The sequence below is a fragment of the Paenibacillus sp. B2(2019) genome (genome assembly GCF_008370385.1).
Taxonomy (GTDB): Bacteria; Bacillota; Bacilli; order Paenibacillales; family Paenibacillaceae; genus Paenibacillus_AQ.
Window position 1 is genome coordinate 1 of the sequence record NZ_VTZR01000029.1, and the last position, 44,108, is coordinate 44,108.

At 44.3% G+C, this 44,108-nt stretch carries 42 protein-coding genes, 1 tRNA gene, 1 rRNA gene, 1 other RNA gene and 2 riboswitches; of the genes, 13 read left to right on the forward strand and 32 right to left on the reverse strand.

What is annotated here, in order from left to right; all coding sequences use genetic code 11:
* Window positions 1-346 precede the first annotated feature (346 nt).
* The 14 genes from PAENI_RS29395 to rpoE form a co-directional block, all read right to left on the reverse strand.
* The gene (locus PAENI_RS29395) at window positions 347-604 is read right to left on the reverse strand and encodes a pro-sigmaK processing inhibitor BofA family protein (RefSeq protein WP_410477498.1); all 258 of its coding nucleotides are present in this window, start codon (window positions 602-604) and stop codon (window positions 347-349) included.
* 43 nt (window positions 605-647) lie between these two features.
* Entirely contained in the window at window positions 648-899 is a 252-nt protein-coding gene (locus PAENI_RS29400; RefSeq protein ID WP_149647688.1) for a DUF2508 family protein, read from the reverse strand.
* A 136-nt stretch (window positions 900-1,035) separates the two neighbouring features.
* Window positions 1,036-1,635 (reverse strand): recombination mediator RecR, encoded by a 600-nt coding sequence (recR, locus tag PAENI_RS29405; protein WP_042123249.1) that lies wholly within the window; start codon window positions 1,633-1,635, stop codon window positions 1,036-1,038.
* A gap of 39 nt (window positions 1,636-1,674) precedes the next feature.
* The gene (locus PAENI_RS29410) at window positions 1,675-1,986 is read right to left on the reverse strand and encodes a YbaB/EbfC family nucleoid-associated protein (protein WP_042183982.1); all 312 of its coding nucleotides are present in this window, start codon (window positions 1,984-1,986) and stop codon (window positions 1,675-1,677) included.
* A 47-nt stretch (window positions 1,987-2,033) separates the two neighbouring features.
* Window positions 2,034-3,809: a DNA polymerase III subunit gamma/tau gene (gene dnaX, locus PAENI_RS29415; protein WP_149647689.1), complete on the reverse strand. Its 1,776-nt coding sequence runs from the start codon at window positions 3,807-3,809 to the stop codon at window positions 2,034-2,036.
* A gap of 137 nt (window positions 3,810-3,946) precedes the next feature.
* Window positions 3,947-4,215, reverse strand: an RNA gene (gene ffs, locus PAENI_RS29420) — signal recognition particle sRNA large type.
* A gap of 116 nt (window positions 4,216-4,331) precedes the next feature.
* On the reverse strand, window positions 4,332-4,529 hold the full coding sequence (gene rpmE, locus PAENI_RS29425) for a 50S ribosomal protein L31 (RefSeq protein WP_042123239.1): 198 nt from the start codon (window positions 4,527-4,529) through the stop codon (window positions 4,332-4,334).
* Between the two features lie 131 nt (window positions 4,530-4,660).
* The gene (locus PAENI_RS29430) at window positions 4,661-5,938 is read right to left on the reverse strand and encodes a radical SAM family protein (RefSeq protein WP_042183978.1); all 1,278 of its coding nucleotides are present in this window, start codon (window positions 5,936-5,938) and stop codon (window positions 4,661-4,663) included.
* Window positions 5,939-5,963: 25 nt separating this feature from the next.
* Entirely contained in the window at window positions 5,964-7,316 is a 1,353-nt protein-coding gene (gene rho / locus PAENI_RS29435) for a transcription termination factor Rho (RefSeq protein ID WP_042123234.1), read from the reverse strand.
* Window positions 7,317-7,479: 163 nt separating this feature from the next.
* Complete coding sequence (locus PAENI_RS29440; protein ID WP_060623903.1) at window positions 7,480-8,733, reverse strand: UDP-N-acetylglucosamine 1-carboxyvinyltransferase; 1,254 nt, start codon at window positions 8,731-8,733, stop codon at window positions 7,480-7,482.
* A gap of 187 nt (window positions 8,734-8,920) precedes the next feature.
* On the reverse strand, window positions 8,921-9,775 hold the full coding sequence (fba, locus tag PAENI_RS29445) for a class II fructose-1,6-bisphosphate aldolase (RefSeq protein ID WP_036679934.1): 855 nt from the start codon (window positions 9,773-9,775) through the stop codon (window positions 8,921-8,923).
* 208 nt (window positions 9,776-9,983) lie between these two features.
* Entirely contained in the window at window positions 9,984-10,370 is a 387-nt protein-coding gene (locus PAENI_RS29450; protein ID WP_042123230.1) for a response regulator, read from the reverse strand.
* 369 nt (window positions 10,371-10,739) lie between these two features.
* Window positions 10,740-12,347, reverse strand: a complete 1,608-nt coding sequence (gene pyrG / locus PAENI_RS29455; RefSeq protein WP_042183974.1) for a CTP synthase — start codon at window positions 12,345-12,347, stop codon at window positions 10,740-10,742.
* A gap of 326 nt (window positions 12,348-12,673) precedes the next feature.
* A complete protein-coding gene (gene rpoE / locus PAENI_RS29460; protein ID WP_042183972.1) occupies window positions 12,674-13,225 on the reverse strand; it encodes a DNA-directed RNA polymerase subunit delta in 552 nt (183 codons plus the stop codon).
* 458 nt (window positions 13,226-13,683) lie between these two features.
* Between rpoE and PAENI_RS29465 the strand changes: the two genes are divergently transcribed.
* Window positions 13,684-14,853, forward strand: a complete 1,170-nt coding sequence (locus PAENI_RS29465) for a S8 family peptidase (RefSeq protein WP_149647702.1) — start codon at window positions 13,684-13,686, stop codon at window positions 14,851-14,853.
* Between the two features lie 127 nt (window positions 14,854-14,980).
* Here PAENI_RS29465 and argS read toward each other — a convergent pair whose 3' ends face one another.
* The 3 genes from argS to PAENI_RS29480 all read right to left on the reverse strand — a co-directional run bounded on the left by argS (window position 14,981) and on the right by PAENI_RS29480 (window position 18,627).
* Entirely contained in the window at window positions 14,981-16,666 is a 1,686-nt protein-coding gene (gene argS / locus PAENI_RS29470; RefSeq protein ID WP_076121339.1) for an arginine--tRNA ligase, read from the reverse strand.
* Window positions 16,663-17,106: a YwiB family protein gene (locus PAENI_RS29475; RefSeq protein ID WP_149647703.1), complete on the reverse strand. Its 444-nt coding sequence runs from the start codon at window positions 17,104-17,106 to the stop codon at window positions 16,663-16,665. Before PAENI_RS29475 ends, argS begins: the two co-directional genes overlap by 4 nt.
* Before the next feature lie 336 nt (window positions 17,107-17,442).
* Window positions 17,443-18,627 (reverse strand): beta propeller repeat protein, encoded by a 1,185-nt coding sequence (locus PAENI_RS29480; RefSeq protein ID WP_149647690.1) that lies wholly within the window; start codon window positions 18,625-18,627, stop codon window positions 17,443-17,445.
* A gap of 224 nt (window positions 18,628-18,851) precedes the next feature.
* Here PAENI_RS29480 and PAENI_RS29485 point away from each other — a divergent pair, with 224 nt between their 5' ends.
* Both PAENI_RS29485 and PAENI_RS29490 read left to right on the forward strand, forming a co-directional pair.
* Window positions 18,852-20,912, forward strand: a complete 2,061-nt coding sequence (locus tag PAENI_RS29485) for a transglycosylase domain-containing protein (protein WP_149647691.1) — start codon at window positions 18,852-18,854, stop codon at window positions 20,910-20,912.
* A 202-nt stretch (window positions 20,913-21,114) separates the two neighbouring features.
* On the forward strand, window positions 21,115-21,588 hold the full coding sequence (locus PAENI_RS29490) for an AbrB/MazE/SpoVT family DNA-binding domain-containing protein (protein ID WP_149647692.1): 474 nt from the start codon (window positions 21,115-21,117) through the stop codon (window positions 21,586-21,588).
* A 101-nt stretch (window positions 21,589-21,689) separates the two neighbouring features.
* Here PAENI_RS29490 and PAENI_RS29495 read toward each other — a convergent pair whose 3' ends face one another.
* Window positions 21,690-22,196 (reverse strand): YwhD family protein, encoded by a 507-nt coding sequence (locus PAENI_RS29495; RefSeq protein WP_042183958.1) that lies wholly within the window; start codon window positions 22,194-22,196, stop codon window positions 21,690-21,692.
* 103 nt (window positions 22,197-22,299) lie between these two features.
* Between PAENI_RS29495 and PAENI_RS29500 the strand changes: the two genes are divergently transcribed.
* The 6 genes from PAENI_RS29500 to PAENI_RS29525 all read left to right on the forward strand — a co-directional run bounded on the left by PAENI_RS29500 (window position 22,300) and on the right by PAENI_RS29525 (window position 28,206).
* Entirely contained in the window at window positions 22,300-24,306 is a 2,007-nt protein-coding gene (locus PAENI_RS29500; RefSeq protein WP_149647693.1) for a M1 family metallopeptidase, read from the forward strand.
* A gap of 11 nt (window positions 24,307-24,317) precedes the next feature.
* Window positions 24,318-25,148: a hypothetical protein gene (locus tag PAENI_RS29505; protein WP_149647694.1), complete on the forward strand. Its 831-nt coding sequence runs from the start codon at window positions 24,318-24,320 to the stop codon at window positions 25,146-25,148.
* A 214-nt stretch (window positions 25,149-25,362) separates the two neighbouring features.
* Window positions 25,363-25,501, forward strand: a riboswitch (cyclic di-AMP (ydaO/yuaA leader).
* A gap of 53 nt (window positions 25,502-25,554) precedes the next feature.
* Window positions 25,555-25,983, forward strand: a complete 429-nt coding sequence (locus PAENI_RS29510; RefSeq protein WP_042193080.1) for a C40 family peptidase — start codon at window positions 25,555-25,557, stop codon at window positions 25,981-25,983.
* A gap of 359 nt (window positions 25,984-26,342) precedes the next feature.
* Window positions 26,343-26,484, forward strand: a riboswitch (cyclic di-AMP (ydaO/yuaA leader).
* Between the two features lie 5 nt (window positions 26,485-26,489).
* On the forward strand, window positions 26,490-26,981 hold the full coding sequence (locus PAENI_RS29515; protein WP_149647695.1) for a C40 family peptidase: 492 nt from the start codon (window positions 26,490-26,492) through the stop codon (window positions 26,979-26,981).
* Window positions 26,982-27,236: 255 nt separating this feature from the next.
* Entirely contained in the window at window positions 27,237-27,722 is a 486-nt protein-coding gene (locus PAENI_RS29520) for a GNAT family N-acetyltransferase (RefSeq protein ID WP_076286894.1), read from the forward strand.
* 127 nt (window positions 27,723-27,849) lie between these two features.
* Window positions 27,850-28,206 carry a c-type cytochrome gene (locus tag PAENI_RS29525; protein ID WP_042183950.1) on the forward strand — a complete coding sequence of 119 codons (357 nt, stop codon included), beginning with the start codon at window positions 27,850-27,852 and terminating at the stop codon, window positions 28,204-28,206.
* 91 nt (window positions 28,207-28,297) lie between these two features.
* On the opposite strand, the gene PAENI_RS29530 is transcribed toward PAENI_RS29525, so the two are convergent.
* Window positions 28,298-28,585 (reverse strand): 4a-hydroxytetrahydrobiopterin dehydratase, encoded by a 288-nt coding sequence (locus tag PAENI_RS29530; RefSeq protein ID WP_149647696.1) that lies wholly within the window; start codon window positions 28,583-28,585, stop codon window positions 28,298-28,300.
* Window positions 28,586-28,813: 228 nt separating this feature from the next.
* Window positions 28,814-29,107 (reverse strand): hypothetical protein, encoded by a 294-nt coding sequence (locus tag PAENI_RS29535; RefSeq protein ID WP_042131745.1) that lies wholly within the window; start codon window positions 29,105-29,107, stop codon window positions 28,814-28,816.
* Between the two features lie 206 nt (window positions 29,108-29,313).
* On the opposite strand from PAENI_RS29535, the gene motA reads away from it, so the two are divergent.
* Window positions 29,314-30,117 (forward strand): flagellar motor stator protein MotA, encoded by an 804-nt coding sequence (gene motA / locus PAENI_RS29540; protein ID WP_042183948.1) that lies wholly within the window; start codon window positions 29,314-29,316, stop codon window positions 30,115-30,117.
* The gene (gene motB / locus PAENI_RS29545; RefSeq protein ID WP_042183946.1) at window positions 30,101-30,919 is read left to right on the forward strand and encodes a flagellar motor protein MotB; all 819 of its coding nucleotides are present in this window, start codon (window positions 30,101-30,103) and stop codon (window positions 30,917-30,919) included. Before motA ends, motB begins: the two co-directional genes overlap by 17 nt.
* 99 nt (window positions 30,920-31,018) lie before the next feature.
* Here the strand turns inward: motB and rluF are convergent, their stop codons facing one another.
* Both rluF and PAENI_RS29555 read right to left on the reverse strand, forming a co-directional pair.
* Window positions 31,019-31,720: a 23S rRNA pseudouridine(2604) synthase RluF gene (gene rluF, locus PAENI_RS29550; protein ID WP_076286905.1), complete on the reverse strand. Its 702-nt coding sequence runs from the start codon at window positions 31,718-31,720 to the stop codon at window positions 31,019-31,021.
* On the reverse strand, window positions 31,710-34,037 hold the full coding sequence (locus PAENI_RS29555; RefSeq protein WP_149647697.1) for a sensor histidine kinase: 2,328 nt from the start codon (window positions 34,035-34,037) through the stop codon (window positions 31,710-31,712). Before PAENI_RS29555 ends, rluF begins: the two co-directional genes overlap by 11 nt.
* A gap of 402 nt (window positions 34,038-34,439) precedes the next feature.
* On the opposite strand from PAENI_RS29555, the gene tadA reads away from it, so the two are divergent.
* Together tadA and PAENI_RS29565 are read left to right on the forward strand one after the other, a co-directional pair.
* Window positions 34,440-34,961, forward strand: coding sequence for a tRNA adenosine(34) deaminase TadA (gene tadA / locus PAENI_RS29560; RefSeq protein WP_149647698.1), 522 nt, complete (start codon window positions 34,440-34,442; stop codon window positions 34,959-34,961).
* On the forward strand, window positions 34,962-35,531 hold the full coding sequence (locus tag PAENI_RS29565) for a GNAT family N-acetyltransferase (RefSeq protein ID WP_149647699.1): 570 nt from the start codon (window positions 34,962-34,964) through the stop codon (window positions 35,529-35,531).
* Between the two features lie 105 nt (window positions 35,532-35,636).
* Here the strand turns inward: PAENI_RS29565 and PAENI_RS29570 are convergent, their stop codons facing one another.
* The 10 genes from PAENI_RS29570 to rrf all read right to left on the reverse strand — a co-directional run.
* On the reverse strand, window positions 35,637-36,728 hold the full coding sequence (locus PAENI_RS29570; RefSeq protein ID WP_149647700.1) for a hypothetical protein: 1,092 nt from the start codon (window positions 36,726-36,728) through the stop codon (window positions 35,637-35,639).
* A gap of 102 nt (window positions 36,729-36,830) precedes the next feature.
* A complete protein-coding gene (locus tag PAENI_RS29575) occupies window positions 36,831-36,983 on the reverse strand; it encodes a small acid-soluble spore protein P (protein WP_060623882.1) in 153 nt (50 codons plus the stop codon).
* A gap of 12 nt (window positions 36,984-36,995) precedes the next feature.
* Window positions 36,996-37,337, reverse strand: a complete 342-nt coding sequence (locus tag PAENI_RS29580) for a hypothetical protein (protein ID WP_042183934.1) — start codon at window positions 37,335-37,337, stop codon at window positions 36,996-36,998.
* Between the two features lie 173 nt (window positions 37,338-37,510).
* Window positions 37,511-37,599 (reverse strand) — tRNA-Ser (locus PAENI_RS29585).
* Window positions 37,600-37,667: 68 nt separating this feature from the next.
* Window positions 37,668-38,954, reverse strand: coding sequence for a serine--tRNA ligase (gene serS, locus PAENI_RS29590; RefSeq protein WP_076301054.1), 1,287 nt, complete (start codon window positions 38,952-38,954; stop codon window positions 37,668-37,670).
* Between the two features lie 73 nt (window positions 38,955-39,027).
* On the reverse strand, window positions 39,028-39,624 hold the full coding sequence (gene pdxT / locus PAENI_RS29595) for a pyridoxal 5'-phosphate synthase glutaminase subunit PdxT (RefSeq protein WP_076286886.1): 597 nt from the start codon (window positions 39,622-39,624) through the stop codon (window positions 39,028-39,030).
* Window positions 39,625-39,643: 19 nt separating this feature from the next.
* Window positions 39,644-40,525 carry a pyridoxal 5'-phosphate synthase lyase subunit PdxS gene (gene pdxS, locus PAENI_RS29600; protein ID WP_042123186.1) on the reverse strand — a complete coding sequence of 294 codons (882 nt, stop codon included), beginning with the start codon at window positions 40,523-40,525 and terminating at the stop codon, window positions 39,644-39,646.
* Between the two features lie 111 nt (window positions 40,526-40,636).
* The gene (locus PAENI_RS29605; RefSeq protein WP_076301057.1) at window positions 40,637-41,983 is read right to left on the reverse strand and encodes a D-alanyl-D-alanine carboxypeptidase family protein; all 1,347 of its coding nucleotides are present in this window, start codon (window positions 41,981-41,983) and stop codon (window positions 40,637-40,639) included.
* Window positions 41,984-42,144: 161 nt separating this feature from the next.
* Window positions 42,145-43,602, reverse strand: a complete 1,458-nt coding sequence (gene guaB, locus PAENI_RS29610; protein WP_149647701.1) for an IMP dehydrogenase — start codon at window positions 43,600-43,602, stop codon at window positions 42,145-42,147.
* Window positions 43,603-44,033: 431 nt separating this feature from the next.
* Window positions 44,034-44,108, reverse strand: a 5S ribosomal RNA gene (gene rrf / locus PAENI_RS33210); the annotation flags it as partial.

Sequence of the window (44,108 nt, forward strand, 5' to 3'; positions counted from 1 at the left end):
CGCCGCCAGCGTTCGTCCTGAGCCAGGATCAAACTCTCCAATTAGTATTGAAAAGAGCGATATGCTCATTTTGAAACATCTGACGAGAAAATTAATTCTCTAATTTCGGATTTCACTTTCGTGATTTCCCACTCACTCGTTGTTCAGTTTTCAAAGATCAATGTCTCATCTTTCGTTGTCGTTGCTTGTCAGCAGCGACCTTTATAATATATCACAGCACCTTTGTTTTCGTCAAGCGTTTTTTTAATTTCTTTTTTTCGCTTACCGTTTCAGCAAGTTGTTAATCAACATCTTGTCCAAAGGGGCGAGACTTAATGTATCATATTTTTCAAACTCACGTCAAGCATTAAAACAAAATAATTCTTAATCCTATTAACATTACTACGCCTGGAAGGCCAAGAACCGTTACTGCGCCTATGGTTGCGGGATTCAGGGGGATATGAACTTGTGTGAATAAACCCGAGAAATTCACTACATATATTGCGAGCGCAGCCAGTACCAAATGAGCTCCGAACAGACTAAGCCATCCAAAGCCAAGTTTTTTCCGGAATACAATTACACTTAACAATACAACTGATATGACCAGTACTCCTATAGCTAACATTCTTAGCATGTTGATCCCTCCTATATTTCCTTTTGACTAGCGCCTACATCTGACTGGTATTCAATCCAATGCTCTTTGCATGTTTGAGATGTATCTGATACTTGCGCTCTGCTGCCTCTAAAATATAAATAGCATAATCAATTTGATCTTGACCCAACGCTTCATCAAACATTAGGTACGCTCTCTCCCACTCAGATTGCGCCTTACGAACCTCCAGCAACGTTTCCCAACCCTCCGTATCTTTTCTACCCTGTTCTTCATCTGCTCCCCGCCACAATGAGGTCCACCATCCCATTACTCATTCCTCCTCAGAATAATTTCGATGCAAAATTACATCTCGTTATTCTCATTCATATCGGGATAGGGACAAACTTAGAACAAAAAAAGGAGGCCCAGGGGGCCTCCTTTTGAAAAACACGACTTTAGAGCTACTAGAATAGCTCACGACGACCTTCCAACGCTTTGGACAAGGTAACCTCGTCGGCATATTCAAGATCGCCACCAACAGGCAAGCCATGGGCTATTCTGGTGATTTTAATCTCAAAAGGCCGAACTAAACGAGAAATATACATCGCCGTTGCCTCACCCTCAATGTTGGGGTTAGTCGCCATGATAAGCTCACTCACTCTTTCATCACTCAAACGAGTCAATAATTCCTTCAAGCGAATATCATCAGGGCCTATACCTTCCATAGGTGAAATCGCACCCTGAAGAACGTGATAATACCCATTAAACTCTTTGGTTCGTTCTATTGCCACCAAATCCTTGGAGTCTTGGATCACACAGATTACTGAAGGATCTCTAGTTTTGTCCTGACATATCTTACACGGGTCCGTATCCGTAATATTACAGCAGACGGAGCAATAATGAAGATTACGCTTGACACTTACTAGCGCTTTAGCAAAATCAATGACGTCATCCTCTTTCATGTTAAGCACATGAAAAGCTAACCGGGCGGCTGTCTTCGGCCCAATCCCGGGCAAGCGCGTAAAAGCATCGATCAGCTTGGCTAGCGGTTCGGGATAATACAAATTAATAATTCTCCTTTAGACGAAAGTGGAGTGAGTGAATTAGAACAAGCCTGGGATCTTCATTCCACCAGTAAATTTACCCATATCATTGTTCGCAAGGTCTTCAGCTTGAGTCAAAGCATCATTAACTGCAGTGATTACCAAATCCTGTAGCATTTCAACATCTTCCGGATCAACAGCTTCTGGCTTGATTTGGATAGAAAGCAGCTTTTTGTGGCCATTAACTTGAACTGTAACTACACCGCCACCTGATGAGCCTTCAATCACCTTGCCACCTAGTTCTTCTTGAGCTTTAAGCATTTGCTCCTGCATTTTCTTAACTTGCTTCATCATTTGGTTCATATTATTCATACATCATCTCTCCTTTGGAATGCGCAATTTGCGCTAGTATGCTTACATTACTCTTTTATGACAACAAGGTCTTCTCCAAAAAGCTGGATAGCCTCATCAATCCAAGGTTCAGATTTCGCATCTGCAGTATCATGTTCATGCTCTAGCCGCAACTCTTCTTTGCTAGGTTGTCCCACTGACTTCTGAGCGGCTTCGTTCCAATCGCGCTGCATTATAGTTACCAGTCTATAAGGTTTACCAAGACGCGCTGCAAACACATTCTCAATGACCTGTCTGTTTGCTGGCTTCTCCGTTGTATCACGATGAATCGTGTTCTTAAATGCAACAAGCACAGCATCGTCCATTACAGATACAGGTTCTCCGTCTACAAACCACGCATGAACCGTTACCTTCTCCTCTTTTACCCCTTGCAAGACAAGACTCCACTGTTTGTAGATAGCTGCAAAATCAGGACTATCCTTACCAGCAATAAACTTATCAACATTTGGAGGCATTTTGGAGGTTGCAGAGATTCTAGGCGCAGAACTTGGAGTCGGATTCGATTTCGCAGAAGAGGCACCATCTCGCCCACCTCCGGAAATACCACCGGCCTGCAATGCCTGCTCCAGCTTTTTCTCCAGCGCAGTAATCTGTCTCTTGAGCAGATCCAGTTCACCAGAGTGGACTGCAGGAGCATTCCCCCCTGATCCAGCCTGCAATGCACCTAACGGAGCAGCTGATGCGGTCTCACTTTCCTCTTGCTGCAAGCTACAAAGCTTCATCAGCGCGACTTCAAACAAAGTCTGCGGATGAGTAGCATATTTCATTTCACCCAGGTACTTATTAAGTGTATCTACGATCTGAAACAGACGATCCCGGGAAAATGCGGTGGCCATATCTTTAAACTCGGCGGGATTAAGCACTCGCTCCGTCAGTTGATCGGCCCCAGGTACCATCTTAATCATCAATAAATCACGGAAATAATACATAAGATTCTCTAGACATTTATCAGCACTCTTACCTTCATGCATAAGCTGTTCAACAAGCTCCAGCAGAAGACCCATATCACCTTCCAATATGGCAGTGGCAAGACGTGCAAATTGCTCAGAGGGTATCCCTCCGGTCATCCCCAGGACTTGTTCGTACGTAACTTTGCCATCTGTAAAAGATGAAATCTGATCCAGCAAACTCACTGCATCGCGCATACCTCCATCAGAAAGGCGGGCAATATACTGCAATGCGTTAACATCAGCTGTAATCCCTTCCTTCTCACAGATAGCACTTAGATGCGCTGTCTGCTCTTCCAAAGCTACTCTGCGGAAGTCAAAACGCTGACAACGAGAAATGATCGTCGCTGGCAATTTATGAGGTTCCGTAGTCGCAAGGATGAACATTGCATGTGACGGCGGTTCTTCCAATGTCTTTAATAGCGCATTAAATGCTTCTGTTGTCAGCATATGCACTTCATCAATAATATACACTTTACGGCGCACCTCGGTAGGTGCATATTTCACCTTGTCCCGGAGGTCGCGAATCTCTTCTACGCCCCGGTTGGATGCCGCGTCTATTTCCTGCACATCCATCACATTACCCGCAGTGATTCGCAAGCAGGAAGGACACTCGTTGCAAGGCTCCGGACCTGGCCCACGTTCACAATTGACCGCTTTCGCTAAGACTTTAGCAGCACTTGTCTTACCAGTTCCCCGCGGACCACTGAACAGATAGGCATGCGAAACCCGCTGTTCACGAATTGCGTTCTGCAGCGTTTGGATAATGTGCTGTTGTCCAACCATGTCTTGAAACGACTGCGGCCGCCAAGCACGGTACAGCGCGATATGTTCCACTATGCATTACCCTCTCTTAGGCTGCCTCTTTCCCGGCATTTGTCGCAAATTTATTATACTATATTCATCGGCTATTGACCAAAAACAAAAAGCATCTTTGCTTGTGGCAAAGATGCTGTTATAAACAGAATTATAAACCGTGCACCTGTTATTGATGACTACGATCCAAGCGGCAACCCTACATGACTGCTCGGGCTAGGCCACCCTCCGGCACAAGAGTAAACTTACTTATGGCTGCTTCCTTCCGGACCTGACCAGGTTCATAAGCACTCATTGCGGAGGACCCAACCGTCAACACAGCCCGTAGGAACCAAGGCCTCACATCGATAGCACCTCTAACAGGAATTCAACCTCGCTACAGCGGATTGCGAGTTACAGGGCACCGCTACCTCCCCGTCTAGCACGGCGAAGATAAGTATAGCTCACGCTCGGACAAAAATCAACTCCAAGACATAAAATGAGCCCCCAGCGAGAAAGCTGGGAGCTCGATCTAACCATTAAGCCGCTAAGCGGCTATTCCAATTAGATACCGTATTTCTTCTTGAATTTATCAACGCGACCGCCGGCATCCAGGAACTTCTGCTTGCCAGTGAAGAAAGGATGGCAGCTGGAGCAAATTTCAACACGAAGCTCTTGTTTAACAGAGCCAGCTTCGAAAGAGTTGCCACATGCGCAGGTTACCTTAGTTAAGTTATACTTTGGTTGAATTGCTGCTTGCATTTTGAATTTCACCTCTCATGCCCTAAGCCTCATGCGGACCCAGAGTTATATGATTACACTGTGGTATTTTAGCACGAAAAATTCAATTGATCAATATGTTTCATTGGTAATTCATTGGTACATTTAATCTATTAAATGTTGAGTTGCCGTTGCTTTACCCGAGCCATATTTGCTGGTGGTACATGTGTGTAAGAACCAATAACAACATCCGGCAATTCGTCCCGGAAAATTTCCAGCATCGTCTTCATGCCGAGAATTTCACCCTTAGCAGGAGGAATTAATTCCAGATAACTCTCTGGATCAATGTTCAGATTACGCATCTGAATAAGCTTCAGATCCGTACGTCTTACAAACTCCACCATCGCCTCAATCTCTTCTTCGCGATCAGTTACTCCAGGGAAAATCAGATAGTTGATCGATGTGTAAACACCTTGCGAGGCAGCATATTTCAAAGACTTCTCTACATTAGCCAATGTGTAGCCACGTGGTTTGTAATAAGCATTGTAATGATCATCTAGAGCACTAATCGTGCTGACACGCATCAAATCCAGCCCAGCATCGACGATTCCACGAATATGATCGCTTAAACCAGCATTGGTGTTGATATTAATGTAGCCCATGTCAGTAATCGAGCGCACTTCACGGATTGCTTCTATAATAAGTTTTGCCTGCGTAGAAGGCTCACCTTCACAGCCTTGTCCAAAACTGATAATCGATTCAGGCGTCTTCAAGTGCTCCAACATAACTTGTGAAATTTCATTGACCGTTGGTCGGAAATTCATCCGAGTCTGCGGAGACACAAAACCACTATCATCAGGTTGTTCAGAAATACAGCCAAAACATCCAGCATTACATGAATAAGAGACAGGCACACCGCCCTCCCAACGCCCTAAGAAGGTGTTGGAGGAAGTCAGGCATTCATAACCAAGCGCACAGTTAGAAAGATGCTCATAGAGACGGTTATCAGGATATTTGGCAGTCAACTCGCCAACGCTTACCTCAAGATCCTGTTTATCACAGTTCAGTGGGTTCCACTTCTCCGGATTATCGGTTGGATCCGCCGCAACATAGAACCCGCCATCCTTCCACACTACAGCCGAATACCCAAACAGAGGAAGCTTGTAAGACTTATCTGTCTTTACATACCCAGGAAGACACAAGCGAGTATAGCCCTGAGGCAGCAGCGCGCCTACAGCCTGTGAGCCATCCGGCAACGCCATCATTTCACCTGTCTCAGGATCCATACCCACAGCCCGCGTACTAGGCAAGCCCACAAGAGTGGCGCCTTCAGGCAGCGGAATCAACTCTTCCTCCAACATTTCAACGATCATATCTCCACTACGGGCTAACCCGTACAGTTCTGGATGATCATATACGTTTCCTTGCCCGTCGGCATATACCAAATACATGTTAGTCTCCTCTTATTATCAATTCTCAAGTTGTAGGTACTGAAGAAGTCTTTGCCCGTGTTGTGCGACGAGCAGCCGTACCACTGTTGGAAGTTCCTCCGCTACTTGCAGTTCCATTTGGCGATTGTTTAGCTCCCGCAACGTCAAATGATGCTAAGAATTCAGCATTAGTCTTTGTATCACGCAGCTTTTTGATGAATCCCTCCACAAAATCGTAGGATTCATTCATATTTTTGCGAATCGCCCAGATCGTATCAAGCTCTTCTTTGCTCAAGAGCACTTCTTCACGACGTGTACCTGAACGACGAATATCAATAGCAGGGAATATACGGCGTTCCGCCAATTTGCGGTCCAAATGAAGCTCCATATTACCAGTACCCTTAAACTCTTCATAAATAATATCATCCATACGTGATCCGGTATCAATTAAAGCAGTTGCTAAAATAGTCAGTGAACCGCCCTCTTCTACATTCCGTGCAGAGCCAAAAAACCGTTTCGGCCGATGAAAGGCTGCTGGGTCAATCCCCCCACTAAGCGTGCGTCCAGATGGTGGAACCACAAGATTATACGCACGTGCAAGACGGGTAATGCTGTCTAAAAGAATAACTACATCCTTCTTGTGCTCAACTAAACGAAGAGCTCTTTGCAACACAAGTTCGGCCACTTTAATATGATTCTCTGGAAGCTCATCAAACGTCGATGCAACCACTTCGCCTTTTACTGAACGCTGCATATCAGTTACTTCTTCGGGACGCTCATCTATTAGCAATACAAAGAGTTCAATCTCAGGATTATTAGTGGAAATACTATTGGCAATTTCTTTCAAGAGGAGCGTTTTTCCTGCTTTAGGAGGTGCTACAATCAAACCCCGCTGCCCCAAACCTACAGGAGCGAGCAAATCCATTATTCGGGTAGACAAATGAGTAGGGGATGTTTCAAGCGGTAGCTTGTCTTGCGGATAAAGTGGTGTTAATGCTGGAAAATGTAGTCGCTCCGCTGCGCTAGCAGGGTTCTCGCCATTAACGGCATTGACTTGAAGCAGGCCAAAATATCGTTCATTTTCTTTCGGCGTCCGGCATTTCCCAGATACAAGATCTCCGCTTCTGAGATCAAACTTCCGAATTTGTGAGGCTGAGATATAAATATCTTCAGCGCTAGGCAAATAGTTAATCGGCCTTAGAAATCCATAGCCCTCGGGTAGAATTTCCAGTACGCCTTCCATAAACATAAGACCGCTTTGCTCTGCCTGTGCCCGAAGGATCGCAAAGATCAGTTCCCGTTTCTTCAGCTGTCCGTAATAAGGGATCTGGTATTTCTTGGCCAGCTTATACAACTCGGTCAGCTTCATTTCTTCCAAATCGGAAATTTGAAGATCCATGTAATAACCACCTATTCAATTTTTAAATGAGTTCGCCCTAGTCTATCTACTAGGCAAAATGATGAGTCTATTAAAATGCCCATTAGGATATTAATACCCAATTTGGAAGGATATATGCGGTAAATAAGCAAATAAACCTCCTTCCAAACGGGATATCCTAATTTTATTCGTTCTCACGCCAAACATGAGCACCAAGTTGTCGAAGGTTGCTCACTAAATTATCATAACCACGGTCAATATATTCTACGCCGGTCACCTCGGTGATCCCATCCCCTACTGTCAATCCAGCAATGACAAGAGCAGCACCTGCCCGTAAATCGGTCGCTTTCACCTTTGCAGCGTTAAGCTTACCACCCTCAATAATTGCAGAACGGCCTTCAACGCGTATTTTCGCGCCCATCCGTACCAATTCTGGCACATGTTTAAAACGGTTGCTGTAGACGAAATCGCTAAGCACACTAACGCCTTCCGCCTGTGTCAACATACTTGTCATAGGAGATTGTAAATCTGTAGGAAAGCCAGGATAGGTCAACGCTTTGACATCTGCGTGCTCATATTTAGCTCTACCTATAACGCGAATACTTTCGTCAAGCTCTTCAATATCAACGCCCATCTCTAAAAGCTTGGCCGTTAAAGCTTCCAAGTGCTTAGGAATAACGTTATCTATCAACACATTACCACGCGTAGCCGCAGCGGCAATCATATAAGTTCCTGCTTGAATCCGATCGGGAATAATGGAGTGACGGCAACCGTGCATCTCCGATACCCCTTCGATTCTGATGGTTTCTGTACCAGCGCCTTTAATAACAGCGCCCATAGAGTTCAATAGGGTTGCTACATCTATAATCTCAGGCTCTTTAGCCGCATTTTCAATAATTGTGGAGCCTTTGGCACGTGAAGCCGCCAGCATGATGTTAATAGTGGCACCTACGCTTGATACGTCTAAATAAATCTTCGCACCGCGTAGCTCTTTAGCATATAAGTGGATAGAACCATGTTCGTTGGTAACTGTTGCTCCCAGTGCCTCGAATCCTTTGATATGCTGATCGATTGGACGAGGTTCGAAGTTACAACCACCGGGCAGACCTATTGTCGCTTCTTTGAATCTTCCAAGTAGAGCTCCCATCATATAATACGAAGCTCGAAGTTTCTTAACCGGACCATTAGGCATAGGTATAGATACAATACGCGAAGGATCAATTTTCATCTGGTTGCCTGACCAAGATACACTTGCGCCAAGCTCTTGCAAGATTTCGGAGTAAACGGCTACATCACTAAGGGACGGTAAATTATCAAGAACAACTTCAGATTCGGCCAAAATCGCCGCAGGAATAAGTGCAATAGCACTATTCTTTGCTCCACTGATGGTTACAACGCCCTCTAGCGGACGTCCACCGCCAATCATTAATTTTTCCATAGATTTATCAATTTCCCCCTACGTGTATTGCAGCTGTGTGGGCAATACGTGCTGTGGACTTTTAGTGATGAAAATGGAAAGACACCGGCTAAGCGGTGTGCTTTCCTCATCAAACTATTCAACTGGGCAGAGCTACACCCTGCCCTTTACAAATTGCTTGTCCACCTGTGGCGGAAGCTAACAATGATTAGGCTTTGTTGTTGGATCCAAATTCGCGGATTTTACCGATAACGGTTTCTTTGATCGCATCGCGACCTGGTGCGATGAATGTACGTGGATCGTAAGCATCAGGTTTAGCAGCTAGAACTTCGCGGACAACTTTTGCGAACACGATTTGGTTCTCAGTGTTTACGTTGATTTTGGAAGTACCCAAGGAGATAGCTTTCTTGATGTCATGCTCAGGAATACCTGTACCACCATGAAGAACCATTGGGATGTTAGTAGCGTCGCGGATTTCTTCCATTTCTTTAAATCCGAGGTTAGGCTCGCCATGGTAAGGTCCATGAACGGAACCTAGTGCAGGAGCCAAAGTGTCGATACCTGTTTCTTTAACAATACGTACGCACTCATCAAGCTTAGCATACATGATGCCGCCGATAACGTCGTCTTCTTGTCCACCAACAGTACCTACTTCTGCTTCTACAGAAACACCTTTAGCGTGAGCATATTCAACGACTTTTTTAGTCATATCAATGTTCTCATCGATTGGGTGGTGGGAACCGTCGATCATTACGGATGTAAATCCAGCATCAATTGCTGCTTTACATTTATCAAAGCTAGATCCATGGTCAAGGTGGATCGCTACAGGAACTGTGATATTCATATCGATAATTAGACCTTCTACCATTTTAACAACAGTAGTGAAGCCGCCCATGTGACGTGCTGCGCCTTCGGATACACCAAGGATTACTGGTGATTTCTCTTGTTCAGCGGCACCAAGAATAGCTTGTGTCCACTCCAAGTTGTTAATGTTGTACTGACCTACTGCGTATTTTCCTTCAAGTGCTTTGTTCAACATGTCTGTCATAGATACTAATGGCATGGTTTCATCCTCCTAAGAATGTTGGTTGGCTATGTTTTTAAACCGACATCACATACAGGCTTATTATAACACATCCTGAGTCAAATACTAAATAGGATAAACAAAAAAATGTCCCGGTGGGACGATTTTTATCCAGCCCGTATAGCATTTGCACTCAAACTGTTTATAATCACCATAACCAAATAGAATCGATACAGAAAATATCACTTTAACTGCATTGATCTACAGACTTATTATGAAGATGCATATTGACCGCTACCCGCATTTCATCGATGTCAAATGGCTTTGTGAAATGCATCAATGCGCCTAGCTTGGTTGCTTCCTTAATCATATCCAGCTCCCCATAAGCGGTCATCATTATGACCTTAATGGATGGATTTAGTTCCTTCAGATGCTTCAAAATCTCGAGTCCATCCATTCCCGGTATTTTCATATCGAGCAAAACCAAGTCAGGAGACTCACTGCGAACAATGTCTAAGGCCAATTTTCCGTTAGCTGCTTGAAATGTCGTATATCCTTCGCTATTGAACACTTCCATAAGAAGAATCCGAATCCCATTCTGATCATCGACAATTAACACTTTCTTTTTTTCCATATAATACCCTCCCAGAGATTAAGCCAGATTGACTATACCGCGCTCTCCACAGCTAACGGCCCCTTCAGAAACTAACCCATACGAAACCTATTATTCGTGCTTCACTGCTCAAATCCTGCTAATTGGATAAAATGGGTAAATAAAGAGTCTGAATTACAGTGATGTCATTTACGGAGCTCTTCAAAATGGACAAACAGGCATAAACACCTTCGGCGTCCCTATAAGGACGGTAAGCGTTTAAGCGAAAAATATTAGACATAAAGAATAGATAAACAACTTATACTTTCGAATAGTTAAAAAAAAGAGCCTCCTATGGGAGGCTCTTCAGGTTTGAGACAGAACCCGCAGGTTCCGATTATATTTACAAAATTACTGCTGTTCGGAATGAGTCAAAGAAGCTTTGACGAAATCACGGAACAACGGTTGTGGACGGTTCGGACGTGAAGTGAATTCCGGATGGAATTGAACCGACAAGAACCAAGGATGTCCCGGAAGCTCTACGATCTCAACTAAACGGCCATCTGGAGAGGTTCCGGAAATAACCAGACCTGCTTTTTCAATCTCATCACGGTACGTATTGTTGAACTCATACCGGTGACGGTGACGCTCATAAACCAGTTCATCATCGTAGCAAGACATTGCCAGGGAACCCTCAGCAATCTTACAAGGATACAAGCCAAGACGCATAGTACCGCCCATATCTTCAATATCCTTCTGCTCAGGAAGCAGATCGATCAGTGGATATGGTGTGTTCGGATCGATTTCGGAGCTATTCGCACCTTGTAGACCTAGAACAGAACGGCCATATTCGATTACGGAAACTTGCATACCTAAGCAAATTCCGAAGAAAGGTATCAATTTCTCACGGGCATAACGAATCGCAGAGATTTTACCTTCAATTCCCCGATCACCGAAACCACCAGGAACAAGAATACCACCAATACCACGCAGCATTTCATCCACGTTCTCATCCGTAATTTCCTCTGCATTCACCCAGCGAATCTTAACCTCTGCATTAGCAGCAAAGCCTGCGTGTGAAAGTGATTCAACAACGCTCAAATAAGCGTCATGCAGTGCTACGTACTTACCAACAATCGCAATTTCCACTGTTTTTTCAAGCTTCTGAATCCGTTCAAGCATACTTTCCCATTCACGCATATCTGGTGCAGGTGTTGTAAGCTTCAAATGATTAACAACAATCTCGTCCAATCCTTCATCACGAAGATTCAATGGAACTTCATACAACGTTGAAGCATCGCGGCATTCCACAACAGCATTAGCATCAATATCGCAAAAGAGTGCGATCTTCGCTTTCATATCTGCGGAAAGCTCATATTCCGTACGGCACACGATGACATTCGGTTGAATACCGATACTGCGCAGCTCTTTAACACTGTGTTGTGTCGGCTTTGTCTTCACTTCTCCAGCAGCCTTGATATAAGGAATCAAGGTTACGTGGATATACATCACATTTTCCCGTCCGATATCACTCTTGATCTGACGAATGGCTTCCAGGAACGGAAGACTTTCAATATCACCTACGGTTCCACCAATCTCTGTGATTACAACATCAGAGTTGGTCTCGCGGCCTGCACGGAACACGCGTTCTTTGATCTCATTCGTAATGTGTGGGATAACTTGTACAGTTCCGCCCAAATACTCTCCACGACGTTCCTTGCTGATTACAGATGAATAGATCTTACCTGTCGTCACATTGTTGTTCTTTGACAGATTAATATCAATAAACCGTTCATAGTGTCCAAGGTCAAGGTCAGTCTCCGCACCGTCATCGGTTACGAATACTTCACCGTGCTGATAAGGACTCATCGTTCCAGGGTCTACGTTAAGATACGGATCAAATTTCTGAATCGTTACCTTTAGACCTCTGTTTTTGAGCAGCCTGCCCAGCGAAGCGGCGGTAATGCCCTTGCCCAGGGAAGACACAACGCCACCCGTTACAAAAATATACTTTGTCACTGTAAAACCCTCCTAAATAAAGTCCAGACATAAAAGCGGCGCATGGTGTTTATCGTAACCCGTTTTACTATCATCAAAACAGGGGAAATCAAAAGTTTGATTCACCGGGGAAAACATAAAGCGTCGTCCCGCAAATTACATAAAACTACAGCTACTTTGCATCTAAAAAAACAAAAAAGTGACACCCGTAGAACCGGGGCACTTTTTATTTTAAGAAACGCGTTTATTAACTTACATGATAAGCCCATGCAATAGTTTACTCTGACGTTCCCCCACTGTCAAGGGAGGAATTAAACCATCAGCAAGACTCTTTGAAATTATTTATCTTACTTGTCAGCTTCTGCATCGTCTTCATCTGAGTCATCTTCTGCATCGTCTTCATCTGAGTCATCTTCGTCTATGTCATCTTCATCGATCACGACATCTTCGTCGACTTCTTCTTCGCTGTCGTCGTCGGAATAGAGGTCGTCGCGATCTTCGTCGATAGCGTCGAAATCCTCTTCTTCAGCAGCGTAGTTTTCTTCTTCTTCAGCAAAGTCGTCATCTTCCAAATCATCGTCTTCATCGTTGATGATACGCACGCGTTTGGTGTTACCAACCGGATCATCAGAGCGCTCTAGAGGATACCAGCGTTTCAATCCCCAAAGGTTGGTTCCGACACAGGCAAAACGCCCATCAATGTTAATCTCGGTATATAACTGGGCAATAGTATCTTGGCTTTGTTGATCGGTCATGCCGCGCAACTTGGCTACCTCGACCATCAGATCACGGTAATAATACGGTGTATTGGCTGCCTTAAGCACTAGAAAGGCCAAATCCACCATCGGCATTTCTTTAACTTTCTCAGGGTCTAGCTTTAAATTGAGTGGCGTACTCACTAAAGGACACTTCCTCTCACGCATTGTTCACATTACGGTTTATTTCAATAATATCCATTAACAAAACTAAGTAAAACCTATTTGACAACAAATTGCAAGTCAAAAGCGGTAACAGCTAACAGAAAGAGCCTTCAGGCTGTTATCCATAGCAGAAACCTGTCTCCATCTTGAAGAAGGATAAACCCAAAACATATGTACCTGTGTGAAACTTATAATTCCTTTTAAATAAAAAAAGGCGGAGGAAACCCTCCGCGCATGACTGTATCCACGCCAAGGATCGGCTCCTTACGTGATGTTACAAAGAGAGTGTTAATCTCTTCTGTCTATTTTATGTAAAGCGCCGTCTTTTGACACGATGGGCAGCCCATTTCGTTAAAAAAGGGCAAGTTCCCATTCGGACCCCCTCTTCCACTCATACAATATGGCAGCAGGGCACCGAGGAGGGGACAGCGAAACCTATGGACTATTACAAATTTTGGCACATGCTTCTTGAAGAAATATCGGTTGCCCCCAACAATGGTGAGCGGCGTATTCTTACCTTCAATGATCCCCGCCAGTATGCCGGGGCATTCACACAATGGAAGGCGCTGAAAGCGAAGCAGCCTGAGCTGCGGCAAGTGCAGGTATCTCCGCTGATTCGGGCCTTTTTTGTGCCTGCTGCCGGAGCTGGAAAACTAATGAACCGATTTGCAGACCTCCTAAATGTCGAAGAGGATCTACAAATACAAATCCATTCCATAGCTAACGAAAAGAGCGGTACCGCCACACTCCCTTGGGGAGTAAAAGCCATTCATGCTCCTCAGGCATGGTCCAAATCAACCGGAGTTCACGTCAAAATCGGCGTAATCGACACAGGTGCTGATTACCGCCATCCCGATCTGAAGCATTCATTAGCCTCTGGGGTCAACTTACTACACCGCGGAATGTTGCCGCTAGATGATAATGGACACGGGACTCATATCGCCGGCACTCTAGCTGCGGCAGGAGGAACACGCGGTATGATGGGAGTGGCTCCACGAGCGTTGCTATATCCAGTCAAGGCTTTTGATCATAGCGGCTCCGCTTATGTATCGGACATTGTACTGGGCATTGATTGGTGCGTACAGAACAAAATTGATATCATCAATATGAGCTTCGGAATGAAAACTAGAAGCAAAGCGCTTCACAATGTGGTTATTAAAGCGTACCGAGCCGGAATCGCTGTCATCGCCTCATCCGGGAATGATGGAAAACGTGGCGGAGACTATCCCGCACGTTATCCTGAGACGATTGCCGTGGGCGCCATCGATAAAAGACATCGTGTTGCTGGCTTCAGCAACCGCGGTTCTTATATCGATGTCTATGGCCCCGGCGAAGGCGTGACCTCCTGTTGGCTGAAGGAGGGCTACAAAGAGATGAGCGGCACCTCCATGGCGACCTCGCATGTCACGGGAGCCGCTGCACTGCTGCTCGCGGTGCGACCGGGACTCTCGCCAAGGGAGCTGAAGCTGCTCTTGCGCCGCACCGCGTCCCCGGTGCGGCTGCGCAAGGGGCAGCGACGCGCATCCCTTGGCGGCGGCGCTGCCGATGCCCTACGCCTGCTGAAAGCAGGAGTGAGGGCCAAGCGGGCGGTCTCCGCGAACGTATAGACCCTGCCCGGGCACCGGGTGGGTCACTCTGACGTGAGCGCAGCTTGTGCCGGTGCGAAGAACGGCACAAAATAGAATCCGCCTCCCAGGGAACCGGAAGGCGGATTTTTTGTCGTTTGATGTTGAATTACATGCGGTCTGGTGCGGAAACACCAACAAGACGCAGGACATTAGCAATGGTGGTACGCGCAGCACCAAGCAGTGCAAGTCGTGCCACGGTTTGAGCGGCATCCTCAGTGATTACACGTTCAGCTTTGTAATAACTGTGGAACATCGCAGCCAGCTCATATACATAACGGATGAGGCGATGTGGAGCATAACCTTCAGCCGCAACAGCAATTTCTGCTGGGAGCTCACCAATTTTGCGCAGCAGATCATATTCATGCACTGCTGTTAGCTTGGAGAAGTCAATCTCAGCGTAATCAGGGATAGAAATCCCTTGCTCCTCTGCCTGACGGAAGATGCTGCAGATACGCGCATGCGCATATTGAACGTAGAATACAGGGTTCTCATTAGAAGTAGAGATCGCCAAGTCCATATCGAAATCGAGATGGGAATCCATGCTACGCATAGTGAAGAAATAACGAATCGCATCGATTCCTACTTCTTCCATTAAGTCTTCCATCGTAACCGCTTTGCCGGTACGTTTCGACATTTTAACCTTTTCACCATTCTGGAACAGGCTGACCATCTGAGCAATCAGAACCACTAGCTTCTCAGGATCATTGCCAAGTGCTGACATCGCCGCTTTCATCCGCGGAATATAGCCATGATGATCCGCACCCCAAATGTTAATCATTTTATCGTAACCGCGGCCATACTTATCGCTGTGATAAGCAATGTCCGGTGTAAGGTAGGTGTATGTGCCATCGTTCTTAATCAGAACGCGGTCTTTATCATCGCCATACTTAGTCGTTTGCAGCCAGGTTGCCCCATCCTGCTCATAAACTTCTCCACGATCACGAAGCTCGTCTAGCGAGCGTAACACTTCTCCGTTCTCGTACAGCGAAGTCTCACTGAACCAGATATCGAAGTTTACGCGGAATAGTCCCAGATCACGTTTGATTTTATCGAGCTCTTTATTAAGTCCATAAGTCCGGAAAAATGCTGCGCGGTCACTTGGGCTCATTTCGAGTAGTGTATCACCCTTTTCAGCCACAAGCTCTTTAGCAAATCCCTTAATATCCTCGCCATGGTAACCGTCTTCAGGCATTTCTGCTTCTTGGCCCAGCTCCTGCAGGTAACGAGTTTCAATGGATTTGCACAGGTTGACCACCTGGTTACCGGCATCATTAATATAATATTCCCGTGTCACCTGATAGCCTGCATAATCGAGTACGTTGCAAAGCGCATCGCCGACAGCAGCACCACGAGCATGTCCTAAATGAAGGCTACCCGTTGGATTAGCGCTGACGAACTCCATTTCAACCTTCTGACCTTGACCGATGTTAATACGGCCATAATCATCACCCTGCTCAGCAACAAGGCTGATAATTGGGTACAAATAATTCTTGGACAAGGTAAAGTTAATAAAGCCTGGTCCGGCAATCTCAGCTTTTTCAATAGAAGCGCTGCTTGTATCCAAATGTTCTATAATTGCCTCAGCAATTTGGCGCGGGTTACGTTTTGCGATTTTGGTCAGCTGCATAGCAGCGTTCGTAGCCAAATCACCGTGTGCCTTATCTCTTGGTACTTCCAGTACGATATCCGGAACCTCTTCCGGTGCAACAATTCCTGCATTTACAATTGCATCGGCAATGGCTTCTTTTACCCGTTCATTCACTAGCTCCAACGGATTCTTTCTCTGTGTCATAATTTCGGTTCCTCCTGTATATGCAAACTAATAGCAAACTTTCCTGACAATTCCTCGTATACGTACAAATCATATTCCCATGCAACCGTTAGGGAGCGCCCTTCGCGCACCACGTCCAGCTTGTTCGTTTCTGTAGAAAGATTAAACTGTGTATATGGTGAACGATAGAATCCCGGCAGACGCCGTCCGGATTGAAAGCTCTGTTCCGACTGTATCCCACCGTGGCGGATTAGCTTTAGCTGATTGCCTGCAATCTTTATTGTTGTACGAACAGAAATTTTCTCTCCTCGAGGGCCTTGCTCTAACTCTTCATATTGAATATATAGATGCGGTCCTTTGGATACTACCTCTCCATTCGCTTTCATAACATTCCGCTGACCATCTTGAAGGCTCACGAGCGTAATAGAGACGCCATATTTGTTAGACTGTAATTCGGGCATCACACGTTCCTCCATTCTGCAAGCCTCTACATTCTGCATAAGAAAAACGCCTGTCGTAAAACTTAAACATTTTTATATCATTCAAAGGCCTATTCGCTTTCCCATTGTACACTATATCCAGTTCAAAGAAGCATTTCAATCTCAGAATCCATTAGATCTAGCTTAGCTCATAAAATTTTACCATATTGATGGATAAAAGCACACTTGGAACATGTAGTAAAACTGTACCCAAGTGCAACCAACTTCATAATTAACAGAAAAAACGGCTCCCTTAGGAACCGTTTAGAGGACTATAACGCTATGTTAGCTCGCTCACTACTTATACTAACCCACCCATTACAAGGACAAAATTTTCAACGAAAACCTAAGTTCCCAAGTAGCGCCACCATCTTTAGTTACGTATAACGATGAATAATCGCGTTCGCGAACAGCTATCCAACCTTCTTTATTACTAGTGAACGAGATTACCCCGTCATACCCAGCAATCGCCGGAAGATTGGTCCATTGCTTGCCACCGTTATATGAGCGTCCTACCGCTACTTTTTCCGCTGCGTCGGAATAACCCACTAAGAAGGTCGTACTGTTTCCTACCAGCTCCAAATTTCCAGGTCTGCCAGACGCAGGCCCTTTATTTACTACAGCCTTCCCGCTACCCGGAGCAGGCCCACCCCCAGCAGTTTCCTGAGCAATCACTCTATTCCAGCTCTTGCCCTTATTCGTACTTGTATATAGGGAATATGAGGTCTGACTCATCCCTGAGCCACCATAGAGAACCACATCAACTTGATCTCCCTTTGCAGTGATTTGCCCATACTCAGGATCGGAAAAGGCTACCTTCAACGCCAAACTCCAAGTTTTGCCACCATCTGTAGTCTTCATTACCCGGTAGCTGGTTCCAGGCACAGTTACAACGGCCCAGCCGGTATTACGATCACTGAAATAAGCACCGCGTGTATTGGATGGGGTTGAAATCTTACTCCAGCTAAGTCCCCCGTCCTTGGTGTAATACGTTGATGCCCTGTTATACCCGAAACCAATCTTACTGTCGATAAAATCGATTCTTTCAAAGCTAACAGCTTTATTCGAAAGTCTTTTCCATTCTGAGCCGCCATTAGAGGTACTGATTAAATATCGAGCTTGACCGTCTTCTACAGAAGCAAGGGCAAAACCATGCACGTTATCGGGAAAATCAATCTGTTTAAAGCTCCATTGGCCTTCATAAATTTCTTGAAAATTGCAGCCTCCATCAGAAGTGCCAATCATAAATCCATTGCCTGCTGCCCGTCCGATATTTCCATTCAGAAACTGAACATCAGAAAAGGTAAGCGGTGTGGATACGTCTCCTGAATGCTTGTTTTGCAGAGACTGTAGTAGCCCATGATCTCCAGTGCCGCACGCCGCTGGTGTAGCCGATGCAGCAGCATGTACAGAAGAAGCTGATGCACCCCAACCTGAAACCATTATTAGCGTCGCCGAAAGGGCGGTTATTGTCGTTCTGTGAATCTTTTTCGTCCAGTTCATAGTGACACCTCCTATTGTATATATACCCTAGCTTTCAATCTCTACTCTTTTATACCTCCTGAAGCACGCATGATCCACCATTGAATAGTCACAAAATGGAAACAGTTTGTCATCTCCTATTTAAATCTCCTCCGGTGATAGTCCCTTTAACAGATCACCTAGTTATACAATGAATATCCTTCCAGTTCCTTTCCCATAATACAAGGAGAAGGGAGTCTGGTGTCATGTCACGTGAATCAACGAGTCCACCCAAACGAAAAAGCCGCTTCCGCCGTTTATTCCGGCTGCTGGTAGCCATGATTATATTGTTTCTACTGACCACGGGAGCTCTGCTCGGTTACCTATACCAAAAAGATCTCCCTCCCATTGGCGACGATGTGCGCTCCAAGCTACTCGACTCCAGGGGCAACATTCTTGCCACCTTTACCTCAGACGGGCGTAGCCGTGAACCGGTCAAATTAAGTCAAATTTCTCCCCTGCTCATTGAAGCCACACTAGCCGTCGAGGATCGTAAGTTTTACGAGCATTCCGGATTTGACATGAAGGGAATGGCTCGGGCCGTGCTCGTCAATCTGGAAGAGGGAAACCGAACGCAGGGGGCTAGCACGCTAACTCAGCAGCTCGCGAGAAATCTTTATCTATCCCACGAGAAGACGTGGACGCGTAAAGCTAAAGAAGCCTTGTATACGATGCAGCTCGAGATGAAATACAGCAAAGATGAAATCTTGAACATGTATTTAAATAACATCTACTATGGCCATGGTGCCTATGGCATTGAAGCAGCCTCTCAAATGTATTTTGGTAAATCTGCAGCAGACTTAGACTTGGCAGAGAGTACCATGCTAGCTGGGATTCCAAAAGGACCAACCTATTATTCGCCGTACAATCATTTAGACAATGCTAAAAAACGGCAAAAAATCATTTTGACTGTCATGACCAATTTAGGAGAAATCACACAAGAAGAAGCAGGACAGGCTGTTCAGGAGGACTTGAACTTAAAGCCACAAGGACAGAAGGATACCACTGTGGTTGCACCTTATTTCAGAGATTATATCCGCAATCTGGCCACAGAATCTCTTCACATCAGCAGTGATGAGCTGGAACAAGGGGGACTAAATGTTTACACTACCCTTGACCCTGACATGCAGCATGCCGCAGAACAAGCAGTCGACAAAGAGATGGATCAAAAGAGTGATCTGGAGACCGCTCTTGTTTCCATCGATCCTCGCACTGGCTACATTAAAGCTATGGTCGGCGGAAAAAATTATCGTACCAACCAATACAACCATGCTCTAGCCACCACACGTCAGCCTGGCTCGTCCTTTAAGCCGATCATGTATTTAGCAGCACTCTCTTCTAAAGAGATGACTGGTCTTTCCGTTTTCAAAAGCCAGCCAACGATGTTCCATTATGATAACAATCGCAAAACCTACCAGCCTCGGAACTTCGGGGATAAGTATCTGGGCGAAATCAATATGCGACAAGCCATTGCAGCATCCGACAATATCTATGCTGTGAATACGATCATGAAGATCGGCGCAGATAAGGTGAGCGAGATGGCAGGCAAGATGGGCATTGATAGTCCGCTTCAAAGCGTGCCGTCACTGGCACTCGGTACCTCACCGATCAGTCCGCTAGAAATGGCTGCGGCATTCGCTGTTATTGGAAACAGTGGTCAGAAAATGCCCACCACAGCCATTCTAAAAATAACGGATTCTAATGGTATGGTGCTGTATGAAGCACCACAGTCAAAGGGTGAAGCCATTGTAGAGCCTTCTGCCGCCTATGTGTTGACCCGTTTAATGGAGGGGGTATTTGAGACTGGGGGGACAGGAAATCGCGTAGCTTCTATAATCAAACGTCCGGTAGCCGGCAAGACTGGAACTACGGATACAGACGGCTGGATGGTAGGCTTCACCCCCGAGCTGTCCACTGCAGTTTGGGTTGGATATGACAAGGGGCGCGACATCACAACTACCGATGGCCGACGGGCAGCTCCAATTTTCGCGGAGTTTACTGAAAAAGCGTTGGAAAATATCCCGCCTAAGATTTTTCCCATTCCAGATGACGTAGTCAGTGTATACATCAATCCGCAATCCGGTAAGCTAGCTACAGCAGCCTGTCCCGAAAAAGAACTGGAGACTTTCATTAGTGGAACTGAGCCCACCGAATACTGTGATCAACACGGCAAAGCTCCCGTTGTCGATGATGTACAAAGCAAAGTAGATCCTGCTGAAGAAAGTCGTTCCCTGTGGAACAATATTAAACGCTGGTGGTTGAATTAACCTCTTCATTAATTGAAGAGGTTTTTCTTTTTTATTACTTATTTATTGTAGAATCCATAGGATGGCCAAACTCGATTTTCACTTCTCCCACAAAGGATGTAACCGCTTCATTAATTATATTCACCCCATTCTCTTAACTCACAATTACTGCTATAATAGTTAGTAGCAACCAAAATATAAAGATGTAAATGAGGGACATGGGATGAAGGATACAGGCATGATCCGGAGTTTAGACAGTCTTGGGAGAATTGTGGTTCCCGCAGAAATCCGTATGACTCGTAATATCGACATTGGTGATCCTATCGAATTTTTTATATTAAACGATAACACCATCATACTCAGGAAGTACACCTCGACAGAATGTACGTTTTGCAGAAGCCACGACCATGTCACCTACTATAAAGAGCAATTTATTTGCAGTAGCTGTCTAAAAGAAATTGCCGACCCTGAACGCATGTCTCAAGTGCCTGAGGCGCGCCAAGATTTTGCAGGCGAAGTGTCAGAACACAGCAACACGATCCGGAAGACGAAGACAGAGGATATGTGCCAACGCCTGGAGCGGGCCATAGAAGAACATCCATATGCCAATCAGAAAGAGCTTGCTGAAATTCTTGGGATCAGTCAAGCCAGAGTAAGTCAACTCAAACGCAAACTTAGTACGGCAGGAAAATCGTAAACTAATTCATTGTGTTCAATTCAAAAAGGCTTCGACTCTCCTATTTCAGGATGTCGAAGCCTTTTTTCTGTATCATGTAACCTTGTCCGGGTAATTCGTTCCTACTCGGTCAGTGCAGCCTTAAGCTCATCGGAGGACGCAGTCCACCATGCCTCATTATGAGAGATCAAGAGGGATTTGAGGGCAGCTTTTTCAACTGCGCCAAGCCCTCCCACATCGATTTTGCGTTTTAGAGCAGCATCCAACTTATTGACATGCTCGGCGAGAATTTTCCAACCGCGACGTGCTTCCGTATCGATCCACATTTCACAGGCCGTTATTCCGCCATAGAATTGACTATCCTGTGTACGGTCCACTGCTACCCATACTACCCAAACCTGTCTACCGTTGGGTACATCTTCACGGTTCATGGAGAATTTAATCCCCTTTTCAACCTTACTCTTGGCATGCATGGCACCAATATCAATGACTGCTTCACCGCCATCAATAATGACAGGCGATACGTTATTGAGCTCTATAGAGCCCGCTCCAAAGCCTTTATGTTTACTTTTGGCATTCACAATATTTAAGGCAATCTGTTTCTTGCCCTCCGGTTGTATGTTGTCCACGAGTGCACACCCTTCCTCTTACGAATAATTTAATTTTAGCTAATAATGCGGCGATTGCAAACATATACATCCCGTAGATGCTTGTCACGGGAGGAATCACACTATGAAGTCACTGTCATTAAGGTACATCATCATCTTTGCGACCCTGGCCACCCTCGTGCTATTAGGAGGCATATGGGTCTATTCGGGGGATAACTCCACATCTTCTGTTACTAGCTTTGTTTCAAAAGAGGCCAAGTCCTCAAGCGGCATAGCTCCTGCAGCTGCACCACAACAGACACTGCCTGAAAGCGCCCCCGTTCCAGCAGAAGAGGCATTAAGTCAACGAGTTGTCGAGTATCACATCGATGTTCAGCTTGTTCCTGATACAGAAACCTTAATCGCTTCTGAGACGGTAACCTGGACACACCCCGGTGTAAAACCGGTAAGTGATCTATATTTTCATATGTATCCAAATGCTTTTGCTTCATCAGATACTACCTTTATGAAGGAGTCCGGAGGAACGCTCAGAGGTGACACCATGCCAGAGAACGGCTTCGGAAGTATGACTTTAACCGATTTGCGCACAACAGAAGGAACATCACTAATGCAAAGAGTGCAATTTGTACAACCCGATGATGGTAACGTCAACGATAAGACACTCCTAAAGGTACATCTCCCACAGCCGGTTAATGGTGGAGAAAGTGTCACGCTTAAACTCCAGTACGAGGTCCAGCTCCCCAAAATATTTGCCCGTATGGGCGCATCAGGCAATTTCGTGATGGCTGGGCAATGGTTCCCTAAACTTAGTGTATACGAGCCTATGGGCACACGCGGGGTTAAGGAGGAAGGCTGGGATTTGCATCAGTACCACGGCACCTCTGAATTTTACAGCGATTTTGGCATCTTTAATGTAACGATTGCGGTTCCTTCCGACTACACGGTAGCTGCGACCGGATTTCCTGTGAAGAATGCCAAGCTAAAGCAAGATCAGAAAATATATCAGTTCTACGCTGACGATGTCCATGACTTTGCGTGGGCGGCATCCCCTGATTTTACAGTAGCCGAAGAAGCCTTCTCTACGCCAGAAGTGCCTGGTGTACGGATTAAGGTGTATCTCGATCCATTACACAAAGACTTAAAGGAACGATACCTTCAGGCCGCTAAGGCAGCTCTGACCTACTTCAGCAAATGGTATGGTCCTTATCCCTACTCGACTCTGTCTATTATCGTTCCGCCTAAGGAGGGGAATGGGGCTGGAGGAATGGAGTATCCAACACTCATTACAGCGTTTGGAGCCACAGACTCTTCTCCTGACACCTCACTTGAAAGAACCGTCGTTCATGAAATTGGCCATCAATACTTTTACGGCATGGTAGCCAGCAATGAATTCGAAGAGGCTTGGCTAGATGAAAGCTTCACTTCTTATGCTGAAGACAGACTCATGGAGCAAGAATATGGCATCAAAACGAATCTCCCTCTTCAGTCCAGCTTGGTGACCAAATCAGAGCCGCTAAATTTAGAAACATGGAAATATGCCGGGGCAGAATCCTATAGCCGGAATGTGTATATTCGCGGAAAGCTAGTACTTAAGGATATTGAACGCCAAGTAGGCACTAAGGCAATGAACAGCATCATGTCCACTTACGCACGTAAATTCCGTTTCCAGCACCCCACTACGTCTGATTTTCAAAAAGTCATTGAGAAGGTAACCAAAAAATCATGGCAGCCTTATTTCGAAGATTATATTTATGGTGGTGGTGCTCCTGATTTCTCAGTAGATACGATTACGATTAAAAAGAATGGCAACAGCGATGCTCAGAGCTATGAATCCATAGTAAAGATTACAAACAAAGGGAGCCATTACGTTGACGTTCCCATTAAATTCACATTCGCCGATGACTCTGCTACAGAGCGGGTCTGGAGCGGTGAAGGAGCTGAGACTACCTTCCAATTGTTAAGCGATAAGCTTCTGCTCTCTGCTGAGGTTGATCCTGAGCATACCATTCTGTTAGAAAACAAACATCTTAATAACTTCAGACTGGCGGAAATAGAGCCCAAAACGCTCTCCCGCTGGACATTAAGTGTAACTAAACTAGTTGAAACCGTGCTCGGAACTCTTGTCTGGTGAGGTGAATGATTGTGAGAACATCGATAACCCGCGGCTGGCAAAGCATGAAGGAGCAATTTTATATTCTGATTCTGCTCTTCATCTACCGACTGCTCTGGGGCTACTTTATGTACGGCTTCATCCGATCTGCTATCGTTCCAATTCTACTACGTTATCCAGATAAAGACGCTGGAGGCAGCGGAATGGGCAGACTACTCTATTATGTCGAAGGGCAGTTCAGCTTGAACACAGATCCTGCGATACGTACTTGGTTATGGATGTTCCTAGGGCTTGTTGTCTTACGACTGCTACTCTCCCCCTTCATAAGGGCAGGATTACTGCATGAACTCCATCAGGAGCGAAAAGGAGAGCGTGGCCTGTTCTTTTTTCCCGGTATGAAGCTTTATGGATTTCCAGTGTTTATCTTCAGTCTAATCGAATGGGTGCTGGCTCTACTTCCGTTATACTGGCTTGCTCCAAAAATGTACGGGCTATTCTTGTCCTCCTTTCTGAACTACTCTTTGTTACTTCATCTAGTTCCATACGTATTGGCATGGCTTATATACATCTTTATCGTGCGCCTGTTCCTTCTATATATGCAGTTTGGTTATACCAGCGGCACGGGGATGTTCTCCTCCTTATTCATTTGCTTGAAGTCACTGATTCCGGCAATAGGAATTTCAATCGTACTTGGTGCAGCAGGCCTGATCCTTTTGCTAGTGTGCGGAATAACGGGTATCTTCTGTCCTGGCCTACCAGCACTTCTTATTCGTCAACTTTCATCACTGCCCTCAACACTCTTCAAAATGTGGGGAATTTCAGCTCAATATCATCTATGGCAAAGTAAAGCATTTCCACAATAATTTGAAGCATTACAGAACATAATATAAGAGTCCCGGTTCCTGAATCAGGAGCTGGGACTCTTTCGCGTTATAGACAAATTATGAGGATTTGCAAAATCGTAAAGACTTTGTTACAATAAGTCCTGTTCCATTGGTAACAAGTTTGTAATCATTTGAAACGATTTCTACATAACTTCATGTATTTGTTGTAGTCATGTCGATAAGTCACTATCTGGTGCATAAAACGCCGAATTCCTTGCACCGGGAAGTGGGGGAACCATATTTTGGGTGAATTGATCTCGCTTTGCAGTGATCATAGGGGAACCTTCTACCGAATCCTTAAGCTAACCTCACAGGCATTGGAAGGGGTACAATTTTTTTGAAGAATTTAAGAAAAGCATGCGTCGCTGCGGCGCTAGGACTTGTGATGGCGTTCTCTATTGGTGGAGGAAGTGCCTTTGCAGATTCTAAGATGGACAGTGTTATTTCAAAGACAATTGGAGTTGCCTATAAAACCGGAGGCACTAGCACTGCCGGGTTTGACTGTTCTGGATTTACTACGTATGTATTCAAGAAGGTGGGTCTTTCTTTGCCCCGTACTTCAAAAGCTCAATATAATGTCGGAACTCCTGTAGCCAAAAGCAAATTGCGTTCAGGTGACCTAGTTTTCTTTAACACATTGGGCAACGGCGTATCCCATGTCGGCATTTATGTTGGAAACGGAAAATTCGCACAATCATCATCTTCATATGGCGTGACCATCACTTCACTTAGCCAGTCCTACTGGGCCAATCGCTACGTTGGTGCTAAAAGAGTAATGAGTACTTCCTCATATCAAGCTATAGCCTACGATTAATACTTCGCCACAACTATAACCTCACAATTACATTATATAGACCTGGGTTTGATTATTGACTTAATCGAATCCAGGTTTTCTTTTGCCTTATTATATTCTTTACACCTCTAGAACGGACTTTAAACACTTTTATTTGATAAAAATTTCAATAAATATAAAAATTAGTTTAATATTATCGCTTACATATGCATTTTGTCTTTAAAAAAACGAATTTTTCTGCATGATTATGTTAAAAACGATTGCCAAGCGGCACTCTGTTTGTTACAATAACTGCAGTAAGATTTTAGTAACATTTTTGTAATCATTAAGTTGTTATTTACAAAGGTTTTGTCATGTATTGATTACAAGCTATTCCTAATCAACAGTATCAGCCGAGTTTCCTAACTATTAGGAAAACGGGGGAACCAACTTTGGGTGAATTGACCTCCATTTTTAGAGGGGTCATAGGGGACCTTCAACCGAACCCTTAAGCTAACCTCGTAGGCATCCGGAAGGGGTATAAACTTTTGAAGAAGAAGCTAGCAGCAGCAGTACTTAGCTTTTCCATTATTTTCACCATCGGAGCAGGAAGCGCTTTCGCGGATTCCAAAATGGATAAAGTGATCGACAAGACCATCGGAACTAAGTACGTATCCGGCGGCATCTCCACAAATGGATTTGATTGCTCCGGATTTACAATGTATGTATTTGATAAAATTGGTATAAACCTACCACACCAATCAGGTTCCCAGTATCAAATGGGTACTGCTATCTCCCAAGATGATTTAAGATCTGGAGATCTTGTATTCTTCAATACAAGTGGTAAGGGTGTCTCCCATGTCGGTATTTATGTCGGTGAAGGCAAGTTTGCACACGCATCTACCTCACGCGGTGTAACAATTAGCTCCCTGAGTGATAGCTACTACGTGAAACGCTACATCGGTGCTAAACGAATTATGAGCACGGATGCTTATCATTCTGTTGCTTCTGAGACAGAAGATAATGATGATGTTCAATAAGTAAATCGTACATAGGCTCTTTTCCAAGATGTTGATTCTTGGGGAAGAGCTTGTTTTTTGTCTTATTTAGTATTTACCCCTCTCAGAATTTGTAAAACAATAATCCTCATAAATTTCTGAGTCGACCATGCCTCTTTTTGTATATAATTAGTTACAAGCATAAACGCCTTCGATGTCCTTATAAGGACCATAAGTATTTTAAGCTAGAAATATAAGACATTTTAAGTCCCCCCGTGAAAGGAGGTCCTTGACCTTATGATAAATCCCTCTGTTACTTTTCATGTAGCGCCTATGGAGACCAGTCACGCGGAAGAGATTTGCAACTGGGATTACACTGCCCCTTATAATATTTACGGCTGGATGCCGTGGGAGCAAATGCAGGCTCTTGGAATCGAGTTCGGTGACCCGCAGCTACGGAATGAGCAATATGTCTCCATATTAAATGGGCAAGGGATTTTGTGTGGATTCGCGCAGTTGTTTCCAATGGAAGGTGTTGTTCGCTTGGGGATTGGTATGCGCCCTGATCTATGCGGTCAAGGTCTAGGAAAAATATTCATGGATGCAATCGTGCAAGCAGCCTTGCTTCGTTATCCTGAGCGTGAGATTGATCTAGAGGTATTGACCTGGAACCAGCGGGCGATCCGAACTTACCAAAAGTGTGGATTTACGATTACCGATACGTATGAACGCCTAACCCCCACAGGAAACAAACCTTTTTATTGCATGGTCTATGATAAATAATATTAAATTCCATATTTTTCAATGATTTGATGGTATTATCGTTCATTTTTTTGTCACAAACCCTATGATAACGCTTCACCTTGAGCTATAATGTAGGGAGCAGCTTACATAGAAGGGACGAACTGGGATGCAGAAATGGATCATGAGCGGTTTGTTTTTTGCCGCCTGTGCCTTTGCGGTAGTACTTATGTTTACACTTCCAGGTAAAGAAGAGGTAGCTGAACAGAATAAGCCGACGATGCCGGAAGTCCAATTGGATGCGGCAAAGGCCGAAGCAACCGTGAAAGCCAGCTGTATCACCTGTCACGGCGATCAGCTTCAAGGTGGAGTTGGACCCAGTCTTCAAAATGAAGGCGGTCAGCATGATGCTGAAGAAATCTACAGTATCGTCACTAAAGGACGAGGTCAAATGCCTTCCTTTAAAGAAAAGCTAGCCCCTGAGGAGATTGCAAACGTCGCCCTCTGGCTCTCAGAGAAAAAGTAACAGTAACTACTACCTAAGCAACTAAAAACGCCCGTGCCAGAAGATAGTTCACTATCTGCGCACGGGCGTTTATTTATGAGTTTAGGTGACACTAACGATTTTTCTCAAAGGCTTCATTAAATTCATGTGCCTCTCGAATATCTAGAGCTGTAATACCGTCTTCCTCATTTGATTTCAGTCGTAAAGTCACTATCTTATAATCAATCGTAATATGTGGATGGTGATCAAAGGCTTCTGAAATGGTGGCTACTTCATCAACGAAAGCAATACCCTTCATATATTGGCTGAACATATATTTTCGCACCATGGTATTCTCTTCCAGCTTCCAACCTTCCAGCTTGCTGATCTGCTCACGCAGTTCTTCTTCGGTAAATAACAATTCGTTTCCTCCCTTACTAAAAATTGCAGTAAAATCCGCAGGTCCCTTTACTCGTCTTATTCGTTAAACAAAACATCCCTTAGCTTCTGAGGTCCAAGGGATGTGCCAGGATAAAGGCAATATTTTCGATTAAATGTATTCAAGAATCCCAGCGATTATAACTCGGCTACACCAATTTTAACACGGGCTACTAACTACGGGCAAATTACGCCCCGCCGCCGCCTCTTCTTAAATCAAAACAACAGAGGCTAAATCCTCTTCTCCGACTAAAATATTAATGCGGTGAGTGTCCTTATCGTAGATGATAACGCCGCTCCCCACCTCAATCATAGGTTCATTACCTAGCGCGAAGAAAAGATCCTCAGCCAGTGCCTCCCATACCTCCATCTTGGATTCCTGCGGCAATTCTTGCCACTCTTCCGGATCCATTTCAAAAAATAAGTACCCATCGGAAATTCTTCCGACAGCCTCAGTCAAATCCGTTAGGATTTCACCGTAATCTCTACCATGCTTTACACCCACATGTATCACTCCGTTTTCTCCACAGATGAATAATTACTTACCTTATCCATTATAGCCGAAAAAATGACTTCACAAAAAACGGAATGATGTCGATAAATAAGAATATACGTTATTCGGTTTCGAACAGAGTGCCTTGCCGCTGTTTCAAGGATGATATACGCGGCTTTGTCGGAACACATCTTATAATCTCATGGACGAGGTGCATAATGGAAATTTCAACAATACTTGGTTTAATTTTTGGTCTAGTTGCAGTTATTTGGGGTATGATCCTCAAGCACGCTCCTCTTCACGCTTTAGCCACACCTGCTGCTTACGTTATTATCTTAGTGGGTACGGCAGCTTCCATCTTTATGGCCTTTCCGTTCTCGGAGGTCAAGAAGATTCCAAGTCTGTTTAAAATGATTTTTGTCAAAAAGAAATTAATCAGTAAACCCGAATTAATTACTATGTTCATGGAGTGGGCTTCTATTACACGGCGTGAAGGTCTGCTGGCTCTTGAGTCGAAAGTCGATGAAATAGAAGATAACTTCCTCAGAAATGGCATGCGGATGATTATTGATGGAAATGATCAGGATTTTGTCCGCGATGTTCTCATGGAGGACATCCACGCCACAGAGGATAGACATAAAGCAGGCGCACTCATTTTCTCACAAGCAGGTATGTATGCTCCTACACTTGGCGTACTCGGGGCCGTTATCGGACTTATCGCCGCTCTGGCTGATATGAGTGATATGAACAAATTGGCTGCAGCAATCGGGGCTGCCTTCATCGCAACACTACTCGGTATCTTTACAGGTTACGTATTATGGCATCCTATCGCCAATAAGCTAAAACGACTTTCCAAACGTGAAATTGAAGTTCGAATGATGATGGTCGAAGGTCTTTTGTCCATACAATCCGGTGTATCCACTATTGCCATCAATCAGAAGCTTGCTGTCTTCCTGACACCTTCGGAACGAGCTAAGTTAAATGATGAGAAGGAGAGTGGATCGGGTGAGCAAAAAGACTAGACGACACGAAGAGCATGAAGAACACGCCGATGAATCGTGGCTACTGCCTTATTCTGATCTTATGACCCTTCTGGTAGCCTTGTTCATCGTAATGTATTCTATGAGTGCAACGGATGCCAAAAAATTCGAAGAGATGAGTCAAGCCTTCAGTTCTGCTCTTAATGGCGGTACAGGTGTTCTTGAAGAGCGGGCGGCAATGCCATCTAAGAGTCAAGAGGATTTAGGAAAAAATGATCAAATGGATAAATCAGTAACCAAGAAAAATGAACAAACAGAAATGGCTAAGCTGCGGCAAAAGGAACAAGAGGATTTAGAGAAGCTTAAGAAGCAGTTTGATCAATATATCAGCAAGAACGGCCTTACCGATCTACTCAGCACTAAGCTCAATCAATCCCAACTTATGATTACGATAAGTGATAACGCGTTGTTCGCATCCGGACAGGCAGTAGTTAAAGATGATTCTCGGCAATTAGCAAAGTCCATCTCAACCATGCTGCAGCAATTCCCGGATTATGATGTAGTCGTGCAAGGACATACCGATAATATCCCTATCTCTAATAGCGACTATTCTTCCAACTGGGACCTGAGCGCCGATCGCGCCCTTCAGTTCATGAAGATCTTGCTAACAAATACGAACCTGAATCCACGGAAATTTAGTGCGATTGGATACGGGGAATACCACCCCATTTCTGAAAATACAACAGCTGTTGGACGAAGTAAGAACCGCCGGGTTGAAGTATCCATTATTCGTAAATATCAAGAAACCAAAGAGTTCTCAGGCATTGCTCCTTCCGATGAATAATGGTTATCCTATTACAAGCATAAAGAGCTGTCCCAAGGTCTTAGACCGATGGAACAGCTCTTTTTTGATACATTGTATTCAAATCTAGGCTCTTCTAGGTTATAGAAGTTCGTAGTTCAGTGTAGCTCCAAGTTCTTGCTTCTCTTCAGCAGACAGCTCACGCCATTCTCCTGTTTGTAATGCCCCTAGACGAATATTCATAATCCGAATGCGTTGAAGCTTTCTAACCTCGTAGCCAAAAGCGCTGCACATACGGCGGATCTGACGATTCTTACCCTCCGTCAAAATAATACGGAATACACGCTCTGTAATACGAGTGACCTCACAAGGTAGCGTCTTCTCACCTAATATCTTTACGCCGCTGGACATGCCGGTAATAAATGATGGCGTAATCGGTCTGTCTACAGTAACAACATACTCTTTTTCATGCCGACCTTCGGACCGTAAAATCTTGTTAACGATGTCCCCATCGTTGGTAAGCAAAATCAATCCTTCTGAATCCTTATCGAGTCGCCCAATCGGGAAGATTCGCTCATGATGACCTACAAAATCAACAATATTCCCCTTAATATGCTGCTCTGTAGTTGAAGTGATACCCACTGGCTTGTTTAACGCAATGTAAACCGTCTGGCTTGATGTTTCAAGCGCAACACCATCTATTCTCACATCATCGCCTGGAACGGCCTGACTGCCAAGCACAGCAGGTTGTCCGTTGATCGTAACTCTACCACCTTCCACCAGCTTATCTGCTTCACGGCGTGAACAGTACCCTGTCTCACTGATGAATTTATTAATTCTCACGTTGTCCTTCACTCCGTTCATCCTTAATATTAAGCCAAGGGGTATCCGTACCAGCTGCAGGCAGCTTGATCATAACAGTTGTCCCTTGACCCACTTCACTTTGTATTTCCAAATGACCCTTATGAGCCTGAATAATACGTTGGCTAATCATTAGCCCTAAGCCTGTTCCCGACTCCTTATTGGTGAAGAAGGGCTCACCCAGCTTAGGCAGCATATCCTTAGGAATTCCTTCGCCTTGATCTGAAATAAGAATGAAGACAGAATCCAAGGTATTTCTTAACTCCATTGAAATCACACCACCATCAGGCATAGCCTCAATAGCATTTTTGACGATGTTAATAAACACCTGCTTTAGCTGGTTCACTTCACAATGTACGGTGGATGGATATTCAGAGAATGTCGCACTAAACTGAATCCCAAACAAATGAGCTTGACTGTCTAATAGAGAAACCACATCACCAAGGATATCCCGCACATCTTTTTCCTGAAAATGAACAGCTTGAGGCTTGGCCAAAATCAAAAATTCACTTACGATCAGATTAATCCGCTCGAGCTCGGACAACATCAGTTCAATATGGAGGGGGACCAAAATCTGCTTTTCTTGTTGAAGCTGCAGAAATCCTTTTAGCGTCGTAAGAGGATTACGAATCTCATGAGCTACTCCCGCGGCTAATTGACCAACTGTAGTCAGCTTCTCAGAGCGTCTAAGCAGTTCCTCCATTCGGTTACGTTCCGTCATATCACGTGAGACGTGAATAAAGGAATGTGGATACCCGTCTTCATCACGAATCACTGAGGTACTAACACTAACTTCAACAATTGTTCCATCACGTTTAAGTCTTACCGTTTCAATTGGTGGTAGAACCGCACCACTCTTTAACGCATCAAGCCGCTCTTCCTCCTGCTTAAGCGCTGTCGCAGGCACAAGGTAAGGCTTATTCCCTAGCACCTCTTTGGCACTCCATCCATACAGTTCTTCGAAGGCTCTGTTCGTACTAGTAATTCGGCCGTCCATATCGATAGTATGTATCGCATCAGAGGTTCCATTAATGACCGATTCCAAATGCTCCTTAACTGCTCGGTTCTCTTCCAGTGTCTGTTTGAGTCGATTAGTGCGCTGCATGAGATGAGCCGTCATAGCGTTGATTCGTAGTGCCAGTTGCCCTAACTCATCCCGGCTAGTTACCTTAAGTGGAGGCTCGAATTTCCCTTTGGCTACATCGTTCACTTTGGCAAGTATCGCCTGAATAGGACGAGTAACAAATCCAGACAGTATGTAACTGCATAACAAGAATAATGTAAGTAATAACAGTGAAGTTGTCAGATTATTAATTAATTGTTCATGAACCACAGATGAAATCACGGAGTAATCCAAAACGACACCAATCACATAAGCTTTCAGTCCAGGAGATTGGATAGGGATGAAGCTTTTGAGCACTCTTTTTCCAAGCACTTTCGTCTCCAGTGTAACCGGCTTCTGCTTCTCCTGAGCCAATAGAATCGCTGTTCTATCCTGCTCCACATTACCATAAGTATAGGTGCCGTACTTAATGGGACGGTTACCAAGATTCTTATTCAATGTGTCAGTTCCGTCAGCCTTCATACTTGCTGAACCAAATGTTACTGGGTTAAATCCTGTGAGTTCTAAGATCCCTGGATTAGCTTCTTTAGTCTGCGCTGCGATTTGATCGGGATTGGTAATCTTGACATAGTCGCTGGCTGCAGTATTGAGAATAACAGGATTTATGATGTAGTTGCTCTCTTCATCATGGTAATATCCCCATTTTTCAATGAAATCAAGATTGTAGGTTGAATAATCAAAAGGGCCTGACCAAAAATGGTCCATGGCCTGCCCCTGACCCACGGATACCTCCTGATTATCGAACAACTCCAAAAAGGCCAGATACCAGTACCCCCAGTCCTTTGTGGACACCCCAATATCACTAGGTAGCGAAGACCTCGCTATTACAATATCGTTATCAGTCTTTACCAGAATTGAAATATTAGACACGCCCACCTTGGAAGTTAGGGCCTTAAGTTCTTCATTCGTCACATTCCTATAGTCGGGGTCCAGCTCTTCGGAGGCAAAGATAGCCGCCATCCTTAAATTATGCGCAATTTGATATTCTACATAGTTAGAGCTATAGTTACTTTGTTCTACAGAAACGGCCATTTGCATAGCGGTTAGTTGCATATTATTAATGCTTTCATTCCGTAGATTATTTTGGGCGGCATAAAGGTTAAATGTCAGGTTCAGTGCTAAAATTAGCAACACCGCCCCAAAAATAATAGCAGATAGTTTTGTCTTTATGGACAAACTGTTTGTTCACCTCTTATCCACTGGTAAATCCTTGCGGGGCCTACAATAAACATCATACCTTTTGCCCTCACATTTGAAAAGACATTTCAATGTAGCGTTCCAATTCAAGAATATTGAAATTCAAAAGGTCTTTCTCTACAATATACAAGTATAAATGCCTTCGGCGTCCTTATACGGACGGGAAGCGTTTAAGCGCGAAATATAAGGACAAAGTATAGCGTGAAACTTATACTTTCTTATATTTTAAGAAACCATCCACAGCTTATGCACATATAAACATTTTATTATAAAACGATGTGTACAAAAATGTGCATAAGTAGGCGGTTATCCACAGAGTTATGCACATTTTGTTAAGAACGAATATTTGTTCGTTGTACAATGGTTACAGAAGAAGGGAAGATGATCTTGAATATTAAAGCCAATGAATCGCCAGAAGATATACAAGCGGTTCATGAATATTGGATGAGGCAGGCGATCGCAGAAGCACGTAAAGCTGAGGCATTAGGTGAGGTTCCTATTGGTGCTGTCATTGTTCGACATGGTGAAATTATAGGACGTGGATACAATTTACGAGAAACGACAATGGATTCGACAGCCCATGCAGAGATGGTAGCCATTCGTGAGGCCAGCAATGTCATGAATTCTTGGCGTCTGCTGGATTGCCAGCTGTACGTCACCCTAGAACCTTGTCCGATGTGTGCAGGAGCAATAGTGCAGTCCAGAGTGCCTCTCACGGTATATGGAACGCCTGACCCTAAAGCTGGATGTGCCGGGACCCTCATGAACTTGCTTGAAGAGCCGCGATTTAATCATAGAACTGAGGTAATACAGGATGTTTTACAAGAAGAATGTGCAGATCTACTCACCTCTTTCTTTCGCTGTTTACGTAAAAAGCCAATAAAACAAAAGGAGGACTCCTAAATGACCCTTACTCTATATCATACCTCTCAAGGCATCTATATTTCTCCACTTGAGCTTAAGGATGCACAGAGCCTGCTGGAGCTTCGTTTAAATAACCGGGTAACCCACGAACCGTTTGAGCCAAAACGTGATGAGCACTTCTTTACCCTAGAGAGTCAACAACAGATCATCAATCAGCGTATTGAGGACGCCCTACTGGACAGAGCTTATATGTTCGGCATTTATCTGCTGGATGGACAGCTAATCGGTCAGATCACATTGTCCAACGTCTCACGAGGTATAGCACAATATGCTGATTTAGGATATTTAATGGATCATCGGATGCAAGGACAAGGTTATATGACAACAGCAGTCGGATTAGTCCTTGGCTATGCGTTCCGGGCCTTAGGTCTACATAGAGTTCAAGCAGCTATTTTATTGCATAATGAAGCTTCCCGAAGAGTCCTGGAGAAGAGTGGGTTCAAACCTGAAGGGATTGCTCGTCAGTATCTTAAAATAAATGGACAGTGGCAGGATCACCAAACCTACGCAATCTTAACCGAAGATGTGCTGACTGAGGAACGGAAATAAGATTCTGCATTGTCGCAGGAAAGAGTGCTACTTTTTTTCCTAAAAAAAGACCCGCATGGGCGTATAATATACGCATCATGCGGGTCTTAATCTTGCGAACTGGGATTAATAAGTTCCCATACCACCGAATTCTTCTCCAAGTTGATCCATTGTAATTACATCATCACCTTGAGGGATACCAATCTTGAATACCGGCTTCTCGTTGATCTTACTGTATTGGCCCGTTCCATTTACTGAGAAGGCCACTTTTGTGCCATCTTCCGGATCATTTACTTTAACATCCATCAATAAATCCTGATACACAGCGTATCCATCTTTATTGATCGCAGTATTATAGTGGAACTGGTTGATGGTAAGGTACTTATCAAGATCAGCTAAGCCCTTATCCAATTCAGTTCTAGCTTCACCTGATGTCAGTTCTTCTTTAGCCTTAGCTAGATCTGCATCTTTAATCTGCAGCATATCCTTGTATTCTTCCTTGCTTACGATATCAATAATTTTAGGCAGGGCATTATTCACCAAGATAGTGATTGCTTCTTTAACATTATCGTTAGTCACTTGGAACTGAACGACTTGTTTAGCTTCCACACCTTCTGGTAAATTAGCATCTTTGGGATCAATCTCGTTAAAATATTTTTCTTCGTCATATTCAGCTAGGACAGTGTCCACCACTTCATTAGACAGCTTCTGCATTTTTTGAGTATCCATCGTACTTGGGTTAAATTCTGCACCCTCCTGCTCTGCCAACGCCTTCAGATCCACCTCTACAAACTTGTTAACGATTGTCTCCGGAATCGGGAAGAACGGAATCGATGGAATCTTAACATACAACTTCTCAGTGGTCATCACCATAGGGACATTGAAGCTCATGCTCATATCGCCCTTGAGATTCAGAACCATAGTTAGCTCTGTCTGCATTGGATCAGCCTGATAAACCCCGTCGACGGTAATATCAGCATTCTTGAGCATGCTGAGTACCTGTGTGGTCATTGCAGCAGATTCAGCATCAGCAGTCTCGATGGTTAGATCATTGATCGAGAATTTACTCTTCATCTCATATGAAGACATCGTAGTCGCTTTTGACGCGGCTGATTTTAAGGCCTCTTTTGGCGCCTCCTGTTTACTTGCACATCCTGGCAGAATTACTGCTGCTGTAAGCAACAGTGCCGCGGCCGATAAACCCCATTTTTTGTTCATTATTTTTCTCCTCTCCCATGTAAAAAAAATCTCCCCCCCTTATGATAAACTATTTGTAAAAATCAAGAAACACTTCTTTATAATTCTTATTGTTTTTATTTGTTATCCTTGCGGATTATGATGGTCAACATGATTAGCCTGCTTCACCTTTTTAGAGCCAGAAAGTGGCTCTGGTGCAGAAGAATTATGCTCCTTTCTACGCTCCCCATCGTTAGGCTGTGCCCCGGGAACTGGAATACTTTTTGGCTTTGACATTGTTCATTCCTCCTAAGGATTAGTTATATTCTGTAGAGCCTGAGCACATTCGTGAATTTGTCGTGAATACTGCTGTGCTAATAGCTGTACTGCATCACTATGCTCATCAATATGAATTCCACTCTGCTCCACATCAAGCAGATCAACAGCGACCTCCCTGCTATCTACATACCTGCAACGAAAATCAAGTGAGTACCCTTGACGTCCTGCTGCATTAAAATGAATAAGCAGACTATTCGGATCACCATCATCCGCTAGTACATTGAAACTGTCCCCATCCTCCATTAACGCAGGCAGGCGTTCTTGCCAGGCCGAGACAAGATTATGCTGATCTACTTCCAATTGTCTGTCCATAATTATGATCATCCTCCTTCTCTAATACATTGCGGAGAAATCAATCTTTTTATTCTCAATGGAACTAGGTTCATCAAACAATAACTAAAACTGTACCAGTTCAAGCACAACAAAAAAACCGCCTCCAAAGGAGACGGTTTCTATCTGCTTATTTCTTAAAGTTCATAAAGGAATGGCGGAGAGGATGGGATTCGAACCCATGTGGGCTTGCACCCTAACGGTTTTCAAGACCGCCCCGTTATGACCGCTTCGGTACCTCTCCAAATGCATATAAATTTCACATGCATTAGTAATTGTACCATATGGTGCGAAGAAAAAGCAACTATTTTCTTAAATAGTTTTAGGTTGGATCGATTTTACATTGCGCATATACGGTTGTAGACATTCCGGAATCAGAACACTACCATCCTCTTGCTGATAATTCTCAAGAATTGCTGCAACAGTACGCCCAACAGCCAAAGCAGATCCGTTCAGTGTATGAACAAATTCAGGTTTGGATTTCGGATCTTTACGGAAACGAATATTTGCCCGACGCGCTTGGAAGTCCTCCGTATTTGAGCAAGAAGAGATCTCACGGTACATTCCACTCTCAGGCAGCCATACTTCCAAATCGTACGTCTTAGCCGATGTAAAGCCCATATCAGCTGTACATAGCCCAAGTACGCGATAAGGCAAACCAAGAAGCTGTAGCACACGCTCAGCATCTGCTGTCATTTTTTCTAACTCCTCATAAGAGGATTCAGGTGTAGTAAGCTTCACCAGCTCTACCTTGTTGAATTGATGCTGACGGATCAGACCGCGAGTATCACGGCCAGCTGAACCCGCCTCAGAACGGAAACAAGAGCTGTAAGCTACATGATACTTAGGTAGATCTGCTGCTGTCAAAATCTCTTCGCGATAGTAGTTGGTTACAGGTACTTCCGCTGTAGGAATCAAATAGTATTCAGTGTCACGTAACTTAAACAGATCTTCCTCAAACTTAGGAAGTTGCCCCGTTCCGTACAAGCTGTCTTTATTCACAATGTAAGGCGGCAGCATTTCTTCATAGTTATGCTCACCGCTGTGCAGATCCATCATAAAGTTAATAAGCGCCCGCTCTAAACGTGCTCCCAGTCCTTTATAAAAAACAAACCGAGATCCCGTAACCTTCGCTGCAGCTTCAAAATCAATAATATCGAGCTGCTGCGCAAGCTCCCAATGTGATTTCGGAGTAAATCCGAACTCTTTTGGCTCCGACCAGCGACGCAATTCTACGTTATCATCCTCAGACTTACCAACTGGAACTGAATCATGAGGAATATTCGGAATACTCATAGTAAGTTCAGCAATCTGAACTTCCAATTCACGCACTTCGTCATCAAGCTCTTTAATTCGGTCAGATACCGTACGCATTTCAGCAATTAGGTCATCTGCTGGCTCACCATTCTTCTTCTTCTTCGCTACTTCACCAGAAACCGTATTACGACGGTTCTTAAGACCTTCTGTTTCTTGCAGTAATTCACGTCTGCGTAGATCAAGTTGTGGAAAATCAGCAATTAAATCCAGTGATTTACCCCGTTTCTCTAAGGCTTGTTCAACTCGAGCGTAATCACTGCGTAATACTTTTACGTCTAACACAAAGTTTCCCTCCTGAAAACAGCCTAAACTCTTTCAAATTGCTGCTTACAGCTTTGAAAGAGTCAGGATGTTCTTATATGCGATTCTGTTGTTGCACTTGCCTAGTAGCCTCTACCATATCAGCAAAATATTGATGCAGTCTGAAATCATCGGTCAATTCTGGATGAAAAGAAGACACCAGCAGGTTACCCTCCCGTGCAGTTACAATCTCATCATTATAGACTGTAAGCACTTCTACACCCGGGCCTACCTCGTTGATAAGCGGTGCACGTATAAAAACAGCACGAACCGGCTCATCAATTCCTTTAACCTCCAGATCACATTCAAAGCTTTCCCGTTGACGACCGAATGCATTCCGAGCTACCGTAATATCCATTAGCTCCAAATGCCCTGGTTCGCCGCCGGCAATTTGTTTGGCCAGAACAATCATACCCGCGCATGTTCCAAAAATCGGCTTGCCCTGATTGGAGAAATCACGTATGGCTTCGATGAAGCCATATTTTCGCATCAGTTTACCGATCGTTGTACTCTCACCACCAGGAATAATTAGGCCATCAACCTCCTCAAGCTGCTCTACTCGCTTGATAGGTACGCCCACTGCTCCGGTCTTCTCTATACTAACAATATGCTCCGTAACTGCGCCTTGAAGCGCCAGCACTCCTATTTTCATCCGGGCAACCTTCTCTCTATTAACGGCCACGCTCCGACATACGTTCAGCCGGGGTTAGAGTTGCAATATCAATCCCCTTCATTGGTGCGCCAAGGTTCTTAGATACTTCTGCAATCAGTTTGTAATCAGTATAGTGTGTAGTGGCTTCAACGATCGCACGGGCAAATTTCTCAGGGTTGTCCGATTTAAAAATACCTGAGCCTACAAACACACCGTCCGCACCTAGATGCATCATCAGGGCAGCATCGGCAGGAGTTGCTACACCGCCAGCAGCAAAGTTAACAACCGGCAGCTTACCAAGCTCATGCACTTCAAGCAGTAGCTCGTAAGGAACTCCCAGGTTCTTAGCTTCATTATATAGCTCATCCTTGGACAAATTAGTTACTTTGCGGATTTGACTATTGATAAAGCGCATATGACGCACTGCTTCAACAATGTTGCCTGTTCCTGGTTCACCTTTCGTACGGATCATGGATGCACCTTCGTTAATACGTCTCAAGGCTTCACCCAAGTCTTTAGCTCCACATACGAACGGAACAGTGAACTCACGTTTATTAATATGGAAGACTTCATCAGCAGGAGTAAGAACTTCACTCTCATCCAAATAGTCAACACCCAAGGATTCCAGAACCTTTGCTTCTACGTAATGGCCAATACGAGCCTTAGCCATAACAGGGATACTTACCACTTTGATAACTTCTTCTACAATTGTAGGATCGGCCATCCGTGCTACACCGCCAGCTGCGCGAATATCAGAAGGCACGCGTTCCAATGCCATAACAGCTACTGCACCCGCAGCCTCAGCAATTTTTGCTTGTTCTGCATTCATGACGTCCATAATGACGCCGCCTTTTTGCATTTCTGCCATGCCTCTTTTAACTCGCGATGTTCCAGTTTCCATGTCCTAGCCCCCCGAATGATCTATCTTAATCTAACTTGTAATTTTACCCCAATGAAGGGAAATATACAATCCACTTACTCGGATTTAACGCAATTTTCGATGCTAAATTCATTAGAACAAGTTCTTGATCCCTGTAAATAAATCGCCGAAGAAATCTCCAATGGCTCTAAGGAATAAACTGAACCAACCGGCTTTCTCCGCTTCTTCAGCAGTAATCAGATTAACTGTCTTCTGCTGAACATCAGACATGCCTTCAACTTGGTAGGAATAAGTAACCTTACCCACTTTAGCAGATTGTTCTATAGGAGCAACTAAGGTTGCTGGATCATTTATTTCAACAGTTGTTTTAATTTGAGGGGAGGTTGTTCCCTTAGGGACGATAAACGAAACAGCTTCATCCGTAACTACAGACACCTTTTTATTTTTCCCTTTAAGAACTGGCACAGTTTCGTTGCCGGCTATCACTGCTTTAGGGGCCACGACCTGTTTGATTTCAAAATTATTAAATCCGAAATCAAGTACTTTCTTCGTCTCTGTAAAACGGTGTGGCTCTGTATTAGCCCCCATTACTACACTTATCAGACGCATGCCATCACGTACAGCTGTACCTGCAAAACAATATTTTGCTCTAGCGGTATGGCCTGTTTTCAAACCATCCAATCCCTCATAAGCATAAGCCTTAAAATTCTGGATACTCTTGTTAGCTTCCAACATCCAGTTAAAGTTAATCATTGGTGCGGTATCACGTTCACGGAACTTATACGACTGAACCGTTGTAAATCTATTAAAATCAGGATGATCAGTAACGATATATTTGGCAAGAATAGCAGCATCCATCGCTGACATTACGTTTTCTTTCTTATCAGTTGAGCGGTACTTCTTAGGCATGTCAGCTTTGTCTAATCCAGTAGAATTAACAAAATAGGCAGTTTTCATCCCCATCTTCTGGGCAGTCTGATTCATTAGCTCTACGAATTCCAATTCTGATCCAGAAACTAGTTCTGCCAAAGCTACTGTAGCATCATTTGCAGATCCGACAGCCATTGCTATGTACAGCTCTTCAACCGTATGCTCGTCATTTTCCGCTAGAAAAATACGTGATCCAACCTGTTTAGACGCATTTTCCCCTACTATGACTTTTTGATCCCATGAAAGCTGTCCAGTCTTCACCGCTTCTGCTACAAGATACTCTGTCATCATCTTAGTCATACTAGCTGGAGGCAAAGCCTCATCTGCATTCATAGATAAAAGAATTTCACCTGTTGTTGGTTCTATTAGAACCGCTGATTTCAAATTTAGACCCAGTGATTCCACAGAAGGGATCTTTACTGCTTTCTGAGTCGTCTGAGTTGCAGTACCAGCTTGTATTGTCGTTGTCGTACCTTCCTCTGCGAATGCCGGAAGTGGAGTGGAAACTAACATATTTAAAAGTAGACCTACTGTGACTGTCTTAATCATAAATTGCTTACCGTTAAATTTCTGTTTGTGCTTCAATGATTACTACTCTCCTTTAAACCTCATATCAATAGCTTGTTCTATTCTAACACAGGGGTACACGCAAAAAAAGACAGACAGGACGAAATAGTCCTGTCTGTCCAAAAAATAGTCTTTCTAGTCCATTACACGGAATAATTTGGCGCTTCTTTCGTAATTTGCACATCATGTGGATGGCTTTCGCGAAGTCCAGCACTTGTGATGCGAATGAAAGAAGTGTCATTCCGAAGTTCTTCGAGTGACTTGGTCCCACAGTAGCCCATACCCGAACGCAGTCCGCCAATCAATTGATGAACGGTATCCGAAAGAGGCCCTTTAAAAGCGATACGACCCTCAATTCCTTCAGGAACAAGCTTTTTATCGTCATCCTGGAAATAACGATCCTTACTACCTTGTTTCATGGCACTCATACTGCCCATACCACGATATACTTTAAATTTGCGGCCTTGATAAAGCTCCGATTCTCCTGGGCTTTCTTCTGTACCTGCAAACATACTTCCCATCATTACTGCATGAGCACCAGCGGCAATAGCCTTAGTGATTTCACCGGAGTACTTGATTCCACCGTCAGCGATGATAGGAACTCCGTACTCACGAGCAACCGTTGCACAATCATAAATGGCTGTAACCTGCGGAACACCGATACCAGCGATAACTCGTGTTGTACAGATAGATCCAGGTCCAATACCTACTTTAACTACAGAAGCTCCAGCTTCAATAAGTTCACGGGTTGCTTCACCTGTAGCCACGTTACCAGCAACAATCGTAAGATCAGGATACAACTCACGAATTTGACGAACCGCTTCAATAATATTAATGTGGTGACCATGTGCAGAATCGACGACGATCAAATCCACACCTGATTTCACTAACGCTGCAGTACGCTCGAATGTATCTTTAGAGATACCAACAGCTGCTCCAACCAGTAAGCGACCCTGTGCATCTTTCGCTCCGTTAGGGAACTGAATCGCCTTCTCAATATCTTTAATTGTGATTAGGCCCTTAAGAACGTTATTCTCGTCGACCAGCGGCAATTTCTCAATTTTATGACGTTGTAAGATGCCTTCTGCTTCTTGAAGTGTCGTACCTACAGCAGCAGTCACGAGATTCTCATGTGTCATAACTTCTTTGATTGGAATATTAAAGTCATGAATAAAACGTAAATCTCTATTAGTTAGAATACCGACCAGTTTGTTGTCACTGTCTACAATCGGTACTCCGGAAATACGATATTTACCCATTAGCAGTTCAGCATCGGATACCAGATGTTCTGCTGAAAGAGAGAATGGGTTAGTAATAACTCCGCTCTCGGAACGTTTTACACGATCCACTTCTTCCGCTTGCTGCTCTACAGGCATATTCTTGTGAATAATCCCGATACCACCCTCACGAGCAATAGCAATGGCCATAGCCGCTTCTGTGACTGTGTCCATACCTGCACTCATAAGCGGGATGTTCAACTTCACATTCTTACTTAGAACTGTAGTCAAATCTACTTCCTTCGGCAGTACCTCAGATTTACGCGGAACCAGCAGCACATCATCAAAAGTCAGACCTTCTTTACCAAACTTATCTTTCCACACCTGGGTCATTCCTCCTCGGTTGTTTTTAAATTATACCCGCCTACAAACTTTATAAAAGAAGAACCTTCGACTTTAAGTCCATTCACGACAGACAACTCTGTACATCTGGAAGTTGAACAAGTTCATATCTTCAATTTAGGTTTGAGATGCTTATCCAAAAATATATTATTGCCATCTTAGCAAAGGGCATTTGGACTGTCAAGAACATTACATCATCAGAGTAGGTATTCAAAAAACGACTCACGCGTAAGCGAATTATTGGACTATTGTCCGCACAGAGTGGACATTTAGTGGTGAAATTATACAATCCACCATACCCATCACCAACGCTTACACCTATCTCTAATGTAGTATCTCAAAATAAACCCTAATGAATTCTTCAATAATACAACAAAAAGACCACTGTCGATTACTCAACAGTGGTCTTGCGTGCTTGGCAACGTCCTACTCTCCCAGGACCCTTCGGTCCAAGTACCATCGGCGCTGGAGGGCTTAACGGTCGTGTT

Bases quoted from the DNA above. Each gene is read 5' to 3' on its own strand.
- PAENI_RS29395 (WP_410477498.1), bottom strand. From the start codon at position 604: ATGTTAGCTATAGGAGTACTGGTCATATCAGTTGTATTGTTAAGTGTA.
- PAENI_RS29400 (WP_149647688.1), bottom strand. From the start codon at position 899: ATGGGATGGTGGACCTCATTGTGGCGGGGAGCAGATGAAGAACAGGGT.
- PAENI_RS29410 (WP_042183982.1), bottom strand. From the start codon at position 1,986: ATGAATAATATGAACCAAATGATGAAGCAAGTTAAGAAAATGCAGGAG.
- rpmE (WP_042123239.1), bottom strand. From the start codon at position 4,529: ATGCAAGCAGCAATTCAACCAAAGTATAACTTAACTAAGGTAACCTGC.
- PAENI_RS29430 (WP_042183978.1), bottom strand. From the start codon at position 5,938: ATGTATTTGGTATATGCCGACGGGCAAGGAAACGTATATGATCATCCA.
- rho (WP_042123234.1), bottom strand. From the start codon at position 7,316: ATGGATCTTCAAATTTCCGATTTGGAAGAAATGAAGCTGACCGAGTTG.
- PAENI_RS29440 (WP_060623903.1), bottom strand. From the start codon at position 8,733: ATGGAAAAATTAATGATTGGCGGTGGACGTCCGCTAGAGGGCGTTGTA.
- fba (WP_036679934.1), bottom strand. From the start codon at position 9,775: ATGCCATTAGTATCTATGACAGACATGTTGAACAAAGCACTTGAAGGA.
- PAENI_RS29450 (WP_042123230.1), bottom strand. From the start codon at position 10,370: ATGGAAAAAAAGAAAGTGTTAATTGTCGATGATCAGAATGGGATTCGG.
- PAENI_RS29465 (WP_149647702.1), top strand. From the start codon at position 13,684: ATGGACTATTACAAATTTTGGCACATGCTTCTTGAAGAAATATCGGTT.
- argS (WP_076121339.1), bottom strand. From the start codon at position 16,666: ATGACACAGAGAAAGAATCCGTTGGAGCTAGTGAATGAACGGGTAAAA.
- PAENI_RS29475 (WP_149647703.1), bottom strand. From the start codon at position 17,106: ATGCCCGAATTACAGTCTAACAAATATGGCGTCTCTATTACGCTCGTG.
- PAENI_RS29480 (WP_149647690.1), bottom strand. From the start codon at position 18,627: ATGAACTGGACGAAAAAGATTCACAGAACGACAATAACCGCCCTTTCG.
- PAENI_RS29485 (WP_149647691.1), top strand. From the start codon at position 18,852: ATGTCACGTGAATCAACGAGTCCACCCAAACGAAAAAGCCGCTTCCGC.
- PAENI_RS29490 (WP_149647692.1), top strand. From the start codon at position 21,115: ATGAAGGATACAGGCATGATCCGGAGTTTAGACAGTCTTGGGAGAATT.
- PAENI_RS29500 (WP_149647693.1), top strand. From the start codon at position 22,300: ATGAAGTCACTGTCATTAAGGTACATCATCATCTTTGCGACCCTGGCC.
- PAENI_RS29510 (WP_042193080.1), top strand. From the start codon at position 25,555: ATGGCGTTCTCTATTGGTGGAGGAAGTGCCTTTGCAGATTCTAAGATG.
- PAENI_RS29520 (WP_076286894.1), top strand. From the start codon at position 27,237: ATGATAAATCCCTCTGTTACTTTTCATGTAGCGCCTATGGAGACCAGT.
- PAENI_RS29525 (WP_042183950.1), top strand. From the start codon at position 27,850: ATGCAGAAATGGATCATGAGCGGTTTGTTTTTTGCCGCCTGTGCCTTT.
- motA (WP_042183948.1), top strand. From the start codon at position 29,314: ATGGAAATTTCAACAATACTTGGTTTAATTTTTGGTCTAGTTGCAGTT.
- tadA (WP_149647698.1), top strand. From the start codon at position 34,440: ATGATCTTGAATATTAAAGCCAATGAATCGCCAGAAGATATACAAGCG.
- PAENI_RS29565 (WP_149647699.1), top strand. From the start codon at position 34,962: ATGACCCTTACTCTATATCATACCTCTCAAGGCATCTATATTTCTCCA.
- PAENI_RS29570 (WP_149647700.1), bottom strand. From the start codon at position 36,728: ATGAACAAAAAATGGGGTTTATCGGCCGCGGCACTGTTGCTTACAGCA.
- PAENI_RS29575 (WP_060623882.1), bottom strand. From the start codon at position 36,983: ATGTCAAAGCCAAAAAGTATTCCAGTTCCCGGGGCACAGCCTAACGAT.
- PAENI_RS29580 (WP_042183934.1), bottom strand. From the start codon at position 37,337: ATGGACAGACAATTGGAAGTAGATCAGCATAATCTTGTCTCGGCCTGG.
- pdxT (WP_076286886.1), bottom strand. From the start codon at position 39,624: ATGAAAATAGGAGTGCTGGCGCTTCAAGGCGCAGTTACGGAGCATATT.
- pdxS (WP_042123186.1), bottom strand. From the start codon at position 40,525: ATGGAAACTGGAACATCGCGAGTTAAAAGAGGCATGGCAGAAATGCAA.
- PAENI_RS29605 (WP_076301057.1), bottom strand. From the start codon at position 41,983: ATGATTAAGACAGTCACAGTAGGTCTACTTTTAAATATGTTAGTTTCC.